The 55,599-nt window shown below is 63.0% G+C and carries 54 protein-coding genes, 1 pseudogene and 1 riboswitch; of the genes and pseudogenes, 28 read left to right on the forward strand and 27 right to left on the reverse strand.

What is annotated here, in order from left to right; translation table 11 throughout:
* Positions 1-209 precede the first annotated feature (209 nt).
* From NKJ11_RS22745 to NKJ11_RS22755, 3 genes are all read left to right on the forward strand, one after another.
* Complete coding sequence (locus tag NKJ11_RS22745; RefSeq protein ID WP_352675533.1) at positions 210-1,217, forward strand: iron ABC transporter substrate-binding protein; 1,008 nt, start codon at positions 210-212, stop codon at positions 1,215-1,217.
* A gap of 174 nt (positions 1,218-1,391) precedes the next feature.
* Complete coding sequence (locus NKJ11_RS22750) at positions 1,392-2,972, forward strand: ABC transporter permease (RefSeq protein WP_352612780.1); 1,581 nt, start codon at positions 1,392-1,394, stop codon at positions 2,970-2,972.
* Positions 2,969-4,051, forward strand: coding sequence for an ABC transporter ATP-binding protein (locus NKJ11_RS22755; protein ID WP_128304644.1), 1,083 nt, complete (start codon positions 2,969-2,971; stop codon positions 4,049-4,051). Before NKJ11_RS22750 ends, NKJ11_RS22755 begins: the two co-directional genes overlap by 4 nt.
* Before the next feature lie 13 nt (positions 4,052-4,064).
* Here NKJ11_RS22755 and NKJ11_RS22760 read toward each other — a convergent pair whose 3' ends face one another.
* The 4 genes from NKJ11_RS22760 to ugpB form a co-directional block, all read right to left on the reverse strand.
* On the reverse strand, positions 4,065-5,132 hold the full coding sequence (locus NKJ11_RS22760; protein ID WP_352612768.1) for a sn-glycerol-3-phosphate import ATP-binding protein UgpC: 1,068 nt from the start codon (positions 5,130-5,132) through the stop codon (positions 4,065-4,067).
* Positions 5,133-5,139: 7 nt separating this feature from the next.
* Positions 5,140-5,988 carry a sn-glycerol-3-phosphate ABC transporter permease UgpE gene (gene ugpE / locus NKJ11_RS22765; RefSeq protein ID WP_023811119.1) on the reverse strand — a complete coding sequence of 283 codons (849 nt, stop codon included), beginning with the start codon at positions 5,986-5,988 and terminating at the stop codon, positions 5,140-5,142.
* A 9-nt stretch (positions 5,989-5,997) separates the two neighbouring features.
* On the reverse strand, positions 5,998-6,882 hold the full coding sequence (gene ugpA, locus NKJ11_RS22770) for a sn-glycerol-3-phosphate ABC transporter permease UgpA (RefSeq protein ID WP_023811118.1): 885 nt from the start codon (positions 6,880-6,882) through the stop codon (positions 5,998-6,000).
* A 195-nt stretch (positions 6,883-7,077) separates the two neighbouring features.
* Complete coding sequence (ugpB, locus tag NKJ11_RS22775; RefSeq protein ID WP_023811116.1) at positions 7,078-8,388, reverse strand: sn-glycerol-3-phosphate ABC transporter substrate-binding protein UgpB; 1,311 nt, start codon at positions 8,386-8,388, stop codon at positions 7,078-7,080.
* 360 nt (positions 8,389-8,748) lie between these two features.
* On the opposite strand from ugpB, the gene NKJ11_RS22780 reads away from it, so the two are divergent.
* Positions 8,749-11,181 carry a sensor domain-containing diguanylate cyclase gene (locus NKJ11_RS22780; RefSeq protein WP_023811115.1) on the forward strand — a complete coding sequence of 811 codons (2,433 nt, stop codon included), beginning with the start codon at positions 8,749-8,751 and terminating at the stop codon, positions 11,179-11,181.
* Here NKJ11_RS22780 and tlpA read toward each other — a convergent pair.
* A complete protein-coding gene (gene tlpA / locus NKJ11_RS22785) occupies positions 11,178-11,867 on the reverse strand; it encodes a thiol:disulfide interchange protein TlpA (RefSeq protein ID WP_352794299.1) in 690 nt (229 codons plus the stop codon). The two genes, NKJ11_RS22780 and tlpA, sit on opposite strands and share 4 nt — an antisense overlap.
* A 35-nt stretch (positions 11,868-11,902) precedes the next feature.
* Between tlpA and argH the strand changes: the two genes are divergently transcribed.
* From argH to NKJ11_RS22815, 6 genes are all read left to right on the forward strand, one after another.
* On the forward strand, positions 11,903-13,303 hold the full coding sequence (argH, locus tag NKJ11_RS22790; protein ID WP_352794300.1) for an argininosuccinate lyase: 1,401 nt from the start codon (positions 11,903-11,905) through the stop codon (positions 13,301-13,303).
* A 118-nt stretch (positions 13,304-13,421) separates the two neighbouring features.
* Positions 13,422-13,628, forward strand: coding sequence for an LPS translocon maturation chaperone LptM (gene lptM / locus NKJ11_RS22795; protein WP_023811112.1), 207 nt, complete (start codon positions 13,422-13,424; stop codon positions 13,626-13,628).
* A 63-nt stretch (positions 13,629-13,691) separates the two neighbouring features.
* Positions 13,692-14,960 (forward strand): diaminopimelate decarboxylase, encoded by a 1,269-nt coding sequence (lysA, locus tag NKJ11_RS22800; RefSeq protein WP_352441727.1) that lies wholly within the window; start codon positions 13,692-13,694, stop codon positions 14,958-14,960.
* Positions 14,961-15,000: 40 nt separating this feature from the next.
* Positions 15,001-15,942: a threonine/serine dehydratase gene (locus tag NKJ11_RS22805; RefSeq protein ID WP_352441728.1), complete on the forward strand. Its 942-nt coding sequence runs from the start codon at positions 15,001-15,003 to the stop codon at positions 15,940-15,942.
* A gap of 240 nt (positions 15,943-16,182) precedes the next feature.
* Positions 16,183-18,771, forward strand: a complete 2,589-nt coding sequence (locus NKJ11_RS22810; RefSeq protein WP_352441729.1) for a TIGR02302 family protein — start codon at positions 16,183-16,185, stop codon at positions 18,769-18,771.
* Between the two features lie 109 nt (positions 18,772-18,880).
* On the forward strand, positions 18,881-19,252 hold the full coding sequence (locus NKJ11_RS22815; RefSeq protein WP_352441730.1) for a glyoxalase superfamily protein: 372 nt from the start codon (positions 18,881-18,883) through the stop codon (positions 19,250-19,252).
* On the opposite strand, the gene NKJ11_RS22820 is transcribed toward NKJ11_RS22815, so the two are convergent.
* Positions 19,231-20,112, reverse strand: coding sequence for a LysR family transcriptional regulator (locus NKJ11_RS22820; protein ID WP_023811107.1), 882 nt, complete (start codon positions 20,110-20,112; stop codon positions 19,231-19,233). The two genes, NKJ11_RS22815 and NKJ11_RS22820, sit on opposite strands and share 22 nt — an antisense overlap.
* 222 nt (positions 20,113-20,334) lie before the next feature.
* Between NKJ11_RS22820 and NKJ11_RS22825 the strand changes: the two genes are divergently transcribed.
* Entirely contained in the window at positions 20,335-21,282 is a 948-nt protein-coding gene (locus NKJ11_RS22825; RefSeq protein ID WP_352441784.1) for a DMT family transporter, read from the forward strand.
* Here NKJ11_RS22825 and NKJ11_RS22830 read toward each other — a convergent pair whose 3' ends face one another.
* From NKJ11_RS22830 to NKJ11_RS22840, 3 genes are all read right to left on the reverse strand, one after another.
* Positions 21,283-21,654 carry a response regulator gene (locus NKJ11_RS22830; RefSeq protein WP_352441731.1) on the reverse strand — a complete coding sequence of 124 codons (372 nt, stop codon included), beginning with the start codon at positions 21,652-21,654 and terminating at the stop codon, positions 21,283-21,285.
* Between the two features lie 198 nt (positions 21,655-21,852).
* The gene (gene hpt, locus NKJ11_RS22835; RefSeq protein WP_352441732.1) at positions 21,853-22,395 is read right to left on the reverse strand and encodes a hypoxanthine phosphoribosyltransferase; all 543 of its coding nucleotides are present in this window, start codon (positions 22,393-22,395) and stop codon (positions 21,853-21,855) included.
* A 23-nt stretch (positions 22,396-22,418) separates the two neighbouring features.
* Positions 22,419-23,063 (reverse strand): hypothetical protein, encoded by a 645-nt coding sequence (locus NKJ11_RS22840; RefSeq protein WP_352794301.1) that lies wholly within the window; start codon positions 23,061-23,063, stop codon positions 22,419-22,421.
* Between the two features lie 192 nt (positions 23,064-23,255).
* On the opposite strand from NKJ11_RS22840, the gene ftsE reads away from it, so the two are divergent.
* From ftsE to NKJ11_RS22855, 3 genes are all read left to right on the forward strand, one after another.
* Positions 23,256-23,915 (forward strand): cell division ATP-binding protein FtsE, encoded by a 660-nt coding sequence (gene ftsE, locus NKJ11_RS22845; RefSeq protein WP_010911739.1) that lies wholly within the window; start codon positions 23,256-23,258, stop codon positions 23,913-23,915.
* Positions 23,908-24,903: a cell division protein FtsX gene (locus NKJ11_RS22850; protein WP_027038121.1), complete on the forward strand. Its 996-nt coding sequence runs from the start codon at positions 23,908-23,910 to the stop codon at positions 24,901-24,903. Before ftsE ends, NKJ11_RS22850 begins: the two co-directional genes overlap by 8 nt.
* 133 nt (positions 24,904-25,036) lie before the next feature.
* The gene (locus NKJ11_RS22855; RefSeq protein ID WP_128304658.1) at positions 25,037-25,762 is read left to right on the forward strand and encodes a YdcF family protein; all 726 of its coding nucleotides are present in this window, start codon (positions 25,037-25,039) and stop codon (positions 25,760-25,762) included.
* Here NKJ11_RS22855 and NKJ11_RS22860 read toward each other — a convergent pair whose 3' ends face one another.
* Positions 25,763-26,395, reverse strand: coding sequence for a pyridoxamine 5'-phosphate oxidase family protein (locus tag NKJ11_RS22860; protein WP_352612748.1), 633 nt, complete (start codon positions 26,393-26,395; stop codon positions 25,763-25,765).
* Between the two features lie 21 nt (positions 26,396-26,416).
* Positions 26,417-26,887 carry a nuclear transport factor 2 family protein gene (locus NKJ11_RS22865; protein WP_352631955.1) on the reverse strand — a complete coding sequence of 157 codons (471 nt, stop codon included), beginning with the start codon at positions 26,885-26,887 and terminating at the stop codon, positions 26,417-26,419.
* A gap of 116 nt (positions 26,888-27,003) precedes the next feature.
* Between NKJ11_RS22865 and NKJ11_RS22870 the strand changes: the two genes are divergently transcribed.
* Together NKJ11_RS22870 and NKJ11_RS22875 are read left to right on the forward strand one after the other, a co-directional pair.
* Positions 27,004-27,906: a LysR family transcriptional regulator gene (locus NKJ11_RS22870; RefSeq protein WP_352723182.1), complete on the forward strand. Its 903-nt coding sequence runs from the start codon at positions 27,004-27,006 to the stop codon at positions 27,904-27,906.
* 119 nt (positions 27,907-28,025) lie between these two features.
* Positions 28,026-28,826 (forward strand): lysophospholipid acyltransferase family protein, encoded by an 801-nt coding sequence (locus NKJ11_RS22875; RefSeq protein ID WP_023811098.1) that lies wholly within the window; start codon positions 28,026-28,028, stop codon positions 28,824-28,826.
* Positions 28,827-28,851: 25 nt separating this feature from the next.
* Here NKJ11_RS22875 and NKJ11_RS22880 read toward each other — a convergent pair whose 3' ends face one another.
* From NKJ11_RS22880 to NKJ11_RS22890, 3 genes are all read right to left on the reverse strand, one after another.
* The gene (locus NKJ11_RS22880; RefSeq protein WP_352723184.1) at positions 28,852-29,478 is read right to left on the reverse strand and encodes a LysE family translocator; all 627 of its coding nucleotides are present in this window, start codon (positions 29,476-29,478) and stop codon (positions 28,852-28,854) included.
* A 91-nt stretch (positions 29,479-29,569) separates the two neighbouring features.
* On the reverse strand, positions 29,570-30,517 hold the full coding sequence (locus NKJ11_RS22885) for an aldo/keto reductase (protein WP_352723186.1): 948 nt from the start codon (positions 30,515-30,517) through the stop codon (positions 29,570-29,572).
* Between the two features lie 121 nt (positions 30,518-30,638).
* Complete coding sequence (locus NKJ11_RS22890; protein ID WP_127295979.1) at positions 30,639-31,160, reverse strand: gamma-glutamylcyclotransferase; 522 nt, start codon at positions 31,158-31,160, stop codon at positions 30,639-30,641.
* 141 nt (positions 31,161-31,301) lie between these two features.
* On the opposite strand from NKJ11_RS22890, the gene NKJ11_RS22895 reads away from it, so the two are divergent.
* Positions 31,302-32,300 (forward strand): DUF2125 domain-containing protein, encoded by a 999-nt coding sequence (locus NKJ11_RS22895; protein WP_023811094.1) that lies wholly within the window; start codon positions 31,302-31,304, stop codon positions 32,298-32,300.
* Positions 32,301-32,307: 7 nt separating this feature from the next.
* Positions 32,308-33,231 (forward strand): sugar kinase, encoded by a 924-nt coding sequence (locus tag NKJ11_RS22900; protein ID WP_023811093.1) that lies wholly within the window; start codon positions 32,308-32,310, stop codon positions 33,229-33,231.
* Between the two features lie 7 nt (positions 33,232-33,238).
* Here the strand turns inward: NKJ11_RS22900 and NKJ11_RS22905 are convergent, their stop codons facing one another.
* Together NKJ11_RS22905 and hisC are read right to left on the reverse strand one after the other, a co-directional pair.
* On the reverse strand, positions 33,239-34,174 hold the full coding sequence (locus NKJ11_RS22905; protein ID WP_023811092.1) for a prephenate/arogenate dehydrogenase family protein: 936 nt from the start codon (positions 34,172-34,174) through the stop codon (positions 33,239-33,241).
* 6 nt (positions 34,175-34,180) lie between these two features.
* Complete coding sequence (hisC, locus tag NKJ11_RS22910) at positions 34,181-35,290, reverse strand: histidinol-phosphate transaminase (protein ID WP_023811091.1); 1,110 nt, start codon at positions 35,288-35,290, stop codon at positions 34,181-34,183.
* A 136-nt stretch (positions 35,291-35,426) separates the two neighbouring features.
* Positions 35,427-35,504: riboswitch (SAM riboswitch) on the forward strand.
* A gap of 114 nt (positions 35,505-35,618) precedes the next feature.
* On the opposite strand from hisC, the gene metX reads away from it, so the two are divergent.
* From metX to NKJ11_RS22930, 4 genes are all read left to right on the forward strand, one after another.
* Entirely contained in the window at positions 35,619-36,788 is a 1,170-nt protein-coding gene (gene metX, locus NKJ11_RS22915; protein WP_023811090.1) for a homoserine O-acetyltransferase MetX, read from the forward strand.
* 58 nt (positions 36,789-36,846) lie between these two features.
* Positions 36,847-37,461: a methionine biosynthesis protein MetW gene (metW, locus tag NKJ11_RS22920; protein ID WP_023811089.1), complete on the forward strand. Its 615-nt coding sequence runs from the start codon at positions 36,847-36,849 to the stop codon at positions 37,459-37,461.
* Positions 37,410-38,264, forward strand: a complete 855-nt coding sequence (locus NKJ11_RS22925) for a Stf0 family sulfotransferase (protein WP_352794302.1) — start codon at positions 37,410-37,412, stop codon at positions 38,262-38,264. The genes metW and NKJ11_RS22925 overlap by 52 nt, the downstream gene beginning before the upstream one ends.
* Before the next feature lie 163 nt (positions 38,265-38,427).
* A complete protein-coding gene (locus NKJ11_RS22930) occupies positions 38,428-39,435 on the forward strand; it encodes a glycosyltransferase family 2 protein (protein WP_245273210.1) in 1,008 nt (335 codons plus the stop codon).
* Between the two features lie 30 nt (positions 39,436-39,465).
* Here NKJ11_RS22930 and NKJ11_RS22935 read toward each other — a convergent pair.
* A pseudogene (locus NKJ11_RS22935) lies at positions 39,466-39,815 on the reverse strand (DUF1330 domain-containing protein).
* A gap of 368 nt (positions 39,816-40,183) precedes the next feature.
* On the opposite strand from NKJ11_RS22935, the gene NKJ11_RS22940 reads away from it, so the two are divergent.
* Positions 40,184-41,116 (forward strand): glycosyltransferase family 2 protein, encoded by a 933-nt coding sequence (locus tag NKJ11_RS22940; protein ID WP_352631941.1) that lies wholly within the window; start codon positions 40,184-40,186, stop codon positions 41,114-41,116.
* Between the two features lie 70 nt (positions 41,117-41,186).
* On the opposite strand, the gene NKJ11_RS22945 is transcribed toward NKJ11_RS22940, so the two are convergent.
* The 3 genes from NKJ11_RS22945 to NKJ11_RS22955 all read right to left on the reverse strand — a co-directional run bounded on the left by NKJ11_RS22945 (position 41,187) and on the right by NKJ11_RS22955 (position 44,818).
* Positions 41,187-41,990, reverse strand: a complete 804-nt coding sequence (locus NKJ11_RS22945; RefSeq protein WP_352631939.1) for a DUF1194 domain-containing protein — start codon at positions 41,988-41,990, stop codon at positions 41,187-41,189.
* 86 nt (positions 41,991-42,076) lie between these two features.
* Positions 42,077-43,903: an ABC transporter ATP-binding protein/permease gene (locus NKJ11_RS22950; RefSeq protein ID WP_352631937.1), complete on the reverse strand. Its 1,827-nt coding sequence runs from the start codon at positions 43,901-43,903 to the stop codon at positions 42,077-42,079.
* A gap of 132 nt (positions 43,904-44,035) precedes the next feature.
* Complete coding sequence (locus tag NKJ11_RS22955; RefSeq protein WP_352441747.1) at positions 44,036-44,818, reverse strand: class I SAM-dependent methyltransferase; 783 nt, start codon at positions 44,816-44,818, stop codon at positions 44,036-44,038.
* Positions 44,819-45,013: 195 nt separating this feature from the next.
* Here NKJ11_RS22955 and gloB point away from each other — a divergent pair, with 195 nt between their 5' ends.
* Together gloB and NKJ11_RS22965 are read left to right on the forward strand one after the other, a co-directional pair.
* The gene (gene gloB / locus NKJ11_RS22960; protein ID WP_128304700.1) at positions 45,014-45,781 is read left to right on the forward strand and encodes a hydroxyacylglutathione hydrolase; all 768 of its coding nucleotides are present in this window, start codon (positions 45,014-45,016) and stop codon (positions 45,779-45,781) included.
* Positions 45,782-45,800: 19 nt separating this feature from the next.
* Positions 45,801-46,241 (forward strand): cupin domain-containing protein, encoded by a 441-nt coding sequence (locus NKJ11_RS22965; protein WP_128304672.1) that lies wholly within the window; start codon positions 45,801-45,803, stop codon positions 46,239-46,241.
* A 13-nt stretch (positions 46,242-46,254) separates the two neighbouring features.
* Here the strand turns inward: NKJ11_RS22965 and NKJ11_RS22970 are convergent, their stop codons facing one another.
* Genes NKJ11_RS22970 through NKJ11_RS22980 form a run of 3 tightly spaced genes read right to left on the reverse strand, consistent with a single transcriptional unit; the run spans position 46,255 to position 48,684 of the window.
* Positions 46,255-46,929: a lysoplasmalogenase family protein gene (locus NKJ11_RS22970; protein WP_128304673.1), complete on the reverse strand. Its 675-nt coding sequence runs from the start codon at positions 46,927-46,929 to the stop codon at positions 46,255-46,257.
* Complete coding sequence (yddG, locus tag NKJ11_RS22975; RefSeq protein WP_352794303.1) at positions 46,926-47,861, reverse strand: aromatic amino acid exporter YddG; 936 nt, start codon at positions 47,859-47,861, stop codon at positions 46,926-46,928. Before yddG ends, NKJ11_RS22970 begins: the two co-directional genes overlap by 4 nt.
* 34 nt (positions 47,862-47,895) lie before the next feature.
* Positions 47,896-48,684 carry a DUF3108 domain-containing protein gene (locus NKJ11_RS22980; RefSeq protein ID WP_023811078.1) on the reverse strand — a complete coding sequence of 263 codons (789 nt, stop codon included), beginning with the start codon at positions 48,682-48,684 and terminating at the stop codon, positions 47,896-47,898.
* A gap of 272 nt (positions 48,685-48,956) precedes the next feature.
* Here NKJ11_RS22980 and rpmB point away from each other — a divergent pair, with 272 nt between their 5' ends.
* The 3 genes from rpmB (at position 48,957) to NKJ11_RS22995 (ending at position 50,846) form a co-directional block, all read left to right on the forward strand.
* Complete coding sequence (gene rpmB / locus NKJ11_RS22985) at positions 48,957-49,253, forward strand: 50S ribosomal protein L28 (RefSeq protein ID WP_013529373.1); 297 nt, start codon at positions 48,957-48,959, stop codon at positions 49,251-49,253.
* Between the two features lie 181 nt (positions 49,254-49,434).
* A complete protein-coding gene (locus NKJ11_RS22990; RefSeq protein ID WP_352441749.1) occupies positions 49,435-50,115 on the forward strand; it encodes a queuosine precursor transporter in 681 nt (226 codons plus the stop codon).
* Positions 50,116-50,174: 59 nt separating this feature from the next.
* A complete protein-coding gene (locus tag NKJ11_RS22995) occupies positions 50,175-50,846 on the forward strand; it encodes a spermidine synthase family protein (RefSeq protein ID WP_352441750.1) in 672 nt (223 codons plus the stop codon).
* Between the two features lie 11 nt (positions 50,847-50,857).
* Here NKJ11_RS22995 and NKJ11_RS23000 read toward each other — a convergent pair whose 3' ends face one another.
* The 4 genes from NKJ11_RS23000 to NKJ11_RS23015 form a co-directional block, all read right to left on the reverse strand.
* The gene (locus NKJ11_RS23000; protein WP_352794304.1) at positions 50,858-51,886 is read right to left on the reverse strand and encodes an esterase-like activity of phytase family protein; all 1,029 of its coding nucleotides are present in this window, start codon (positions 51,884-51,886) and stop codon (positions 50,858-50,860) included.
* Entirely contained in the window at positions 51,883-53,784 is a 1,902-nt protein-coding gene (cobT, locus tag NKJ11_RS23005; RefSeq protein WP_352441752.1) for a cobaltochelatase subunit CobT, read from the reverse strand. Before cobT ends, NKJ11_RS23000 begins: the two co-directional genes overlap by 4 nt.
* Positions 53,785-53,795: 11 nt before the next feature.
* Positions 53,796-54,782: a cobaltochelatase subunit CobS gene (gene cobS / locus NKJ11_RS23010; RefSeq protein WP_023811073.1), complete on the reverse strand. Its 987-nt coding sequence runs from the start codon at positions 54,780-54,782 to the stop codon at positions 53,796-53,798.
* A 123-nt stretch (positions 54,783-54,905) separates the two neighbouring features.
* The gene (locus NKJ11_RS23015) at positions 54,906-55,535 is read right to left on the reverse strand and encodes a J domain-containing protein (RefSeq protein WP_032909134.1); all 630 of its coding nucleotides are present in this window, start codon (positions 55,533-55,535) and stop codon (positions 54,906-54,908) included.
* Between the last annotated feature and the right edge of the window lie 64 nt (positions 55,536-55,599).

A 55,599-nucleotide genomic window follows, 5' to 3' on the forward strand; every position in this document is an offset into this window, starting at 1 on the left:
TTACGTGGCCGGCGAAATAATGTCCAAGCCAAACTGCCGGCAAATCACGAAAGTTTGCGGCATTGCCGAGCCGTGAGCATCACGCGGAATTGTCCGTTCGGTACCGACCTTTGCACTTCAGCGGCCGATTGAAGCAGATCACCAATGTTGACTAAGGCTGTCAGGTATCGGTAGGTGAGCCGGTGCCAACCGAACTTTAGGACAAAGACATGAAATACGCTCTTTCCACTCTCGCCGGCGCCACCGCGCTGGCAATCATGCTGATCGCCAGCCCGTCGATGGCGGAAGATGATGGCATCATTGTCTACAACGCCCAGCACGAAAGCCTGACCAAGGCGTGGGCCGAAGGCTTCACCAAGGAGACCGGCATCAAGGTCACCGTGCGCAATGGCGGCGACAGCGACTTCTCCAACCAGATCGTCGCTGAGGGCACTGCTTCGCCGGCCGACGTGTTCCTGACGGAAAACTCGCCGGCCATGGTGCTGGTCGAGACGGCCGGCCTGTTCGCGCCGGTCGACGCCGACACGTTGGCACAGGTTCCCCAGGACTATCAGCCGGCCAGCGGCAAATGGGTCGGCGTCGCAGCGCGCAGCACGGTCTTTGCCTATAACAAGACCAAGCTGACCGCCGACCAGTTGCCCAAGTCGATGCTTGACCTCGCCGATCCGAGCTGGAAGGGCCGTTGGGCCGCCTCCCCGTCAGGCGCCGATTTCCAGGCCATCGTCAGTGCCCTGCTCCAGCTCAAGGGCGAAGCCGCTACCGCCGACTGGCTGAAGGCGATGAAAACCAACTTCACCGCCTATAAGGGCAACAGCACGGTGATGAAGGCGGTCAATGCCGGCGAGATCGAAGGCGGCGTGATCTATCACTATTACTACTTCGGCGATCAGGCCAAGACCGGCGAAAACAGCGGGAATGTCGAGCTGCACTATTTCAAGAACCAGGATCCGGGCGCGTTCGTCTCGATCTCCGGCGGCGGTGTGCTGGCCTCGAGCAAGCATCCGAAGGAAGCCCAGGCCTTCCTGAAATGGCTGACAGGCAAGGGCGGCCAGGACGTGCTGAAGACCGGCGATTCCTTCGAATACGCGGTCGGCAAGGGTGCGGAGTCCAACCCGAAGCTGGTGCCGCTCGTCGATCTGCAGGCACCAAAGGTCGACGCCACGACGCTGAACTCCAAGAAGGTCACCGACCTGATGACGGCAGCCGGCTTGCTTTAGTTGCCATTCGTCCTAAAAGGACACCCGACCACGCTCCCGCGGGAATTCGCCTTCCGCGGGAGTGATTTTGTTTTTCGAGATGACATTCGTCGATGACGACACGCTGTGTTCCCGACCGTGATCGCGGTCTTTCAATTGCTGCCGCTGGACGGCAGCGGCACGGCGTCTGACCTGATGCAGTCCGCGGTTGATCTCGCGCGCTCGGGCCTGCCTTCGGGCACAGGCCGAAGGGCCCGGCGCCGAGCCCCGCTTTGGCTGGTCATTGCCGCCATCTTCGTTGCGCTGCTGGCGCTGGTGCCGCTCGCCTTCATCATCTGGATCGCGGTGCAGACCGGCTGGGAAACCGTCTCGGCGCTGGTCTTCCGGCCGCGTGTCGGCGAGCTTCTGGTCAACACTGTCCTGCTGGTCGCGCTCTCCGTGCCGATCACCATCGTGCTGTCGGTTGCGCTGGCCTGGCTGACCGAGCGCAGCGACCTGCCGGGCGCCCGGCTCTGGGCCTGGCTCTGCGTGGCGCCGCTTGCCATCCCGGCTTTCGTGCACAGCTATGCCTGGGTCACCATGGTGCCGGGACTGCACGGCCTGTGGGCCGGCGTGCTGGTTTCCTTGATCGCCTATTTCCCGTTCCTGTATCTGCCGGTGTCGGCGGCATTGCGCCGTCTCGATCCCGCCCTCGAGGACGCTGCCGCCGCACTCGGCCTTGGACCCCGGCGCGTGTTCTGGCGGGTCGTGCTGCCGCAATTGCGGCTCGCCATCTGCGGCGGCTCGCTGCTGGTCGGCCTGCATCTGCTGGCCGAGTACGGCCTCTATGTCTTCATCCGCTTCGACACCTTCACCACGGCGATCGTCGACCAGTTCCAGTCGACCTTCAACGGACCGGCCGCCAACATGCTGGCCGGCGTGCTGGTCAGTTGCTGCTTCGTGCTGCTCGGCCTCGAAGTGCTGGTGCGCGGCGAGGAGCGCTATGCCCGCGTCGGCTCAGGTGCGGCGCGCCATCAGCAACGCACGAGCCTCGGACGCGCCACCATCCCGAGCCTGCTCTTGCTTGTCGTCACCACGCTTTTGGCGCTCGGCGTGCCGTTCGTCACCATCGGTGGCTGGCTTGCCGCCGGCGGCGCCGCTGTCTGGCGCTTGGACGAAATCGGCCTGGCGCTTGGCCAGACGCTGTTCCTGGCGCTCGCCGGCGCCTTGCTGGCCACCGTCGCCGCCATGCCGATGGCCTGGATCTCGATCCGCGCGCCGGGGCCGTTGCAGCGTCTGCTGGAGGGCTGCAACTATATTGTCGGCTCGTTGCCAGGGGTTGTCATTGCGCTGGCGCTGGTCACCATCACGGTGCGCATCGCGCTGCCGCTCTACCAGACCCTGTTCACCATCCTGGTGGCCTATGCGCTGATGTTCCTGCCGCGCGCGCTGGTCAGCCTGCGGGCGTCGATCGCGCAGGCGCCGGTCGAGCTCGAACGCGCCGCTTCCAGCCTCGGCCGGCCGCCGCTGCAGGCGCTGTGGTCGACGACGATCCGCCTGTCGGCGCCGGGTGCCGCGGCCGGGATGGCGCTGGTGGCGCTCGGCATCATGAACGAACTGACCGCCACCCAGATGCTGGCGCCCAACGGCACCCGCACGCTGGCGATGGCGTTCTGGTCCTACAGTGGTGAGATTGATTATGCCTCGGCGGCACCTTACGCCTTCATCATGGTGGCGATGTCGCTGCCCTTGACCTGGCTGCTCTATGTCCAGTCGAAACGGATGGCCGGACGATGAGCTTTCTCGAAATCAGCGGCCTGCACAAGCACTACGGTCCGGTGGCCGCTCTTGCCGGCGTCGACCTGAGCGTCGCCAGTGGTAGCCGCACGGCGATTGTCGGTCCGTCCGGCTGCGGCAAGACGACCTTGCTGCGGCTGATCGCCGGCTTCGAGGCCCCGGACCAGGGCCGCATCACGCTCGATGGCGAGGTGCTGGCCAATGGCGGCGCGGCGGTACCAGCGCATCGCCGCGGCATCGGCGTGGTGGCGCAGGACGGCGCCCTGTTCCCGCATCTGACCATTGCCGACAATATCGGCTTCGGCATGGCCCGAGGCGAGGACAAGCGCGCTGAGCGCATCGTCGAGCTCGCCTATATCGTCGGGCTCGACAAGGCGATCCTCAAACGCCGCCCGCACGAACTCTCCGGCGGCCAGCAGCAGCGTGTGGCATTGGCCCGCGCCATGGCGATGAAGCCCAGGCTGATGCTTCTGGACGAGCCGTTCTCGGCGCTCGATACCGGCCTGCGCGCCTCGATGCGCAAGGCGGTAGCCGAGCTGCTGGAAGCCGCCGGCATCACCACCATCCTGGTGACGCACGACCAGGCCGAGGCGCTGTCCTTCGCCAGCCAGGTCGCGGTGATGCGCGACGGCAAGTTCTCGCAAATCGGCACGCCGCGCGAGCTCTATCTCAAGCCGAAGGACAGGATGATCGCCGAATTCCTGGGCGACGCCATCATCCTGCCGGCCAAGATATCGAATGGCTTCGCCAACTCGCCGCTCGGCCGCATCGCGGTCGACACCAATGACAGCCGCGACATCGCCCGCATCATGCTTCGCCCGGAGCAGATCGCGCTGAAGAGAACGTCGCGCGAGGGCATGTCCGGCACCTCGGACATGCTGTTCGGCGAAGTGACGGAATCTGAATTCGCCGGCTCGATGTGCACGGTCGCGGTGCGGCTCTTGAACAATGCCGATCCGCCCGATGCGGCAGCGATCGGCAACACGCCGCTGGTCCTGCGCAAACCGGGCATGGACGCGCCGGCGGTCGGCGAGATCGTCCGACTGACCGTATCGGGAAAGGCGCATGTCTTCGCCTGAACGCCGTATGCGGTTAACCGACGCGCTTTCCTGCCTGATCGAACCAGTGCAGCTTTTCTGCCTTGGCAACCACGCGCAATTGGTTGCCAACCGTGGCGGTGGCGCGACCCGCGACACGCACGACGATGCGGTTGCCGCCTGCCGCACAGTGAAGGAAACTTTCGGCGCCTACCGGTTCGACTGCCTCGACCAGCGCCGGCAGGACGAGCGCGCCGGACGGCGCCTCCGCATTGAAGGTGACGTCGGCATCCTCGGGCCGAAAACCGAGGGTCGCAGCTCTTGCCTCCCGAGGCGCGAAAGCGATCGCCGTGCCGTCTGCGAGCACCGCGCCCGAGGCGCCTTCGGTCAGTGCCAGGAGATTCATCGGCGGCGCGCCGATGAAGGAAGCGACGAAGGTCGAGGCCGGTCTTTCGTAGACGTCGAGCGGCGCCCCCATTTGCTCGACCAGTCCGGCATTCATGACGACGAGAATGTCGGCCAACGTCATCGCCTCGAGCTGGTCATGCGTGACATAGACCGACGTGACGCCAAGCGAGCGTTGCAGGTTCTTTATCTCGACCCGCATCTGGCCACGCAATTTGGCATCGAGATTGGAGAGCGGCTCGTCGAACAGGAAAACCCTCGGGTTGCGCACAATGGCACGACCCATGGCGACACGCTGGCGCTGGCCGCCGGAAAGCTCCCGCGGGCGGCGGTCGAGCAGCGCCGAAAGTTCCAGTATTTTCGCCGTCGCGCGAACCCGGCTGTCGATCTCGTCCTTCGGCGTGCCGCGGTTGCGCAGCCCATAGGCCATGTTGTCGTAGACTTTCATATGCGGATAGAGCGCGTAGTTCTGGAACACCATGGCGATGTCACGCTCGGTTGGACCAATTGAGTTTACGATCTTGCCATCGATCGCAACTGTTCCCGAGGAGATGGTTTCGAGCCCGGCGATCATTCTGAGCAGCGTGGACTTGCCGCAGCCCGATGGGCCGACCAGCACGCAAAGCTCCTTGTCGGGAACTGCGATTGAAACGCCCTTCACGGCCTCGAAACCGCTGGGGTAGACCTTCTTCACATCCTTCAGATCGACGGTCGCCATCAGCTTCTCACTTTTCGGAATCGACCAGGCCGCGAACGAACCAGCGTTGCATCAGCACCACGACCAGGATCGGCGGCACGATGGCCAGCATCGCTGTGACCATGACCAGGTTCCATTGCGTATCGGCATCGGCGAAGGAGACCATCTTTCTGAGCGCGATGACGATCGTGTTCATGTTGCTGCTGTTGGTGACGAGCAACGGCCATAGATACTGCGTCCAGCCATAAATGAAGAGGATGACGAACAGCGCCGCGATATTTGTCCGCGACAACGGCAACAGGATATCGAAGAAGAAGCGCCACGGCCCCGCACCGTCGACACGCGCCGCCTCCACCAGCTCACCTGGAATGGTCATGAAAAACTGTCGAAACAGCAATGTGGCGGTGGCCGAGGCGATCAGCGGGATGATCAAGCCGGCATAGGTGTCGATCATGCCGAGATCGACCATCACCTTGTAGGTCGGCAGGATGCGCACCTCAACGGGAAGCATCAGGGTGATGAAGATCAGCCAGAAGAAGACCATCCGCAGCGGAAAACGGAAGAACACGATCGCATAGGCCGACAGGATCGAGATGAAAATCTTCCCCACCGCGATGCCGAGCGCCATGACCGTGGTGTTGAGCAGCAATCGACCGACGCTGACGCCGCCGATGCGACCGACACCGCCGAACAGCGCCTCGGTGTAATTGTTCCAGAACTGATCGCCGGGCAGGAGCGGCAACGGCGGCCTGAGGATCGTTTGCAGCGTCTGCGTCGAGGCAACGAACGTGTAGTAGATCGGGAAGGCAACGATCAATATGCCGAGGATCAGCACGGCGTGGGCGATGACGGTGCGGAGCGGTGACTGGCCGATCATCGCTCGCCCTCAGCCGTAATGGACTTTGCGTTCCACATAGCGGAACTGGATGGCCGTGAGCGAGATGACGATGACCATCAGGATGACCGACTGCGCCGCCGAGTCACCGAGGATCAGATTGACGAAGCCGTCATTGTATACCTTGTAGACCAGCGTCTCAGTCGTCTTGCCCGGACCGCCTCCGGTGACGGCATGGACGATGCCGAACGTGTCGAACAGGGCATAGACGGTGTTGACGACCAGCAGGAAGAAGGTCGTCGGCGCAAGCAGCGGGAAGACGATGGTCCAGAATCGCTTGGTCTCGCCGGCGCCGTCCATGGCCGCCGCCTCGATCAAGGCTTTCGGCACCGCCTGCAGGCCGGCGACGAAGAACAGGAAATTGTAGCTGATCTGCTTCCAGGCAGCGGCGGACACCAGCAGGATCATGGCGTGGGTGCCGTTGAGCAGTGGATCCCAGGCGATGCCGAAACTCCTCAGCATGTAGGCCAGCGACCCGATCGACGGGTTGAAGAGGAACAGCCACAACATACCGGCGATCGCCGGCGCCACCGCGTAGGGCCAGATCAAGAGCGTGCGGTAGAGACCTTTGCCGCGCACCACCTTCTCTGCCATGACCGCGAGCAGGAGCGCCACGCACATGGCGACGATAGCGGTCGCAAGGGAAAACACCACCGTGACCTTGATCGAGTTCAGGTAGGCCGGATCGGCAAGCACTTTCCTGAAATTGGCGAACCAGACGAACTTGGTCCTCAGTCCGAACGGGTCCTGCCTGAGCATGGATTGGTAGAACGCCTGACCGGCCGGCCAGTAGAAAAAAACGAGCGTGATGGCCAGTTGCGGCGCCACCAGCAGGTAGGGAAGGATCTTGTTGGGAAACACGACGCGAGGGGTCATGGAGCCACTCCGAGGTGATGAGGCGGGCGGCACGATGCGGCACCCCTCTTCGCCAAGATGGCTTTGAAGAGCGTTTCGGCGTTGGCATCATCGACCATTGGCGAAATCGCAAGGGACGGCAAAACTCCCCTCGCCGAGGGGAGATGCCTGGCAGGACAGATGGGCGCGCCGTAGAGCAAAGGACCTGCGCTCGCTCTAATTCCCCAGCGCTTCCTTGATCGCGGCGTTGCCACGCGTAACCGCATTGTCGAGCGCCTGCTGGGCGGTTTGCTGGCCGGCGAGCATCTTCTCGAACTCCTCGTTCTGGATATCGCGCACCTGCGGCAGGTTCGGCAGACGTACGCCCTTGGAATTGTCGGTCGGTGCCTTACCCGTCATCTGCAGGATCGGGGTCTCGCGACCGACGTTCTTGTCATAGAAACCGGACTTCTTGGTCGCTTCATAAGCCGCCAGCGTCACCGGCAGATAACCCGACTTCTGGTGCAGGTATTCTTGCACCTCGGTCTTCGACAGGTAGGCGAAGAAGGCCGCGACGCCCTTGTATTCCTCGTCGGATTTATCAGCGAAAACCCACAGGCTGGCGCCACCCGGCGTCGTGTTCTGCGGCGCGCCCTTGGCGTCGCTGTCATAGGGCAATTGGCCGATGCCGTAATTCATGCCGGACTTGACGATATCGCCAAGGCCGCCGGAGGATTCGGTCATGATCCCGCATTCGCCAGCGAGGAAGATCTGCTTGGCTTCGGAGGTGCGGCCGCCATATTTGAAGGTGCCGTCCTTGGCGAGGTCTGCGAGCGCTTGGAAATGGTTGACGAAAATCGGCGCATTGATCTTGAGCTCGACATCGCCGCCGGCCAGACCGTTCTGCTGGGTGGCCCATGACACGTCATTCCAGGCCGCGAAATTCTCCAGATGGATCCAGGTCAGCCAGGTCGAGGTGTAGCCGCAGGCGGCTGCGCCGCTCGCCTTGATCTTCTTGGCATCTTCCCACACCTCATTCCAGGTCTTGGGTGGGCTGTCGACGTCGAGACCAGCCTTCTTGAAGATATCCTTGTTGTAATAAAGGATCGGCGAGGAGGAGTTGTAGGGGAAGGAGAGCATGGTGCCGTCCGGCTTCGAATAATAGCCGACTATGCCTGGCAGATACTGGCTCTTGTCGAAGGTCATTCCAGCGCTGGTCAACACATCGGCTGCCGGCTTGATTGCGCCTTCGGCTGCCATCATCACGCCGGTGCCGACATCGAACACCTGCATGATATCGGGCGCCTGGCCCGCGCGGTAGGCGGCGATGCCGGCATTCAGCGTCTCGGGATACGTGCCTTTGAACACCGGAACGAGTTCATAGTCGCTCTGGCTGGCATTGAAATCTTTGGAGATCTTGTCGACAACTTCGGCATTGGCGCCAGTCATGGCGTGCCACCAACTGATCTGCGTGACAGCAAAAGCGGAGGTTGAGGAAAGCAGCATAAAGGTGGCGGCAACACCGGCCGCGAAGCCGAAGGACTTCATGTTTCATCTCCCGTTTGTCATTGGCGAAAGGGGCACTCCCGCAAAGGCAATATGTGTCGCTCGTGACAATCAGACAACGGTTTTGTTGCAGATCGACGAACTTCACCCTTTACCTCACGCCACCCTCGCCTCCGCTTGGAGACATGGAAAGCCACACGGTTAGCCGGCTTAGCGCGACGACAAGCGCGCCAGGAACTACCATCGGAACTGCCAAGCTGGCTTCGGCGTGTCAGCCCTGATTGCAGCCGCCGCAACCCGAAGAGACACGCCAAGGTTGCAGGCGACTTTATCGATCCCTCAACGGCAACGCGCTACTCAATCCTGCTGCCCTGTTTATTTCCAAAGATCAGGTGAAATAAAATGCTGACGGTCTACAATTGTATCGTCAACGAACACGATCTGAGACTGGTCGCACTTGCCGCGCTGATCTGCGGAATTTCCTGTTTCTCTGCCGTCAACCTGCTTCATCACATAAGCCGCTCCACCGATCGGAACCGGCTTGCCTGGCTGATGATCGCGGCCACTTCGACCGGCTTCGGCATCTGGGCAACGCACTTCATCGCCATGCTCGCATTCACACCGGGCATACCCAGTGCTTACGATCCCGCACTCTCCGTGCTTTCGCTCGCTGCTTCGGTCACTCTGACGGCAGCCGGCATGTGGATCGCCACCTTGCGGAATGAGTTCGATTATCATCTCGTCGGCGGCGCCGTGCTGGGCGGCGGTATCGCGGCCATGCACTACATTGGTATGGCGGCGTTCGAGGTTCAGGGCCGCATCGAGTGGAACCTGTTGCTTGTCGCCGTTTCCCTTCTGGCCGGCGTAACGCTCGCGGCGCTGGCGCTGCGTGTCGTGCAGCGCCGCCCCTCCATGAAGGCGACATCCGGCGGCGCGGTGCTGCTGACGCTGGCAATCTGCACCCTGCATTTCATCGGCATGGGTGCCGTCTCGATCTTCCCCGATCCCTCGATCGTCATATCCGAATACACGATCGAGCCGACCTCGCAGGCTTTCGCCGCCGCCGCCGCCACATTGGTGATCCTGGTCCTGTCGGCATCGGCGCTGTGGATCGATTTGCGCTTCCGTCGCCAGAAGCTCGAGGTCGACCGCATGCACGGCCTGGCCAATGCCGCCGTGGAGGGGCTGATCGTCTGCGACGGCAACCGCATCATCAGTGCCAATGACAGCATGGCGACATTGACGGGCATCGCAACAGCGACGCTGAACGGAATGCAGCTTGGCGATCTCTTCGGATCCGACATGTCAGGCTTCGGCGAACAGCCGCAGGAGGCCGAATTGAGCGGCCGCGATGGCACGAGCATTCCTGTCGAGTTGATCGCCAGGAGCATCGACTACTGTGGCAAGCCGCACAACGTGGTCGCGGTCCGCGACATTCGCGAGCGCAAGAAGGCGGAACAGGAGATCCTGCGGCTTGCCCATTTCGATCCATTGACCGGACTGGCCAATCGCCGCAGCTTTTCCGGCCGGCTGGAGACGGAAATTGCTGCGATGGGCCGCACCAGAAAAGGCGGCCAGCTTGCGCTTCTGCTGCTCGATCTCGACCGGTTCAAGGAGGTCAACGACCTGTATGGGCATGGCGCCGGGGACGCCATGCTGCAGAAGGTTGCGCATTGCATTACCGGCATCCTTCGCCAGGGACAGATGGTGGCGCGGCTGGGCGGCGACGAATTCGCCATCATCGCGCCGAACCTGACCGACCCGTTGGAGGCCGGCCGTATCGCCGACGCGGTGCTGACCGCCATGCGCGAGGAAAACCGGCTTTCTGTCGGCGGCGGCCTGGTGTCGGCCAGCATCGGCATTGCGCTTTATCCTTCGGATGCCGAGAACCAGGCCAGCTTGATAAGCCACGCCGATACGGCACTCTACCGGGCCAAGACCGAAGGCAAGGACACCTATCGCTATTTCGAAGCTTCGATGGGGGCCGAGGCGCGCGACAAGCGCGTGATGGAGCACGAACTGCGCCAGGCGGTTGCGCGCCAGGAGTTCTACCTCGTCTATCAGCCGCAGAAGGAGATCAGCAGCGGAAAGATGGTCGGTTTCGAAGCGCTGGTCCGGTGGCGGCATCCGACGCGCGGCGACGTGTCGCCGAGCATATTCATCCCGGTGGCCGAAGACAGCGGAGCCATTGGCCAGATTGGCGAATGGGTGCTGACGGCTGCCTGCGAGGAAGCCGCCCGCTGGGAAAATCCGCTGACGGTGGCCGTCAACGTTTCGGCGGTGCAGCTCCACAACACGAATTTCAGCCGCAAGGTCCACGAAACCTTGCTGAATTCCGGCCTGGCGCCCGGCAGGCTCGAGCTTGAGATCACCGAGACGGCGCTTGTTAAGGACATGCCGCGGGCACTGGCCACCTTGCGGCAGGTCAAGGCGCTGGGCGTGCGCGTCGCCATGGACGATTTTGGTACAGGCTATTCCTCGCTCTCCAACCTTCGCGCCTTCCCCTTCGACAAGATCAAGATCGATGGCTCCTTCATCAAGTCCGTCGACAAGAACGGCCAGGTCGCGGCGATCGTGCGCGCCGTCCTGGGACTTGGACGCGGTCTCGGCCTGCCGGTTCTGGCGGAAGGTGTCGAGACGCTCGGCGAACTGAAATTCCTGGACGCCGAAGCCTGCGAGATCGGCCAGGGCTATTACATCGGCAGGCCAGCTCTCATCGAGGAATTCGGCGAGCTGACCGGTGTAGTCGCACCCGCTGTCGGCAGCAAACCCGCCACCTTGCGCGACAGAAGCGTTCTGGCCTTCGCACCCGCGCCTGTCCTCAATAGGGCTTAAAAACTCTCGGGCTTGAGTGCCGTCTCGATCAGCCGCCTGGCGTCCGGCCCCGACCATTCGGCCGGGCCGTTCATATGGGCGATCAGGCAGCCTTCGCCGTCGATCAGCATGGTAACGGGAAGGCCTAGCGCCAGGCCGCGCTTCTTGAGGTCGTTGAACAGCGCCATCGTCGAATCCCGGTAATAATCGAGCGTCTCGACGCCGGTATCGCTGAGGAACTTCTTCGGCTTCACATCGTCGCCGGCATCGACATTGACGGCGACCACTTCAAAGGAGTCGCTGCCCTTTTCCTTCTCCAGCGCATCGAGCGCCGGCATTTCGGCACGGCACGGCGCGCACCATGTCGCCCACAGATTGAGCAGCACCGTCTTGCCGGCATGATCGGCAAGCGTCATCGGCTTGCCGTCCGGGCCATTGAAGGCAAGGCTCTTCAGGGATTGTGGCGGATCGGCCGGCAAAAGTGCCGCAACCTCACCGGTGGCCGACGCCGCGATTTTCTTGGCGCGGTCGCTCTTGGCCGCGCAGCCGACATCGTCCTTGCTCTCATCCACGGCAGCTTGTGCCGGTGCATTGTTGCCAGACCGGCTCTCGCTGACATATACCGCGACCGCGCCCGCCAGCGCGCCCGCCACCAAGGCGGCGAGGATCAGGCGCGGGGCCGGGAAGAATCTACTACCGTCTGCCATTTTCTCAAAACTGCTCCGAAGCACGGGTTATAGCCATGAGCGACAAGAAAACCAGCAACCAGATGTGGGGCGGACGTTTTGCCTCGGGTCCGGCCGCGATCATGGAAGCGATCAACGCGTCTATCTCCTTCGACCGCAAGCTTTATGCGCAGGACATCAAAGGCTCGATCGCCCATAGCGAGATGCTGGCGCAAACGGGCATTATTTCGGCGGCCGACCAAGAAAAAATCGCAGACGGGCTGAACACGATCCTGAAAGAGATCGAGGCCGGCAGCTTCGAGTTCTCGCCACGGCTCGAAGACATCCACATGAACATCGAAGCGCGCCTTGCCGATATGATTGGCCCGGCGGCCGGCCGCCTGCACACCGCACGCTCGCGCAACGACCAGGTCGCGGTCGATCTGAGGCTGTGGGTCAAGGAGGAGTGCTTTCGCGTCGCCGGGGCGTTGAAGGGGTTGATCGAGGCGCTGCTGGAGCGGGCCGAGGAGCATGCGGCGACCGTGATGCCGGGCTTCACCCATATGCAGGCGGCCCAGCCGGTGACCTTCGGCCATCATTGCATGGCCTATGTCGAGATGTTTTCTCGCGACCTGTCGCGCGCGCGCGATGCGATCGAACGGATGGACGAAAGCCCGCTCGGTGCCGCAGCCCTCGCCGGCACCAGCTTCCCGATCGACCGTCACCGGACCGCCAAGGCGCTCGGCTTCCGCGAGCCGATGCGCAATTCGCTGGACAGCGTCTCGGATCGCGATTTCGCGCTCGAGTTCCTCGCTCTTGCCGCGATCTGCGCCACGCATCTGTCACGGCTGGCTGAAGAGATCATCATCTGGTCGACGCCGCAATTCGGCTTTGTCAGGCTGTCGGACTCGTTTTCCACCGGCTCATCGATCATGCCGCAGAAGAAGAACCCCGATGCAGCCGAACTGGTGCGCGGCAAGACCGGCCGCGTCACCGGTCATCTGGTCGGCCTGCTGACGGTGATGAAGGGCATGCCTTTGACCTATGGCAAGGACATGCAGGAAGACAAGGAATCGGTGTTCGACGCCGCCGAGACGCTCGATCTGATGCTGGCGGCGATGACCGGCATGGTCTCGGACATGACGGTCAACGCTGCCGCGATGAAGAAGGCCGCCGGCTCCGGCCACGCGACAGCAACCGACCTTGCCGACTGGCTGGTGCGCACGCTCGGCCTGCCGTTCCGCGAAGCGCATCATGTCACCGGCCGGGCGGTGGCGCTGGCCGAAGACAAGAAGGTGGGGCTGGAGAGGCTTTCACTGGAGGATTTGCAGTCGATCAATTCCGGCATAACGGCCGACATATTTTCGGTGCTGGCGGTGCAGAACTCGGTCAAGAGCCGCATCAGTTTCGGCGGCACCGCGCCGTCGGAAGTGAGGAAGCAGATCCGCGCCTGGAAAAAGCGGCTGGCGAAAGCGTAATGCCGGATATTGCGAGCAGTAATATCCCGGATATTGCGACGGGCAATATCTCGGGGTGCAATGCGCCGAGAACTCGGCTAAAAGCGGCGGCTGACAAACGTTTCGGACGGATGGATCGATGACCGGAAGCAGGATTTTGGTGACGCTGACGCTGCTGGTTGCGATCGCGGCCGTTTCGGCCTGCGGCAGGAGGGGCGCTCTCGACACGCCCTATGAGGCGGCCGTACAGGCGCGCAAGGATGCCTCGAAGGCCCACCAGCCCGTGCCGCCGGAGCCGGAAAAACCGGTCAAGGACAAGAAATTCATCCTCGACCCGCTGATCTAGAGCCGACGAGAGCCGGGCCTTCCAACCCGATCTCATCGCGCCCCAACTTCCGGAACCACTCTCGTGAACCATTTCGACTACCGCGACGGCGTGCTCCATGCCGAGGACGTGGCGATACCAGATATCGCAGCACAGATCGGCACGCCATTCTACTGCTATTCGACGGCCACCCTGACCAGGCACTACCGAGTGTTTGCCCAGTCCTTTGCCGGGCTCGACACGCTTGTCTGCTACGCCATGAAGGCCAATTCCAACCAGGCCGTCCTGCGGACGCTGGCCAAGCTCGGCGCCGGCGCCGACGTGGTTTCGGAAGGTGAATTGCGCCGGGCGCTGGCCGCCGGCATTCCGGCCGGCAAGATCCTGTTTTCGGGCGTCGGCAAGACCGCGCGCGAAATGGACTTTGCCCTTGCCGCCGGCATCCTCTGCTTCAACGTCGAGTCCGAGCCTGAACTCGAGCTGTTGTCGGCGCGGGCCACTGCCCTTGGCAAGGTGGCGCCGATCTCGCTGCGCATCAATCCCGACGTCGACGCCAAGACCCACAAGAAGATCTCCACCGGCAAGGCCGAGAACAAGTTCGGCATCCCGTGGCAGCGGGCGCGGCAGGTTTATGCCCGCGCGGCAAAGCTTCCCGGCATCAGGATCACCGGCATCGATACCCATATCGGCAGCCAGATCACCGAGCTGCAGCCCTTCGACGATGCCTTCGCCCTGCTTGTCGATCTCGTCGGCGCGCTGCGGGCGGACGGCCATGCCATCGAGCATATCGATGTCGGCGGCGGGCTCGGCATTCCCTACCGCATCGACAACAACCCGCCGCCGCTGCCCGACGCCTATGCCCAGATCGTCAGGAAGCATGTCACCAAGCTCGGGCTGAAGGTGATGTTCGAGCCTGGCCGGCTGATATCAGGCAATGCCGGCATCCTCGTCTCGGAAGTGATCTTCGTAAAGGAAGGCGACGCCAAGAACTTCCTCGTCGTCGACGCCGCAATGAACGATCTCATCCGGCCGACGCTCTACGATGCCTTCCACGACATTCGTCCGGTCGTGCAGCCGCCGGCCGATACGCCGCGCATGATGGTCGACGTGGTCGGCCCGGTCTGCGAGACCGGCGACTATATCGGCCTGGACCGCGATCTGCCCAGGCTGAAGGCCGGCGATCTGATTGCCGTCTCCACCGCGGGCGCCTATGGCGCGGTGCAGGCCGGCACCTACAACACCCGCCTGCTGGTGCCGGAGGTGCTGGTCGACGGCGACCGGTTCCACGTCGTGCGCCCACGCCCGACCTATGACGACCTGATTGGGTTGGATTCCATGCCCGACTGGCTTGCATAGAAGCGCCGGAAACACACCTACCCGTCACAGGGAGCGAATCATGACGAACGGCATCACCGTCACACGCGAGCGCATTGCCGCGATGGAACCGCGCATCCGCCCCTATATCAGGCACACGCCGGTGCTGCGCGTCGACATGGCCGACTTCGACCGGCCGCCGCTGGCCGTCGACCTGAAGCTCGAATGCCTGCAGCATTCCGGCTCGTTCAAGGCGCGCGGCGCTTTCACCAATCTCCTGGAGCGGCCGGTTCCCGACGCCGGTGTCGTCGCGGCATCGGGCGGCAACCATGGCGCGGCCGTCGCCTATGCCGCCATGCGGCTGGGCCATAAGGCGACCATCTTCGTTCCCGAGGTGAGCCCGGCGGCCAAGCTGGAACGGATCCGCAGCTACGGCGCCGAGCTGATCGTCGGCGGCGCCCGCTATGCCGAGGCGTTGGCGGCCAGCGAACGTTTCGCCGAGAAAACCGGCGCCTTGCAGATTCATGCCTTCAACCAGGAGGAAACGCTCGTCGGCCAAGGCACGCTCGGGCTCGAAATCGAGAGCGATTTGCCTAAGATCGACACGCTGCTGGTCGCTGTCGGCGGCGGCGGCCTGATCGGCGGCATCGCTGCCTGGTTTGCCGGCCGCATCCGCATCATCGCCGTCGAGCCGGAAGGAGCGCCGACGCTGCATCGCGCCTTCGAGGCCGGACACCCCGTCGACGCACCGGCCGAGGGCATCGCCGCCGATTCGCTGGCGCCAAAGCGCGTCGGCGAAATGATGTTCCCGATCGCCGAGGCCTTTGTCGAACGCTCGATCCTGGTCAGTGACGACGACATCATCGCCGCGCAGAAGGCGCTGTGGAACCGGGCTCGCATCATCTCCGAGCCGGGAGGTGCGGCCGCCTTTGCCGCGGTCCTGTCCGGCCGCTATGCGCCGGCGGCGGGCGAACGGGTCGCCGTACTGGTCTGCGGGGCGAATGCAGACCCCGCTACCTTCTAAAGGGGCCCACCAACTTCTGAAGGGTATGCAGGATGGAACGATAGCGGCCACTTCACGTTTTTCCGAACTGCCTCGCCTTTGCCGTGTTTGCTGGTATTCTTTGAGTCGTGAGGCGTCGGGCTATCCTGCCCGCTCCACAGCATGATCCCGAAAAGTGAAATCCCTTTCGGAACAGATCATGCTCAAAGGGATAGGGCCGCATCCCGGTTTTCGGGATGCAATAGGCTCAAGGAAGGGCCGATGACGCAACGACCCACCCTCAGCAGCGATCGCGGCCTCGCCGGGCGCCTGGCCATGAGCCGGCTGGCGACGCGGGTCTCGATGATGGTCGAGCGCGGCTGGCCGTTGCTGCTTCCGCTCGTCATAGTCGCCAGCCTGTTCCTCAGCATCTCCTGGCTCGGGCTGTTCTCCCGGCTGCCGGATATGGCGCGCATCGGCCTGATCGCTGCTTTTGCCATAGCGGCACTGGCCGCGCTCTATCCGCTGCGCTTCTTCCGCCTGCCGGGCGCCGCCGAAATTGACCGCCGCATCGAGGCCGCCAATCAACTGTTGCACAGCCCGGTGCTGGTGCAGACCGACCGGCCCAGCGGCAGGGAAAGCAGCTTCTCGCAGGCGCTGTGGCGCGAACACCAGAAGCGCATGGCTGGAAAGCTCGACAACCTTGGCGCCGACCTGCCGCGCACACGCGTGCCGGAGCGCGACCCCTGGGGGCTGCGCGCGGTGGCGGCCCTTTTGCTCGTTACCGCCTTCGCCTTCTCCTTCGGACCGACGGGCGGCAGGATCAGCGACGGCTTCAATGCCCATGGGACGCGCGATATCGTGCCGCCGCGCATCGATGCATGGGTGACGCCACCGGCCTATACCGGCAAGCCGCCGATCTTCTTGACCGCCGACGCAAACCAGGCGATCCCGACCTTTACGGTTCCCGAAGGCAGCGACGTTTCGCTGCGCGTGACGGGCGGCTCGGGCGAGGAAACGCTCGGCTATGCCGACAAGAATGGCAACGCCCGCGTCATCGACCCCGCTGCGCCGCAGACCGCCGCCAAGCCGGCTGCAAGCCCGGCGACGCCGTCCAAGGTGCGCCAGTTCACCAGCAAGCTGACCGGCGACGGCACGCTGACGCTGACGTCGGGCGAGGAACAGCTCGGCCGCTGGGCCTTCGCGGTCATATCGGACAAGCCGCCGCAGATCCGCTTCGTCGGCGAGCCCAAGCGCGCCGCCAATGGCGCCTTCGAGCTAAACTACCAAATCGACGACGACTATGGCGCCGCCACCGCCAAGGCGGTGTTCGCGCTCGCCGATCCGCAGGCGCCGAATGCGCGTCCGCTGTACGGTGCACCTGAAATGCCGCTGACGCTGCCGCGCCGCGGCGGCAAGTCGAACGCCGCCAGGACCTCCAAGGACCTGACCGAGCATGTCTGGGCCGGCAGCAGCATTAAGCTGACGCTGGTCGCCACCGACGATGCCGGGCACACCGCATCGAGCCAAACCAAGACGCTGCTGATGCCGGAGCGGCCTTTCGCCAATCCGCTGGCACGCGCCGTGATCGAACAGCGCCGCCTGCTGGCGCTCGACGCCAACGCCAAGCCGCGCGTGCTCGACCTGATGGACGCCATCACGCTGCGGCCGGAAGACACGTTCGACAATATGTCCCACTACCTCGCCATTATGAGTGCCCGCACCCGGCTGAAGATGGCCGAGAGCGACGATCAATTGCGCAGCGAGGTCTCCTATCTCTGGGAAATCGCGCTCGGCATCGAGGAAGGCAATCTTTCGGCCGCCGAAAAGCGGCTGCGCCAAGCGCAACAGGCGCTGCAGGACGCCATCAAGAATGGCGCCAGCGACGCTGAAATCGAAAAGGCGATGAAGGAACTGCGCGAGGCGATGAACCAGTTCCTGCAGGAATTCGCGGAGCGCGCCAAGCAGAATCCCAACGCCCCGCAGATGCAGCAGAACGGCCAGGAACTACGCCAGAGCGACATCGATCGCATGATGGATCAGATCGAAAACCTGGCGAAGTCCGGAGATCGCGACAAGGCCCAGCAACTGCTGTCGCAACTGCAGGACATGATGAACAATCTGCAAGCCGGCCGTCAGCAGCAAGGCGGCCAGCAGGACAGCGAGATGCGCCAGCAGATGGACAAGCTGGGCGAGATCCTGCGACGTCAGCAGGAGATGATGAACGAAACCTTCCGCATGGATCAGATGCAGCGTGGCGAGCGCCAGCGCGGGCAGAACCGTGACGAGCAGCTCGGCGAAGGCGGCCAGGATGAGGACAGACCCGGCGTCGGCGAAGACCGCGATCCGCTCGCCCGGCAAAAGCCGATGACACCCCAGGAATTCGCCGATGCGCTGAAACAGCTGCAGCAGGGCCAGGGCCAACTGCAAAGCGACCTCGAGCAGCTGAAGAAAGGCCTCGAAGGCATGGGTATGGAGCCCAATGAAGGATTTGGCGAGGCCGGCAAGTCCATGGGCAATGCCGAACAGGCACTCGGCGAGGGCGAAGGCGATGCGGCCGTCGGTCATCAGGGCCGGGCGCTGGAAGCGCTGCGCAAGGGCGCCAAGGACATGATGAAGCAGATGCAGGCCATGCAAGGCGACCAGGGCGGCGGCGAGGAAGGCGGCCGCCAGCAGAACGCCGATCGTGATCCGCTCGGCCGGCCACGCGCCAGCACGGGTCCCGACTTCGGCGATTCGGTGAAGGTGCCCGACGAGATCGACGTGCAGCGTGCCCGCCAGATACTGGAAGCGATCCGCAAGCGGCTCGGCAATGCGCTCAGCCCTGACATTGAACGCAGCTATCTGGAACGGCTGCTCGAGCTGAAATAGAGCAATTCCACGAAAATTATGAAGCGGTTTTCCGTCCGGAATTGCTATAAAACAAAGGGATTGCCGTCCGCCATCCCACCTGAAAACCCTCTCGCACGGTTGCACCACCATGCCCAGACTTGGCGCCGTCACACCCATCCTGCGCATCTTCGACATTGCCAAGGCACGTGAATTCTACGTCGGCTTCCTCGGCTTCGAGGTGCAGTGGGAACATCGCTTCGCCGACGACGCGCCGCTTTACATGGCGGTCGGCCGCGACGGCTGTGTTCTGCATCTCAGCGAACATCACGGCGACGGTGCACCCGGCATCGCCGTGCGCATCGAGGTCGAGGACATCACGGCTCTTCATGGCGAACTGATCGGCAAAAACTACCGCTTCGCCAGGCCGGGCGTGGAAGAGACGCCTTGGAAGACCCGCGAGATATCGGTCGCCGATCCGTTCGGCAACAGGCTGCATTTCTACGAGGATGCCGCCGGCTGACTGAGCCTGTTGACGAAGGCTTCGCGGATAGCATCCTGCATGCCGTCGATCGCCTCGCCTGACGCATTCGGGTTGCGGTGCATCACCACGTTCGAGGAATCGATGGCGCCGAATCCGTCTGCCGTGGTCAGTTCACGACAGCCGTCCGGAATGTTGCTGCGCGAAATCGGCGCGATCGCCAGTCCGGAGGTGACGGCGAGCTTGAGGCCGCCGGTGGTGTCGCTGGTATAGGCGACACGATAGGCAAGATCGCGCTGCTCCAGTGATTTGATGGCAAAGTCCTTGCACCAGCCGGCCCGGTTGTAGAGCGCGATCGGCACCGGCTGTTCCTCATGCATATGGTGCAGGGTCGACGTCACCCACACGGTCGGGTCCTGCATCAGCACTTCGCCGCCGGCAGGATCCTGCCATTCGAACACCACGCACAGATCGAGCTCGCCGGCAGCGAGCGCCGCCATCTGCGCCCCGGAATGGGCATAGCGCACGGTGACCTCGACCTGCGTATGACGCTTCGAAAAAGCGCCGAGCGCGCGCGACAGGATGGCGTGGCCATATTCCTCCGGAATGCCGATGCGGACCGGCCCGCCAAGCGGCGCTGCCGCCATCGATGCCGACGTCTCGTCGAGCAGCGAGACAATGCGGCGGGCGTTGACGATGAGTTCGCCGCCGCGCCGCGTCAACGCGACGCCGCGCGAACCGCGCTCGAACAGGCTGGCGCCGATCAGCTCTTCGAGCTTCTTCATCTGCATCGACACCGCGGACTGGGTGCGGCCGGCCTGCTCCGCCGCCTTGGTGAAATTGCCGGTCTCGGCAATCGCCACGAAGGTGCGCAGGAGATCGCTGTCGAGGGTCGGCCGCATGAAATCCGCCATAAGGGAATTTGATTGCTGGCATCATTCCAATTCGTTTGCAACATGTCAAATGGCGGACGATAGTCGCCTCACCCATTGGATATGCGGCTGCGAAATCAGCCGCGGACCAATCAAGAGTCCTCACTCGTGCCCGCTGCCCGAAACGGTGGCGGGTTCTTTTTACGCCGCAGGCGACAGCTTCGGACCGTACGCGCAGGAGCCTGGATGCAGATGCAGAATCGGATGGTGGGCGGCATCCTGAGCCTGTGCCTCGGCGTGCTGATCTTTTCGCTGCAGGATCCGCTCGTCAAAGCCGTGTCGAGCGGCTATCCAGTGACCGAGGTGATGGCGATCCGCTCGATCGTCGCCCTGCCGATCCTGATCGTTCTGGTCCATGCCGACGTCGGCCTGCGGGCGATCCAGTCGAAGCGATTCGGCATGCTGACGGTGCGCGCCTTCATCCAGTTCACCTCCTATACGATGTACTACCTGGCCATCGCCGCCTTGCCGCTTGCCGATGCGGTGGCGCTCTATTTCATGGCGCCGCTGTTCATCATGGTGCTGGCCGGGCCGTACCTTGGCGAGCGCGTCTCCTGGCAGACACTGGCAACCGTGCTGATCGGCTTGTTCGGCGTCCTCGTGATGCTGCGTCCCGGCGCAGGGCTGTTCGACTGGGCAGCGCTGCTGTCGCTGGGCTCGGCGGCGCTCTATGGTTTTTCGCAGCTGATGGCCCGCAAGATCGGCGATACTGAATCGTCCACCGTCATGGCCTTCTATCAGAACGGCGCCTATCTGGTCGGCGCCGCCGTGGTTGCCGGGGCATTTCACCTGGCCGGCATCACCCACGCCGTCCACCCGAGCCTGGAATTCCTGGTACGGCCCTGGCTGTGGCCGACGCTGCCCGATTTTCTCAAGATGGCGGCCTGCGGTTTCGTCGCCTCCGCCGGCATGATCCTGCTGTCGCAGGCCTACCGGATGGCGCAGGCCAACCGCGTTGCCACTTTCGAATACACCGGCATCCTGTGGTCGCCGCTGTGGGGTTTCCTGTTCTTCGCCGAGGTGCCGCGGTCGACGACCGTCATCGGTGCCGCCTTGATCATCGGCGCCGGCCTGCTGGCGCTCAACACCGAACGGCGTAAAAGCCCCCCACCCGTGCTCGCTGCCACCGATCCAGCCTGATCAGGCGAAGCAGATCAGCGCCCGTTCGACGCGCGAGCGGATTTCGGCCAGCGTGAAGGGCTTCTGCACGACATCGAGGATGATGCCGTTCAACTCCTCGGCGCGCTCGCGCTGGTCGGCATAGCCGGTCATCAGCACGATCTTCATCGCCGGAAACAATGCTGCCGCCGCGATCGCCATCTCGATGCCGTCCATCTCCGGCATGCGGATATCGGAGACGACCAGATCGTAGCCGCCACGCGCTGCCTTGATCTGCGCAAGCCCCTGCGCGCCGTCCGCCGCGATATCGATTGTGTGCCCGGCGCGTTCAAGCGCGCGGGCGGCCAGGGTGCGGACGGACTCATCGTCCTCGACGATCAGAAGCTTTGCCATGGCCGGCATATTTGGCCGCGAAAAGTTGACTTTTCCTGAAAGCCCCCGAGCAATTCAGGAAAAGTGTGAGACGGTTTTCCGGGAAAAGCGCATAGCGCTTTCCCTTGGGAATTGCGTCAAAACAAAAAACTAGAGCGGTTCGGCGTTTTCGTGAAGCGGCGAACCGCTCTAAGCATCAGCAAACCTTTTTGATGCCGCTCAGACATCCCCTTTGACGACACCGACAAACGGCAACTCGCGAAAAGCATGCGCGACATCCATGCCGTAGCCGACAACGAAATAGTCGGGGCAGTCGAAGCCGACATAGTCGGCATTGAGCTCGGTCTGGCGGCGCATGCGCTTGTCGAGCAGCACGGCGATCGAACAGCTCTTGGCGCCCCGCGACAACATCAGCTCGCGGGTAAAGCTCAGCGTCTTCCCCGATTCGAGAATGTCGTCGATCAGCAGCACGTCGCGGCCGGCGACCTCATTGTCGATTTCGCGCAGCACCCTCACCTCGCCGCTGCTGGTGCCGGCGCCATAGCTGGAGATGAAGATGAATTCGACCTCCGGCGACAGGCCGACATCATGCATGGCGCGGATGAGATCTGCGGCGAAGATGAACGAGCCCTTCAGGACCGAGATCACCAGCAGATCGTGATAGTCGTGGCCGGCAATCTCCTTGGCGAGTTCCAGATTGCGCCGCGCGATCGCCGATGCTGAAAACAGAACCTCGATGTCCTTGCCGCGTACGATGGGCATTGATGGTCTTCCCCGGTGATCGCCTATTCGGCGAAAGTGACCGACACGGTCTTCACACCGTTTCTAGGCACGTCGAGCCGGCTGGCAAAGCCGAATCTTTCGCCAGAGGCCAGCGAGCGGCCGGATGTCCCCAACGTATAGCGGGTGGTCTGCCCGTCATTGCCAGTCACCCGGATTTCAAGCGGCGGCAACTGCGTCGGTTTCGCACCGTCATTGACGGCCTCGCCATCGACGAACAGTGCGGCGTTCGGCCCGGTAGCGTCGACGCGTGACGTGACGCCCGGAATGCTGAGCGCCGACGCCTGCGCGCTGGACAGGAACGGCGCCTGGCGCACCAGCGCGTGCCCGCCGGAGACCCAGAACGCGGCCAAGGCAGCGCCGATACCAGCGACCCAGAAGATCGGTCCGCCGCGCGAGGCCGGTAGCCGCTCCGGTGAGGCTTCGGGCTTGCGCAGCATGTCCATGCCTTCGATGGGCGGCGTGACGATCGCGCGCGGCAGCGGCGAAACGCTTTCCACCGCAGGCGCAAGGCGCGGCATCACCACGTAGTCGGCATCGACGATGTCGGCGGCCGAACCACGCATGAACCTGTCCGCTGCGGCAATTGCCGCCGGATCGGTCATGATTTCGCCGGAAACCGGGCGCGCGGTTCGATCGTCAGCCATCATGGCCCCAGCATTGCAGCACGTGTTCGCTTTTCGTTTCTTTTGCGTAAACACAAATGGTTAACGCTTCCCCACCGGAGCCCTCGTGACGAGCCGAAACAGCCCAGAAATTAACCGCCGGTTAACCATGCCGGCCGATGGTCTTTATCTAGAACAGGCCGGCTCGCCGCCGTGCCGAAATTCAGGTCGTCGAAATTGATTCGTTTCGAAAATGTCGGCCTCCGCTATGGCATGGGTCCGGAAATCCTCCGCGACATCTCCCTGCACATACCGGAGCGCTCCTTCCAGTTCCTGAGCGGGCCTTCGGGCGCCGGCAAGACGACCTTGCTGCGCCTGCTGTTCATGTCGCTGAAGCCGACGCGCGGGCTGATCACCATCTTTGGCAAGGACCGTTCGCGCATCTCGCGCACCGAATTGCCGCATCTGCGCCGCCGCATCGGCGTGGTGTTCCAGGATTTTCGCCTGCTCGACCACATGACCACCTACGAGAACGTCGCGCTGCCGCTGCGCGTGCGCGGGCGCGAGGAGGCGAGCTACCGCACCGATGTCACCGAGTTGTTGAAGTGGGTCGGGCTGGGCGAGCGCATGCACGTGCTGCCGCCGGTTCTGTCCGGCGGCGAGAAGCAGCGCGCGGCGATCGCGCGGGCGCTGATCGAGCAGCCGGAAATCCTGCTCGCCGACGAACCGACCGGCAATGTCGATCCGCCGCTGGCGCGACGCCTGCTGCGGCTGTTCATCGAGCTCAACCGGCTCGGCACCGCGGTGGTGATCGCCACCCACGACCTTGGCCTGATGGAACAGGTCGACGCGCGCCGCATGATCCTGGCCGGCGGAAGGCTGGACATCTATGACTGAACTGTCCGCCGAACATTTTGTGGAACGGGAGCAGGACGCCGAGGCGACCGAGGCAAAGCCCCGCGCCCAGCGCAGGATGGCGCCGATCGTGCCGGCGCAGAACATCGCTGGCCGGGCACTGGTCCTGGTCATCGCCATCATGACCTTCCTGTCCTGCCTGACTTTCGGCGCGGTGACGCTGGTGCGCGACACAGCGTCCGTCTGGGAGAACCAGATTTCGCGCGAGGCGACCATCCAGATCAAGCCGGTCGACGGGCTCGACATGGAAGCAGCCCTTACCCAGGCCTCCCAGATCGCCGGTGAATTCCCTGGCGTCAAGACGACCCGGATCATCGACCGCGAGGCGACCGCGAGGCTCCTTGAGCCCTGGCTGGGCTCGGGGCTCAACATCGACGAATTACCCGTGCCGCGCCTGATTATCGTCACCATCGACGAGAACAGCCCGCCCGATTTCGCCGCCATGCGCGCCGCGATCACGCCGAAACTGCCGAGCGCATCGCTCGACGATCACCGCACCTGGGTCGACCGGCTGGTGGCGATGGCCCGCACGACGGTGACCATCGGCATTGCCGTGCTGGCGCTGATGCTGTCGGCGACCGTGCTGACCGTGGTGTTCGCGACGCGCGGAGCCATGGCCGGCAACGGTCACATCATCGAGGTGCTGCATTTCGTCGGCGCCGAGGCACGCTTCATCGCGCGCGAATTCCGCCGGCATTTCCTGGTCACCGGCATGAAGGGAGCAGCGGCTGGCGGTGCCGCCGCAGTGCTCGTGTTCATCGTCTTTTCCTGGTGGTCGTCGCGCAATATGGCGACGCCGCAGGCCGACCAGGCGACCGCCCTGTTCGGCAATTTCGCCATCGGTTCGGCAGGCTATCTCGGTGTCGTGTTGATGGTGCTGGTGATCGGCGGACTGACGGCTGCCACGTCCCACGCCACCGTGGTTGCCTATCTCAGCGACATCGATGTCCGCCAACCGGATGCAGGCTAATTCATGTCGCCCAAAAGTGGGAACCGGTTTTGGGACAACGCCATGGATAAAACAGGGTGATCACGGATGGAGAATTCACGTAACGCAAAGTGCGTCTTTTACCTACCCAAAGCCGCATTTCAGGATTAACCATATGGCGATGGACGCGCGGGATTCGACCGGTACGGCTGGGCAGATGCCAGTGGTGGTTGCCCGTTCGCATGACCGCCGCGCTGTGAGCCGTCTAAGAGCCGCGTTGCGCCTCTCGGCTCTGTCTCTGCTCATCCTCGCTACGTTGTTTGCCGGCGGTTTCGGCTGGTTCGCCAACAAGGTAAGCCATCTGACGACGCCCGCCAATCCGGCCAGGGCGGACGCGATCATTGTCTTGACCGGCGGCCAATCCCGCCTCGATGCGGCGATGGATCTGCTGGCGTCCGGCAAGGGCGAACGGCTGCTGATCAGCGGCGTGCACCCTTCGGCCAGCCGTCGCCAGCTGCAGGCAGCGACCGGCGGCGACAAGAAGCTGTTTTCCTGTTGCGTCGACATCGACCGCGCCGCGCTCGATACGATCGGCAATGCGGAGGAAAGCGCCAAATGGGTCGAGAGCCACGCCTATGGCACGGTGATCCTCGTCACCAACAATTATCACATGCCCCGCAGCCTGCTGGAAATGGGCAGGCTGCTGCATGGCGCCAAGCTCGAGCCCTATCCGGTGGTCAATTCCAACCTCGACAATGGCGGCTGGCTGACCAAGCCGCGGGCATTGCGCGTGCTGTTCACCGAATACAACAAATATCTGCTGGCGCTGGCGCGCGGCATCGTGCCGGTCAAGCCGACGCCTAACGGCATCGCACTGGCCGAAACCGCGGCCGGCGGCTGATTATTCCCCTGCGGCCGCGCCCGAATTTCCCCTGAGCCGTGCGATCTCCTGCTCAAGGCGTTCGATACGCTTGTCCCGCTCTTCGAGTGCCGCCGCCACGTCGGCCGCCTCGAACCGTTGCGGGATATGCTGCGGGCAATTGGCATCCCAGGCCGAGACCGTGAACAGGATGACCTGCTCGGGGCGCGCCTTGTAGTCTTGCGGCATCAGTTTCGCCATCAACTCGGCGTCACTCTCGACGACCCGCGCCGTGCCCCAGATCTTGATGCGCTGGCGGTGCATATAGTCGATCAGGAACAGGAACGCCCTTGGATTGTCGGCCAGATTGCCCTGCGTGATGAACTGCCGGTTGCCGGCAAAATCCGCGAAGCCGATCGTGTGTTCATCCAGCACCTTGAGGAAGCCGGCGGGTCCGCCGCGATGCTGGATGTAGGGCTGGCCATCGCCATTGGCCGTCGACAGGAAAACGCTGGTCTGCATCTCGATGAAGGCGGCAAGGTCAGGGGTGATGACAGCTTGCCAGCCGCCACGCTCCTCGACGCGGGCATAGGACTGACGCGAGCCCTTGCGTGCCTGGATCGCCTTGACGGTCGGCGTGAAGGCGACGTCGCTGGTGAAAGCATGCGCGTTCATCGAAAGCCTCCTGGAATTGCTCTAAAGCCCGAGTTCCGACAGTGTTGGGTGATCGTCCGGCCGCCGGCCGAGCGGCCAGTGATATTTGCGGTCAGCCTCGCCGATCGGCAGGTCGTTGATGCTGGCGATGCGCAGGCGCATCAGTCCATGTTCGTCGAATTCCCAGTTCTCGTTGCCGTAGCTGCGGAACCATGAACCGCTGTCGTCGTGCCATTCATAGGCGAAGCGCACGGCGATGCGGTTGCCGTGGAAGGCCCAGACCTCCTTGATCAGACGATAGTCAAGCTCGCGGCTCCATTTGCGTGTCAGGAACGCCTGGATGGCATCGCGCCCTTGCAGGAATTCGGCCCGGTTGCGCCAGCGACTGTCCATTGTGTAGGCAAGCGCGACCCGTGCCGGATCACGGGAGTTCCAGGCGTCCTCGGCCATGCGCGCCTTTTGCGCTGATGTCTCTGCGGTGAAGGGCGGCAGTGGCGGCCGGGCTTCGGACATGGCAACTCCTTTGCGAGGCCATGCTGCAGGCAGGCCGATACCCAATATAAAGCCTTCCATCCTTCCAATGCAGATGGCATATTTGCAACTCATCCTTCCATTTTCCGGAAGAAGTTATGGATCGTCTCGAAGCCATGTCGCTCTTTGTCGCCGCGGTGGAGGCCGGCAGCCTTTCCGCGGCCAGCCGCCGTTTCGGCATTCCGCTGGCGACGGTCAGCCGCAAGATTTCCGATCTCGAGCGCCATCTGAACACACGTCTCCTGAATCGCTCGACGCGACGGCTGACACCGACCGATGCCGGCCAGACCTATCTTGCCGCCTGCCGCCGCATCCTCGACGACGTCGGCGAGGCCGAACGCACGGCAGCCGGCGAATACAGTGCTCCGACCGGCGAACTGGCCATCACCGCGCCGGTCGTCTTTGGCCGCCTGCACGTGCTGCCGGTCGTCACCGGCTTTCTCGCAGCCTATCCCGACGTGGACATCCGCCTGATATTGGCAGACCGCATAACCCAGCTGGTCGAGGACCATTTCGACCTCGCCATCCGCATCGGCCGGTTGCCCGATTCGAGCCTGGTCGCCATGGGCGTCGGCGCGATCCGCCGCGTCGTTTGCGCCAGCCCCGCCTATCTGGCTGAACACGGCACGCCGATCACCCCGGAAGATCTGGAAACACACGATTGCATCACCTTTGAGGGACTTGCTTCCGCCGCCACCTGGAGCTTCATCAAGGGCAAGGCAGAAATCCCGGTTCAGGTCCATTCACGGCTTCAGGTCAACACCGCCGAAGCGGCCATCGATGCGGCGATTGCCGGCGTCGGGCTCACAAAAGTGCTCTCCTACCAGATCGAGGCCGCGCTGCGGTCCGGCATGCTGCGCGTCCTGCTGGAGGAGTTCGAGCCAAATCCATGGCCGGTAAGCCTGGTGCATGCGGGCCATGGCCTGCTGCCGGTGAAGCTGCGTGCCTTCCTCGATTTTGCCGGCCCGCGCCTGAAGGAGCGGCTGGCGCGGCTGAAGTAGCGGAACCGGGTCTCCCCAATCGGCGACCGCTTTCTTCGTCGGTCAAGGCGCCCTGCGGCCATTTCCTTTTTCCCCGCGCTTGGTGTAACCAACGCTCACCTCCTCACCGGGCCTCCCCCATGCTCTATGCCAGATCGCTGACGTTCAATTTCGTCTTCTACGTCAACCTGATCGTCCAGATGATCCTCTGGACCCCCTATTATTTCCTGTCGCCCCGTCACCGCGCCTGGTTCGTGCCGAAATTCTGGTCGCGCACCTCGATGTGGCTCTTCGACAAGATCGCTGGAACGAAGAGCGACATCACTGGCCAGGAAAACCTGCCAGCAGGCTCGTTCATCCTGGCGCCCAAGCACCAGTCGTTCTGGGACGCGATCGCCTTCTTCCCCTTCCTCCAGGACCCGCTCTACATCTTGAAACGAGAGCTGACCTGGATCCCGTTCTTCGGCTGGTACATCATGAAGATGCGGATGATCCCGGTTCACCGCGGCAGCCGCTCGAAGGCGCTGAAGGCCGTGGTCGCCGCGACCAAGGAGGAGATGGCGCGCAACCCTCGCCAGCTGATCATCTATCCCGAGGGCACACGCCGGGCACCGGGCGACGAACCGGCCTACAAATACGGCATCGTCGAAATCTATGCGCAGCTTGGCGTTCCGGTGGTGCCGGTTGCCCATGTCGCCGGCCTGTACTGGCCGCGCCGGAAATTCCTGCGCTACCCCGGCACCATCAAGGCACGCTTCCTGCCGCCGATCCCGCCCGGCTTGAGCAAGGACGAATTCATGGCCCGGCTGATCGGCGAGACCGAGGCTGCCTGCGACCAATTCCTGATTGATGTGGCGCGCGGTCCGAGCCCGCCTGCCTTGCCTCCGACAGCGGTGAAAAGGCTGCAAGAGCTGGACGCGGCTGAAAGAACCAAAGCCTGAATCGGAAGTCTCCGGCCGACAGTTCTCAACCGAACACGGCCGGCGTGGTGGTCAACACCAGCGTCGCGGCAAAGACCAGATTGATGATCCGCGAGGCCGCCGGCCGGCGCAGGAAGCGCGCGAACGATGCTCCCACGACAAGCCACAGAGCATGGATGGCAACGATCATCAGGGCGAGAGCCGTCAGCTTCAGCCATGGACCAAGCTCAGTGGCGCCCTGTTTGGACGAAGCACCGGCGAACACGGCGGCGATCGCCACATAGGCCTTTGGATTGGCGACCGCGAGAAGGAATCCAGCCAGCCATGTTGGACACGAAGCCTCGGCGCCGCGTGCTGCCATGGGCGGCGCCGTGGCGATCTTGAAGGCGAGATAGAGGATGTAGGCCGCGGAAGCGAAAGCCAGCAACGGCGCCAGCCTCGGCATCGCGGTGAGCACCGCCACGACCCCGGTCGCGACAACCAGAAGCACGGCGATCGTGCCCAGTATGATTCCCCAGGCATAACCCAGCGAGCGGCGCAAACCGAAGGCAGCGCCATCGGCGGTAACGCTTATCGTCGCCGGTCCCGGGCTGCCCATGATCACCAGGGCGGCAAGCATCAGCGCGAGAAGTTGTCCCCAAAAATCCGGCTGCGAAAGAAGCGGCTCAGCCATTTTATCCTCTGTCCTGCCTTGCGCGAGGAGACGGTATGGCAGGACCAGAGGGGCGTCTTGGACGTTCGTGCGAGGCGTGGCGCCTGAAGCTTCAGCCGCTCGCTCTGTCGAGTTCGGCCATGTCGTCGGCGGTCAGTTTCAGCGACGCTGCCCTGATCAGGCTGTCCATCTGTTCAGGCTTGGTGGCGCTGGCGATCGGCGCGGTGACGCCCGGCCGAGCGATAACCCAGGCAAGCGCCACTTCCGCCTGCTTGGCCGAATGCCTTGATGAAACCGCGTCGAGTGCCGCAAGGATGCGCATGCCGCGCGCATTGAGATAGTCCTTCACCCCGCCGCCACGCGGGCTTTGACCGAGATCGGCTTCGCTGCGGTATTTGCCGCTGAGGAAACCCTTGGCCAGGCTGAAATAGGTGATGACGCCGATGTCCTCGGCCACGGATAGATCGCGCAACGGCCCATCGAAGGACGAGCGATCGTAAAGATTGTATTCCGGCTGCAGCACCTCGTAGCGCGGCAGGCTGCGCAAGCTCGCCACATCGAGTGCGGCACGCAACTGGCCGGCGTCGAGATTCGAACAGCCGGCATAGCGGATTTTGCCCTTGGCGAGCAGCTTCTCGTAGGCGCCAAGCGTTTCTTCATAGGGCGTTGCAGGGTCCGGCCAATGCGACAGATAGAGATCGATAAACTCGGTCTGCAGCCGCTTCAGCGATGCATCGACGGCCTTTTCGATGTATGCGGCGGACAGGTCCTTGTGCCCCTGCCCCATATCCGAACCGACCTTGGTGATCACCACGACCTTGTCGCGATTGCCACGGTCTTTCATCCATTTGCCGATGATGTTTTCCGATTCACCGCCTTTGTGGCCGGGAACCCAGCGCGAATAGGCATCCGCCGTATCGATGGCGTTGAGGCCGGCGCCGACGAAGCGGTCGAGCAGGTCGAACGAGGTTTTCTCGTCGGCGGTCCAGCCGAAGACGTTGCCGCCCAGAACCAGCGGCGCGATGGACAGGTCGGTGCGACCGAGACGACGTTTCTGCAAGGCGTATCTCCGGGATGATTGGGGCGGGCAAATGGCGCCCGCGGGCTGAGAGTCGGAGCCTAACCTAGGTCTTGCCTGAACGAGGTCAAAGGCCTGGCCGCCTTTTTCCGCAGAGCCAGCTTCACAAAGGCGCGACCTGCCTGGCGACATCCTCCAGCCAGTGGTCGCGGATGCCCAACGCCTCGAGATGCTCAAGCGTGCTCAGCACATAGTCCTCGTTGTTGCCGGACTGGCCGACCGCGCCGCGCACCACGGCCGCCGCATCCGCCGCGTCGAGCGCTCCGGCATATTGCTCGTGGTGGCGGTCGACAATGTAGACCACCGCGTCGACCGTACCGCCCCCGTCGAGGCGAATCTTGAGCATGCGCTCCAGATAGACATTGGTGACCAGTTCGCGCTCGCGAAGATAGGCCATGACCTCGTCGTGCAAGTCGCCGGGAACGCGGAATGCGAGGCCGACGCAGGACCCGCCACGGTCGAGGCCGAGCACCAGCCCCGGCCGCTCGCGCGTTCCGCGATGCACGAAGGAATAGACGCAGAGCGAGCGCCGGTAGCCATGCAGGCGGGCACGCTGTGTTTCGACATGCGCGAATCCCGGCCGCCAGATCAGCGAGCCATAGCCAAACACCCAAAAATCGCCCATATCGCCGCGCCTGATTGCAAAAGATGCCAACACCGAACCGGACCGGTGTTTTTTCCGCCCGTCCCGTCTAACTATTCGTCTGTCTACCTGGCGGAATCGCCTACCCGTCCGCAACACCCATGCGTTAACGAGAGCCAAAGCATGACGTCAAGTGACGAACGCCAGCCGAACAAACGTCGCCGTGTGGTCTGGCTTGCAGCATTCATCGTCGTGCTGTTCGCCCTCTACAGCGGCGGCTGGTTCTATCTGGCTGACCGCGTCAGGAGCGAAGCCGACAAGGCGGTTGCCACGCTCAACAAGAATGGCGTCGAGGCCGGCTGCGGCAATCTCCAGGTCAGCGGCTATCCCTTGAGCTTTACCGTCTCCTGCGACAACCTCGCCTATGAGGACGATGCCAAGAACATTGCGGCTTCAGCCGGCAGTTTCAACGCAGCCGCCCAGATCATCCAGCCTCTGTCGCCGGTTGCCAATCTGCGCGGCCCGCTCAGGACCTCCGTTCCGGACATGGTGCCGCTGTGGATAGACTGGGACAATCTGCAGGCCAATTTCAAATTGTGGTGGCCGCTGCCGCAGCGGATTTCGCTGGAGGCAGAGGGCCTTTCCGGCCAGACCGACCCGGCCGACGACACCGATCCGGTGCAACTGTTCAGCGCCGGCAAGGCATCGGGTCAGTTGCAGCCCAACGGTGAGGATATCGACTATCTCGGCAGTTTCGGCGATCTCGAGATCGACCCCGACGCAATTGGCGGGCGCGTGCTTCCGGCGCTCGATGCCAGTGGCGACGTCACGCTGAAGAACGGTGTCGCGTTGATCGGCACGCAGGTGAAGAGCCTTCGTGGCCAGGCGATCGAAATCCGCAACCTCGACCTGTCGTCGGGGACGGCGCGCGTCACCGTTTCGGGACCGCTCTCGGTCGATGCCGAGGGCCTGATCAACGCCGATCTGATGATCAGGCTGAAGGACCCGAAGGCGGTGGCGGCCATTCTCGGCGCCGCCATACCCGAGCAGAAAAGCCAGATCGAGCAGGGCTTTGCTGCCCTGGCGGTGCTCGGCAACGAACCGTCGATGCCGCTGAAGGTGGTCAGGGGCAAGGCCTCGCTCGGCTTCATTCCGCTGGGCAAGATCAAGCCGGTGGAATAGCGCTGCGATGGCAAGACCCGTGAAGCTGCTGAGCGTTGGCGCTTTGACGCTGGACACCATCCTGCGCGTCGAGACGCTGCCCGTGCATCAAGGCAAGTTCATTGCCTCCGACGGCGTCCAGATCGCCTCGGGCATGGCCACGAGTGCTGCCTGCGCCGCGCATCGCCTGGGGGCCGAGGTATCGCTGTGGGCGAGCGCGGGTGACGATGCCGTCGCCGACCAGCTCATCGCCGGCATCGAGGCCGAAGGCGTCGATTGCACCTTTGTGCGCCGCGTCAGAGGCGCCCGCTCGGCGCTGGCCTCGATCCTGGTCGACGCGTATGGCGAGCGCATCATCGTGCCGTTCTATGACGGGCTTGCCCAGGCCGATCCCGAAGCCTTGCCGGTCGCCGACCTCACGGCATTCGACGCCGTACTGGTCGATGTCCGCTGGCCAGGTGCGGCAGCCCTTGCCCTGAGAGCGGCGCGCGCCCTCGGCCGGCCGGCAATCCTCGATGCCGATACTGCACCGTTGCAGATCCTGGAACAGCTGTTGCCGCTCGCCACGCACATCGTCGCTTCGGAAACGGCGGCGCGCATTGTCTGCGGCCAGGCGCTCGATCCAGAAACGGCTTGCGCCGATCTCGCCAGCCGCACCGACGCTTTTGTCGCAGTGACAGGCGGCGCGGCGGGCAGTTGGTGGCACGACCGTCGCGCAGGCTGCGTGCGCCATGTCGCGGCACCGAAGATCAAGGCGATCGACACATTGGCCGCCGGCGATGTCTTTCACGGCGCCTTCGCCGTCGGGCTGGCGGAAGCCATGCCGGTCGAGCAGGCTTTGCGCTTTGCCAGTGCGGCCGCCGCGCTCAAATGCCTGCGCTTCGGCGGCAGGCTTGGTGCGCCGAACCGGGCCGAGACGCTGGCCATGGTTGCGCAGACCTGGCCAGCCTGAAACTGACTTAGCCCTTCGCGGGATGCTCGACGGCCTGGCGACCGAAATCGGGCACGTCGATGTCCTGGCCGGCCTCGATGATCGAGCGGCGCACAGCGCGGGTGCGGGTGAACAGGTCGAAGAGTTTTTCGCCGTCCCCCCAGCGGATCGCGCGTTGCAGGGACGCCAGATCTTCCGAGAACCGCGCCAGCATTTCGAGGATGGCGTCCTTGTTGTGCAGGCACACATCCCGCCACATGGTCGGATCGGAAGCGGCAAGACGCGTGAAGTCGCGGAAGCCGGAAGCCGAATATTTGATCACTTCGGACTTGGTCACCGACTGCAGATCGTCGGCGGTGCCGACGATGTTGTAGGCGATGATGTGCGGCAGGTGCGAGACGATGGCCAGCGTCATGTCGTGATGCTGCGGGTCCATGGTATCGATGTTGGCGCCGCAGCGGCGCCAGAACTCCGACAGCCGCTCCAGCGCGTCCGCGTCGGTATCGGGCAGCGGCGTGAAGATGCACCAGCGATTGTCGAACAGGTCGGCGAAGCCGGCGTCGGGGCCGGATTTTTCCGTGCCCGCCAGCGGGTGGCCGGGAATGAAATGGACGCCTTCAGGGACATAAGGCTGCATCTGCGCGATGACAGACGCCTTGGTCGAGCCGACATCGGTGAGGATCGCGCCCTTCTTCAGCGCCGGCGCGATTTCCTCGGCCACCGCGCCGGATGAGCCGACCGGCACCGAAATGACGACTAGGTCGGCATCGCGGACCGCCTCTTTCGCATCGGTGGTATAGCTATCGCCGAGCCCGAGTTCCTCGGCTCGCGCCAGCGTCGCCGCACTGCGCGTTGATATGGCCACGTGACGGGCCAGCCCCTCGCGGCGGATGACGCGGGCCAGCGACGAGCCGATCAGGCCGATGCCGACCAGCGCGATCTTTTCAAACATCGGTGATGTCATGGCGTTCTAGCTTTTCAGAAATGTCGTGAGAGCGGCGACAACGCCGCGATTGGCTTCTTCGGTGCCGACGGTCATGCGCAACGCGTTGGGAAAGCCATAGCCCGAAACGCGCCGCAATATATAGCCGCGCGCCGTCAGATAGTCGTCCGCCGCCGCCGCCGAATGCTTCTGATCGTCAGGAAAATGAACGAGGACGAAATTGCCGACGCTCGGCGTTACCCGCAGCCCGAGCTTTGTGAATTCCTCGCTCAGCCAGGCCAGCCAGGTCTCGTTGTGCGCCACGCTGCGCTCGACATGGGCGCGGTCGCGGATGGCTGCGATACCGGCCTCGATCGCCGTCGCATTGACGTTGAAGGGACCCCGCACGCGGTTGATGGCGTCGACGATATGCATCGGCGCATACATCCAGCCGATCCGCGCTCCGCCGAGGCCGATCTTGGAGAAGGTACGGGTCATCACCACGTTCTGGGCAGCACCGACCAGCTCGATGCCGGCCTCATAGTCGTTGCGGCGGACATATTCGGCATAGGCCGCGTCTAGCACCAGAAGCACGTGCCTGGGCAGGCCGGCATGCAGGCGGCGCACCTCCTGGAAAGGCACATAGGTGCCGGTCGGATTGTTGGGATTGGCCAGGAACACGATCTTGGTGCGCGGCGTGACGGCTGCGAGGATGGCGTCGATATCGGCGCGCTCGTCTCTTTCCTTGATCGTCACCGGAACGGCACCTGCCGACTGGATGTAGATCTTGTAGACCATGAAGGCGTGTTCGGTGATGACAGCCTCGTCGCCGGGCGCCAGATAAGTCTGCGCCAGCAGGCCGAGGATCTCGTCGGAGCCGTTGGAGCAAATGATGTTCTGCGGGTTGAGACCATGCACCTCGGCGATCGCTTCGCGCAGCCGCCTGGCGGTGCCATCTGGATAGACGTCGAGCTTTCCGGCAATCTCGCGCGCGGCTTCGATCGCTTTCGGCGAGGGCCCTAGCGGATTCTCGTTCGAGGACAGCTTGTGAACCTTGGCGACGCCCGCGGGCGCCGTGCTCTTGCCCGGCACATAGGCGTCTATGTCCATGATGCCCGCGCGCGGGGTTGGACGTGCCTGGTCCGGTGTCTGGCTCATGTCGCAAAATCCGTCGAGAACGCTTCCTGAGGGAAGCCGCAGCGGAAATACAAGCCGTGGCCTGCAATGTCGAGAGGCGACAGCCACCGCCCAAGGCTGGCCGTTGACGCCGGCGCGCCACAGCCCTAGAAGGGGAGCGGACTTCCGTGGTGATTTGGCCGGTCGGCTTGCAGCCACGTTAAACAACTTGCTAAAGGGCCGTTTGCATCCTGTAACCGGCTTTGCAACCGCAATGCCGGTTTTTTGTTGTCCGCGCCGGCCGGACACCCGGATCGGCATCGACTTTCGACAAGCGCGATGCGTGGGCTCAAAGTGTGAGATGGATGTCATGGCCGTTCTGCGTGCCCGCAAAACCAACAACGAGGTCGACCAACCGTCGAGCCCGGTTTTGCGTTTTGGATCCGACAAGCCGCTCAAGCTGGACGCCGGCACGCTGCTGTCACCGTTCCAGATCGCCTACCAGACCTACGGCACGCTGAACGATGCCCGCTCCAACGCCATCCTCGTCTGCCATGCACTGACCGGAGACCAGCACGTCGCCAGCACCAATCCGGTGACCGGCAAGCCTGGCTGGTGGGAAGTGTTGATCGGCCCCGGCAAGATCATCGACACCAATCGCTTCTTCGTCATCTGCTCCAACGTCATCGGTGGTTGCCTTGGGTCCACCGGTCCGGCCTCGACCAATCCCGCCACCGACAAGCCCTATGGGCTTGACCTGCCCATTATCACCATCCGCGACATGGTGCGGGCGCAGCAGATGCTGATTGACCATTTCGGCATCGAAAAGCTGTTCTGCGTGCTCGGCGGCTCTATGGGCGGCATGCAGGTGCTGGAATGGGCATCGAGCTATCCGGAGCGCGTCTTCTCGGCGCTGCCGATCGCCACCGGCGCGCGCCATTCTTCGCAGAACATCGCCTTTCATGAGGTCGGCCGGCAGGCTGTCATGGCCGATCCGGACTGGCATGGCGGCAAATATTTCGAGCACGGCAAACGCCCGGAAAAGGGCTTGGCGGTGGCACGCATGGCCGCCCACATCACCTATCTGTCGGAAGCCGCGCTGCACCGGAAATTCGGCCGCAATTTGCAGGATCGCGAAGCGCTGACCTTCGGCTTCGACGCCGACTTCCAGATCGAAAGCTATCTGCGCCATCAGGGCATGACCTTCGTCGATCGCTTCGACGCCAACTCCTACCTCTACATGACGCGGTCGATGGACTATTTCGACCTTGCCGCCGACCATGGCGGCCGGTTGGCCGATGCCTTCGCCGGAACGAAAACCCGCTTCTGCCTGGTGTCTTTCACCTCGGACTGGCTGTTTCCGACCGAGGAGAGCCGCTCGATCGTGCATGCGCTCAACGCCGCCGGCGCATCGGTATCCTTCGTCGAGATCGAAACCGACCGCGGCCACGACGCATTCCTGCTCGACGAGCCGGAACTGTTTGCCGCCATAAACGGCTTCATCGGCTCGGCGGCCCGGGCGAGAGGGCTCAGCGCATGACCCCGAAAAATTGCAGGCTTTTCGGATCGAGATCATGCGCCAGGCAGGAGGCGAAGCCATGAGCGTCAACCGCGACCAGCGCGTCGACCTAGAAGTCGTCGCCAACCTCATCCCGCCACAGTCGCGCGTGCTCGATGTCGGTTCGGGCGACGGCTCGCTGCTCGAATTGCTGCAGGACACCAAGCAGGTCGACGGCCGTGGACTTGAGCTGTCGCAGCGCGGCGTCAATGAATGCGTGGCGCGAGGCCTCTCGGTCATCCAGGGCGATGCCGACAAGGATCTCGAATTCTATCCCGACAAGGGCTTTGACTTCGTCGTCCTGTCGCAGACCCTGCAGGCCACCCGCAACCCGAAGCTGGTGCTCGACGAACTGCTCAGGATCGGCAACCGCGCCATCGTGTCCTTCCCCAATTTCGGCCACTGGCGGGTGCGCCTGTCGCTGTTCATCCAGGGCCGCATGCCGGTGACCAAGGACCTGCCCTATTCCTGGTACGACACGCCCAACATCCATTTCTGCACCATCCGCGACTTCGTCAATCTGTGCGACGAGCTCGGCGCGACCGTCGAGAAGGCAACCGCTCTCGACGCCGCCGGCCAGAAGATCGGCCTGTCGATGCCGTGGTGGTTCTGGAACTTCTTCGGCCAGCAGGCAGTGTTCTTGCTGAAACGGTAATATTGATCGCCATGTATCTCTTTCGTAGGCGCCCTCTGCCAGTTGAAATCCCACCGGACATGCGGGCTGGGTTGAAAGCCGGAATTCTCATCTGCACCTCACCGCGCAGTGGCAGCAACCACCTAGCCGGATTGATGGCAGCCACCGGGCTTGGCAACCCACTCGAGTGGTTCGGGGGCCGTCGTGTTCTAGAAATGCCGAACTATCCCCGCGACCCCCGTGCCCAGGTTTTGCACGCACTGAAGGACGGGCGGTCTCCCTCCGGGATTTACGCGGTCAAACTGTTTGCCAGCCAGTTTTCACAGGTTGCCAAAACCGTGGATCTCCCCGCAAGCCTTCCAAAGCTGCGCTATATGCGGTTGACGCGTGGGGACCTCGTTGGTCAAGCAGTTTCGTGGACCCGCGCTCGTCAGAGTGGTCGGTTCCGCTCTACCGAGGCCGATCAGAAGAGACCAGGCTACGACGGCAAAGCAATCGCGGACTCGCTTGAAAAAATCATCCTGGAAAATCTGGCCTGGGATGTCTGGTTTGCAAAAAACGGATTGTCCTTCCTATCACTGACATACGAAGAACTCCTTGAACATCCACGGACCTGCCTTGAAAGGGCTGCATCTCTGGTCGACGCCAAGCTTGTCTTGAAACCCGGGTCTGATCTCGATTCGGGCCTCGATATTCAACGAGACACCATCAATGAGGAGTGGAGAGAGCGGTTCTTGGCGGAATATTCTGACACGTCGAACTTCCATGCCAACAATTGCCGTCGCGGTTTTCTTAAAAAGAGGAGCTCAAGGTTCTCGATCTGATCGAACGGCATTGTACGAGAACACGAAGCATCCAGGGGCGCCAGAGATGCGATGTTATTGATCAAAGCGCATCGCCGTCCATGGCGATCACGAGCACAAATTCTTATTGCACGCTGGTTTGACAGCCCGCCGAGAGCGTTATAGCCACATCGGCACTAATAACTTGATCGGTTCAGATATGGCTCAAGAGCGTCCAACGTATTCACTCGTCGTCGAAATGGAGAATGCAAAATCGATCGACTGGGACGAGATCGGCGTTGGGATGAAGGCCTTGGCTCGGGAAATCACATCGGTTTCAGCAACCGGTTTAGTGCGACCAAGGATCGTTATTTCTCACGGGGGAGCAGAGTCGGACGAGGATGCGTTGCGTCGTGAGATTTCGAATGAGGCCCCGCAGCTCGGTCAGGTTGCCGAACTCGTCTTCACGGCTTTCCCTGGCGGCCGATATTACGACCTGAAGAACAACGGCATGCTGGCATCGGACGGAGATATCGTCATCTTTATGGATTCCGACGTGGTCGCGGAACCAGGATGGCTACCAGGACTGCTTGAGCCCTTTGAAAACTCTGAAGTTATCTGCGCAAACGGATATACATACCTCTCATACGACGATTTCTTTTCAAGAACGTTTGCGTTGATCTGGTTTTTCCCGATGGCCCGTGGAGACGGGCGATTTGCCTCGAAGCGAGCGATCAACGCTAACAATGTAGCGTTTCGACGCGAGTGGATCGTCAGCCATCCTTTTCCAAAACATAACGGCTTCAAGGTTTCCTGCACTTTGCTGATGCGCGAACTGCTGCGGGAGGGCCACAAAATTCATAATGTCGACGCACGCGTTTATCACTATTCGCCGCGGGGCTGGCGGTTCTTTTACTGGCGCGCCCTGGTTACAGGTCGCGACGCCGACCGGAAGTTCGTTGCGCTCAATTCGCCGAGCCGCGCGCGACGGATAGTCAAGTCTTTCAGCCGGTGGCTCACCATGTCATGGCGCACGACACGACGGATCGTAGGCCATGCCCGGGAAACGGGGATGCCGCTTTGGCAGGTTCCCTTTTCTCTGATTGTCGGTCAGGCATTTTATGGTTTGGCGTTTTGGGGCCAGTTCAGTTTTGCGACTGGCATGGTTCGTGACAAAATTGAAACTGTGCCCGACTATGTTGGGCACAGCTAGACGCTTTACCGCCATTCCTTGAACCGCGGTTCAGCGTCCAATTGATCCTTGACCCGTCGATTGTTCCAGAACATCCGTGGCCTTGTGCGGATGTTCGACGCCGTCGACGAACACGACATCCGCCTCCGAATTGTCCGTGCGCAGCGCCAGTATCGCCCGGTAGGCGGGCGAATTGTACCAGCCACGCACATGCTGCCTGTCGGGAATTCTATGATGATCAGATGGCCAGGCCAGTCGTTCTCGATCACCTCCACATCGCCGCCATGAACCAGAAAACGGCCGCCGAAAGGTTCCAGCGTGGCATCGATCTTGTGCAGATATTCGACGATCTGCGGACCCATTGCGGCTTGGCGCATATGGGCGACGGCGTAAGCGGCCATGACTGGACTCCCTTGTCATCGAAGCCGAGTTGCCGGCCTCGCATGGGCAATCTGACCAAACGCCGAGCGCTAAGCGATTACGTCTGAGGTAATGAGATGTATGCTACCTGTCATGATGGGTTGCTTCCATGGTGATTCGCAATGCTATGTGCGGCGGTGCTGTTGCAATTGGAACGCTAGCAGCGGGGATTCGTTGTCTCGCGCGGATTGAGTACCGGCACGGTGGGTGACAGGGGCAGTCGTTTTTTGTAGCGTCGCGCCGACTGTGATGCGGTGTAGAGGAAGGGAAGTCCAATCCATTCGACCGTTCTGAAAATCGAAAAGTCCTGGACAGACGCGCAACCCTGCGCAGGAAACAGCTGACAGACATGGCCGGGATCCAACCGACACCTCTCATCACGGTCATTACGCCGACCCACAACCGACGCGAAACGGTGTTGCGCGCCGTGGAAAGCGTACTCTCCCAGAGCATGTCGAGGCTTGAGCACATTGTCGTCGACGATGGTTCGACCGATGGAACCGAAGCGGCGCTGGCCCGTATCCAGGACCCGCGGCTGATCTATGTCGGGGCGAAATGGCGAGGCGCCAACGCAGCCAGGAATGCCGGCATCGAGCGCGCGCGGGCACCGTTGGTGACGTTCCTCGATTCCGACGACATCTACATGCCGCACCGGCTTGAACGAACCCTGACCTGGTTCGATGAGAATCCTGCGCTGCAAGTGCTGATCAGTTCGTTCGTGTCCCTGAAAGGCAATCGCATCACAAACTGCGTCAACCCCGAGGCGTTCGTGAGCCCCGCAATGCTGGAGCGGACGCTGGTTGGGCAGACCATCTTCATTGCCGGCTCCGCGATCACCGCTCGCCGCGAGGCCATGCTGGCCATCGGCGGCTACGACAGCGACATCACCCGCATGCAGGATCGCGAATTGCTGCTGCGCCTTGCCCGGCGCTTCGGTGCGCAGTTGTCCAGGGATCTGGACTGGACGAAATACAATTCGGAGAACTCGATTTCCGGCCGCCGTGACGGCTATGTCGAGGCCTATGCGAACCTGATGGGCAAACATCCGCATATTGCCCATGCCTACCCGCACATTCCGCCTTACATGATCTCGCGGCAGCTCATCGCCGACATCCTGCGAGGCAGGATACCGGAGGCATTTCAGGGCTACATGGCCAACCGTTCATCCAAAACGCTTGGCTATTCGCTGCCGGAATTGATGCAAGGCTATGTCCATGGCCGGCGCTGGCGCCGCGATCTCTCCAACGAGTTTCGCAATCAATTTGGTGCCCGGCCCGCTTAAACCGATAGGGATTCCGGGAAATTGTGGAATGGTTTTTCCTCCGGATCGCGTTAACCCCTCTGTCGAGAGCTCAACGGTCAAGTTCGGGAAAATACGGATCCGATAGAAACCGCCTGTCCCGTTCGCCTTGCAGGCAGTCTATCGGCGTCGCCGCGTCGACGCGGACACTTCTCACCTCGTCCTGAATGCCGCTCACTTCCAGGAGCAGCTTCCGCCGGATGGCTGTCGAAAACTCGGCGGCGGCATAGATAGGCAGCACGAAGGAACCGGGTCCGCCGATCACGCACTGCGCATAATACTGGTCGAGATGGCTGAAGGTGGGCGACGGGCTGATCAGGATCGGCAGGCCGTTGACGATGATGCCTTTGGCAGTCGCCGCATCACGCGTCGCGGTGACCGGCGGCCCGATATTGTTCGGTCCGTCGCCCGAAATGTCGATGACGCTGCGTTCGCCCTGGAAAGACGTGCGGTCGAAAAGCTCGGTGCCGAAGGCCAGCGCGCCGGAAATCGAAGTGCCGCGAAAGCTGCGGAACGGACGAGCCGCGACCTTGTCGGCAAAGCTGTTCGCGCTCTCGGCACTATCGATAATCTGCCAGCCGATGACCGCGTCGTCGCGCACCGTGCCGGCCCATTCGAAATAGGTCAGCGCTATGCGGCCCTTGGCGCCGGCGCGGACAGCCTTGATGAAGTCGGGATGCCGCAGCGCCTCGACATAACCGGCCCGCTGCAGGGCGAACTCCTTCTCGTCCATCGACAGCGAGATGTCGACCGCCAGCACCAGCTCGACGTCGACGGCGAGCGCATCCGGCGGCGAGGCGGCCGGGGCAGCCTGGGCGCAGGCAAGACAGGCAAGCAGGCGCAGAGCATCAAGCATGGCCGTCGCCAAGATTGTTTCTCCCGAGGAGCTTCCCTCGCGATCGCGGCAAAATAAAGCTCTGCTTCCCTCGCCCGGAAATCAGCTCATTTCTTGCGACGAGCGGCGGCTGGCGGCGGTTCGATCGCGCCGGCTCTGACGCGGGCGGGCTTCAGGGCTGGCGCACCGGAATCCTTGATGATCGTCAACGCGCGCGGGAAGAAGTGGTTGTTGTGCTGGCCGCGCCCGATGTTGAGGATCGCTGTCCCCGGCAAACGCTTATCGAGCATCGACAGCACGCGTCTTAGCGATGGGCCGTCGAACGCATCCAGCGCCTCATCGATGATCACCCATTTCGGCTGCCGCAACGCGAGCCTGGCGAAGGCCAGCGAGCGTTGTTCGTCATCGCCCAACTCATGGTCCCAACGCCCGGCGCGGTCGAGCGACGAGGATAGCCGTCCCAGACCGACCTCGGCCAGCACCGCCGAAATGTCGGCATCGTTCGCCGGCGCGGGCCCGTTCGGGTGATCGAGGACTTCGCGCAACGTGCCGACCGGAAAATAAGGCACGCGCGGCACGAATATGGGGGTTTCTCCCGCCGGCAGGCCGATCCGGCCGCTTCCCCATGGCCACAGGCCGGCAATGGCACGAAAGAACAGCGTCTTGCCCGCACCGGGGTCGCCGGTGATCATGACGCGCTCGCCGGGGCGGATTTCGACATGCGAGTCGGCGAGTCTGGTGCAACCCTCCGGCGAGGTCACTTCGAGCTTCTCGAAAGTCAGGCTGCCATTGACGTTTTGGCCGAAGGCGATGCGCTTTTCCGTGTCGTGCAGCGCATCGGTTTCATCGAGCGCGATGCGGAAATCGGCCACGCGCATCAGCGTGGCGCGCCAATCGGCGATACTGCCGATGTTGTTGATGAACCAGCGCAAGGAGGAGTGGACCTGGTTGAAGGCGCCGACCGCCATCATCAGCCCGCCAAAGCTGATATCACCTGAGAAATAGACCGGCGAAGCGACCAGTATGGGCGCCACGACGGTGATCCAGCCATAGGTGTCGGTCACCCAGGACAGGTTGATCTGGGCGGCGTAGATGCGCCGCATGGCGCCCAGCACCGTGCCGAGATCGAGTTCGAGCCGCCGCCTGGCGTCGGCCTCGCCATGATACAACGCAATGGCATCGACATTCTCGTTGACGCGCACCATCGAGGAGCGCAGCTCGGCTTCGCGTGTATAGCGGTCGCTGTTCAGGCGGATGAGCGGGCGCCCGACCAGCCAGCTCAGCCAGGAGGCGATGCCGGCGTAAAGGATGGCGGCCCAGACCATGTAGCCCGGTATGGCCAGCGAGGTCCCGCCGATGTGGAACACGAAGCCCGAGGACAGCTCCCACAGCACCCCGACGAAGGACACCAGCAGGATGCACGACTGCAGCAGGCCGACGCCGAGATCGGTTGACAGGTCGGACAGATGCGCGGCGTCCTGCTGCATGCGCTGGTCGGGATTGACGCCGATGGCGCCGGCATTGGCCAACCGGAAGGCGCGCGCCGGCCGCATCCACTGATCGATCAGATCCAGCGTCAGCGCCTCGCGCAGTTTGAGCCTGATCATCTGGTTGAGCCAGGTCTGGCCGATATTGAGCACCAGCAGCCCGCCGGCGATCATCGCGAAGACGAGGAGCTGGTGCAGGAAGGCCGCCATGTCGCGGCGCGCAAGCGCATCGTAGAAAGGCTGGTTCCAGCGGTTGAGCAGAACCTGGCCGATCGACGTTGCGATGATCACGGCCATGATGCCGACCGATGTCCACTGCAACCATTTGCGAACCGGCGATCCCGCCAGCGCCCGCCGGATCGTCATCAGCTGATCGCGCAGGCTGCTGGCTTCGACCGCCACGGCAACCGGCTGAACGGCGGCGGCATTGTCCGGTTGATCAGCCATGGCCGAGGTCCTTGCGTCAGTGCTGAAACCGGATGGAGAAACTTGACAGGCGTTCGTATGGGCTGCCGGATAAACTGTCGGCCCGCTTGCGACAGATAGGCAGGGAAACGACGTCAGGCACGCTTGCCGTGATCACGAAGCCGTCACCCGCGCAGCCGAGGGCTCGGCACCGGCTTTGTGACGGCCAAGCCGGGTGGCGCCATGCGGCGACAGCACCGGCACGAAGACGCGGCGCGAGGCGCGCTGGACGACGGGCACGCCTTGATAGAGCCGTTTCTGCGCCTCGACGACGATGACGCCGGAAAAGATCGGCCACAGCCGCCGGCCGGCGCGCTCCAGCACATTGTGGAAGCGCATCATGAAACGGCGCCTCGACGGCGGAAAGAACAGCGCATCGGACCAGGCGGCGGGCGTAAAATTCGCCTCGCGCAGCAATTCGGTTAGCTGGCCGCGCGAAAAGGGCCGGCCATTGCCGAATGGGGTGTGCTCGAAGCGCGCCCAGACACCGCGCCGGTTGGGCACGACGATGACGACCCGGCCAGCCGGCGACAGCACGCGCCAGATCTCGTTCAGCGTCTCACGTGGGTTCTCGACATGTTCGAGCGAATGGACGAGCAGCATGCGGTCGATGCAGGAATCGACCAGCGGCAGTTCCTCGTCGAAGACCAGTGCCGTCGCCGTCGGCCCTGTCGCCGGCCACACCACCGCGCCCTGCGTCGCCGGCATGAAGGCGAAGACCCGCTCGGCGTCGGTGCCGAACCGCTCCAACCACGGCAAGGTGTAGCCCAGACCAACCAGCCGCTCGTTGGGCACGACCGCCCATATCGACGACAACGCCATGGTGATCGAACGCTCGGCGAAACGGCCGAGTGTTGTCGAATAGAAGGAGCGAAGATCGACGATGTCGGAATGCATGGCAGGGATGTAGCCGCGATATCGGCGGGTTTCAACAACAGGCCGCGACGACCTGGCATTCCGGGAATGTCACTAGACATTGCGGGATGTTGTTCAACGTCCCGGAATGTTGCTCACATCCAGGATGTCTTCAACATCCAGGATGACATCCACGCGCCGGCGCCCTATGTCTGCGGCCATAAACGGAGAGATGCGATGCCGGTCGAAATCGAACAGTTCATGTGCCGCAGCGACAATTTCGGCGTGCTGGTGCATGATCCCAAAAGCGGCCAGACCGCGATCATCGACGCGCCCGAGGAAGCGCCTATCCTGGCCGCGATAAAGCGCACCGGCTGGACGCCGACGATGATCCTGACCACGCATCATCACATGGATCACGTCGAGGCCAATCTTGCGTTGAAGGAGCGCTTCAAGCTGCGCATCGTCGGCCCGGAAGCGGAAAAGGCCAATATCCCCGGCATCGACGAAACCGTCGAAGACGGCTCGGTCCTCCATCTTGGCGATGAAAAGATCGAAGTCATCGCCACGCCCGGCCACACCGCCGGCCACGTTTCCTACTATTTGCCGGCTTCGGGTGTGGCGTTCACCGCCGACACGCTGTTTGCGCTGGGTTGCGGACGGCTGTTCGAATGCAAGCCGCCGGTGATGTACGATTCGCTGAAGAAGCTGGCCGCGCTTCCGGCCGAAACGATTATTTATTGCGGTCATGAATACACGCTCGCCAACGCCCGTTTCGCGCTGACCGTCGACCCGACGAATTCGGCATTGAAGGAACGCGCCGCCAAGATCGAAAAGCTGCGCGCCGACAATAAGCCGACGCTGCCGACGACGATCGGCGAGGAGCTGTCGACCAATCCCTTCCTGCGCTGGCACGATCCGGCGATCCGCAAGCATCTGGGGCTGGAGAAAGCTTCGGACGCCGAGGTCTTTGCCGAAATCCGCAAGCGCAAGGACAATTTCTAGGCCCGGTGGTATCGTCGCCATGACCAGCTCCGCAGAAATTATCGCGACGCTCGGGCTGAAGCCGCATCCGGAAGGCGGCTGGTATGCCGAGACCTTTCGCGATGGCACCGGCGGCGCGCGCGGCCATTCGACTGCCATCTATTTCCTGCTTGAGGAGCATCAGGTTTCGGCCTGGCACCGGGTCAAGGATGCCGCCGAGGTCTGGCATTTCCATGCCGGCGCCCCGCTGGCGCTGTCGATGTGGGAAGAAGGCAGCCCGAAGGTTGATCAGGTCATAGAACAAGTCCTCGGTATCGATCTCGCAGCCGGTGAGCGGCCGCAGATCGTCGTGCCCGCAGGCTGGTGGCAATCGGCGCGCAGCCTGGGCGAATGGACGCTGGTCGGCTGCACCGTCGCGCCGGGCTTCGAGTTTGCGGCCTTTGAACTGGCGGCACCCGGCTGGCAGCCTGGACAATCCTAACTTGGCAAGAACCCTAATTTAGCAGGAAGCCTAGCGTGGTCGCGAGCTGGGCGGCGTAGTACAGCGCCCAGACGGCGAAGCGCATCCAGGCGCGGTGGGGCGAGATGGCGGCGACCAGGAATTTCTCCGTGGCGAGCAGCCCGTCCGATGCCATGAACAGCACGGCGCCACCGATCACCCACATATTGCTTGTTGTCAGCGCCGAGATGCCCATTGCCAGGATCGCGGCGATATAGACGGTGATCGGGATACGCAGGCTGGGACCGACACGACGCCACAGCGCCGCCAGCACGATGACCACGAACACCGCCATGGCGAGCGCGATCGCTCCGCGCCACGGCTCGGCGCCAAGCACTCCCAACCCGCCACCGCTGCGCAGGAACAGCGCGACATAGACGATGTGAGCGACAAGAAAACTGGCCAGCCCGCCGAGAAAGGCCTTTTCGCCGTCGCGTGACAGGAAGGCGTCGCCAACGGCGCTGAGTGCGAGCGCGGCGACCAGCAGCAGCGGGCCGCCTTGCAGCCCCGCCAGCACGGCAAGCATCGCTACGGCAAGCGTCTTTGCGGCCGAGCGGGCCAGCGTCGGCGGCATGCCAAGCGTGAAGGCGTAGATGACCGCCGCCGCCAGCGAAAAAATCAGTGTCGCATTGGCATTGGCGTCGATGCCGCCCGCAAACGGCATCGTCATGCCTTGGCTCCGCCTTCGGATGCCCCGGCTCCGCTTTCGGATGCCTCGGCTCCGCTCTCGACCGCAGCCGGCTTGCGCAGGAACAGGGATTTTGCGGCGAGCACCGCGCCGCCGGTGATGAGCACGCAGGCGGCGAGGATGCGCAGCGACGGCTCGGCGACGCCGGCCGCGATCAGCACCAGCGTCGACAACAGCGGCGCCGCATAGCTTGCAGCACCCAGCACCTGGATGTTGCCGCGCTTGACGCCGATGTCCCAGGCATAGAAGGCGGCACCCACCGGCATCAGGCCAAGGCCGAGCACGGCCAGCCACTGGCCGACACCGTCAGGCAGAATCGTCTGTTCCAGCGCCAGGTGGCAGGCGAGCGACAGCACCGCGGTCGCCGCGCAGAACCAGGTGACGATGCTGGTCGGCACCGACGGGAAACGCCGCGACAACAACGAGTAGGCCGACCACAGGACGGCGCAGACGGCAGCCATGGCATAGCCGAAGGAATAGCGGGCGTCGAAGGCCAGCCCACCGCCCTTGGTGACGATCAGCACGGTGCCGGCAAGGCCGAGCAGCGCACCGACGACATGGTTCCAGGCCAGTTTTTCGCCCGGCATCAGCGCCGAGCCGAGCACGATCAGCAGCGGCCACAGATAGGCGATCAGGCTCGCCTCCACCGCCGGCGCATTGCGCAGCGCGGTGAAATAGAAAAAGTGATAGCCGAACAGGCCGGCAATGCCGATCAGCCACACCTGCGGCGGTATCTTCTGGCTCTTGTCGGGTGCCGGCATGAACAGCCGCGCGACCAGCCCGACGCCGGTGCCGATCGAGAAGGTGATCGCCGACAGCAAGAACGGCGGCACCTGGCCCGACGCATCGGTGAGCAGTGCGAGCAACGCCCACATGGCGACCGCCGAAAAGCCGATCAGTGTTGCGCGCCCCATTCTGTCTCCAGTGGCGCGCCAATTCCGCGCCTGGCTATTGTACGGCTTCGAAACGCCCGGCGCTGATGGTCAAGGTGCCGATCTGCGTGCCAACCGTGGCACGGATCGGCGCATATACGCCGGTTTGGCCGAGCGGTGCAAACGTCACCATCATGCGGCTTTTGTTCTTGAGATAGTTGAGCGCCTTGCGGCCCTTGCGATAACCCGCCACCGGCTCGAAGCCCATCTGGCAGGTGACGGTGTCGCCCTTGTAGCCCGGGACCGAGATCGTGCCTTTCGACGCGTAGGTCAACGTCAGGTCGGCACGCATCTCGCCGTCATAGAACTTCACCGTGCGGCCGCAGACCTGGTCGAGACTGTCGGCATGAATGACGGTGGCGGCCATGGGATCGAGCACCGATGCCAGGTCGCCGGCACCGAGCGGTACCCAGTTCTTGGGGTCGCGTTTGCCTGGTGCCGGTACGACCTTCGTCGAAGTGACCCTGCCATTGGCAAAGCGGATGTCGACCACCGATGCCTTCTTGCCGGAGGTGTAGTCGGCGCGGAATGCCTGCGGCACCATCTTTTTGCCCGCAATCGTGCCTTTGGACGAGATCGTGCCGCGCGTGTCGTCGAACAGCTTGGCGAGACCGGCCGCGGTGACACTGCCTTGGATCGCGTAGGCGCCGTTCTCATAGCGGCTGGAAAACGTTGATTTCGCTATCGAAAGACCAAGAAACGACACCGTGTACTCGCCCTTGAACGACTGCGGCGAGGCAGCAGACGCGGCGGACGGCAAAGCTATGGCAAGCATGGCAACAAGGGCATGTGGCGAACGAAGCATGGCGGGATCGGGTCCTTGATTTTGGGCCGGAGGCGGGCAACTCCGGTCTGGCATGTCCCTATGGAACCGCTTATAGGATGAATTCCGGCCTTAATATGAAAATGCCGGGCGCGCCGTGGGCAATGCAGGGGCTGGGCAAGCCGGAGCTTGACGCCTCGGCGAAATGCAACTATGGAACGCCAACTTTTTCCATAAGGCCGCCTGACCAGAACCGCGCGCCACCCGGCGTGGGCTTGAGTGTTTGGCAGACCCGAGAACTGAAGGTTAGAACAATGTCCCGCACCTGCGAACTCACTGCCAAGGCAGTCATGTCCGGCAACAATGTGAGCCACGCCAACAACAAGACCAAGCGTCGCTTCCTGCCGAACCTCGTCAATGTGACGCTGATTTCGGAAGCGCTGAACCAGAACGTGCGCCTGCGCATTTCGGCCAACGCGCTGCGTTCGGTCGAACATCGCGGCGGCCTCGACGCCTTCCTGGCCAAGGCAGACGTCAAGGAATTGTCGCAGCGCGCCCGTTTGCTGAAAAAGCAGATCGCCAAGAAGACCGCCGAGCAGGCTGCCGCTTAAACAGTTCAAAGGGGGGGACGACCGCCCTGGCCGACCTCTTGTTGGCCTCTGGCCAACATCTTGTTGGCCTGAGCATCGGATCGAAGCCGCAAGGTTTTGGCAATCCGGTGCCCACATACGAAGGCAAGCATCGCCCGCATGGGCATGGTGCTTGGCTGGTTCCATTACCCAGGATAAAAAAATGACTTCCTTCTCGCGGTATTTGCCATTCGTGGCCGCCATGGCGCTTGTCGTCGTGGCATCGAACATTCTCGTGCAATTCCCGATGCAGGGTCAGATCGGCGGCCTCTCGCTGGCCGATCTTCTGACCTGGGGGGCCTTCACCTATCCCTTCTCGTTCCTGGTCACCGACCTCGCCAACCGCCGCTACGGACCCACTGCGGCGCGCCGGATCGTCTTTGTCGGCTTCATGACGGCGGTGATCTGCTCGATCCTTGTCCCGCCCTTCCTGTTCCGCCACGGCCTGATCGAACTCGAGACCGCCGCCGACCGGCTGGTGCGTATCGCGGCCGCGTCCGGAGCGGCGTTCCTCAGCGCGCAACTGCTCGATGTCACCGTCTTCAACCGGCTGCGCCGGCAGAGCTGGTGGCGCGCGCCGATCATCGGCACGCTGGTCGGGTCGGTGTTCGACACCGCCGTGTTTTTCACCGTCGCGTTCTCGGCCGCCTTCGCCTTCGCTGGTCCCAACGACGGCTTTGCGTTGGAAAACGCACCCTTGATGGGCATCTTCCATGTCGACGCGATGCGTTGGATCTCCTGGGCGCTGGGCGACCTCAGCGTGAAGCTGATCATCGCCGTGGTGGCGTTGATCCCCTACCGTCTGCTCGCGGCCCGTTGGAGCCAGCCGGCGGTAGCGGCTTAAACCATGATCCCGAAAAGTGGGACCCGGTTTTCGGAAAAGATCATGGTCGGACAAAGATCATGATCCCGTGGGTCCAGCTCGATTCGGCCAAGATCCCGGATGGCGCACAAGAACTTCGCCTCAAGCGGCGCGGCACCGAATTCTCGATCATGCTGGGCACCAACGAACTGATGAACAGCCGCCTCAGCGGTTCCGAGGAAGCGCTGGCAAAACTGTCCTGCGAGCGGATTGCCGGCCAGAGCCGGCCCACAATCCTGATCGGTGGGCTTGGCATGGGTTTTACCTTGCGCGCCGCACTCACAGAATTGGCCAATGATGCCGGAATAGTCGTCGCCGAACTGGTGCCCGCCGTCGTCGCCTGGGCACGTGGCCCGATGGCCGAAATCTTTGACGGCTGTCTCGACGATCCTCGCGTCACCATCCAGGAAACCGATGTCGGGCAGTTGATCCGGTCGCGGCCCGCGGCCTGGGACGCCATTCTGCTCGATGTCGACAACGGCCCGGAAGGCATCGTCCACAAATCCAACGACGCACTTTACAGCGTGCACGGCCTCGCAGCCGCACGCAGCGCCCTGAAACCCGGCGGCGTGCTGGCAGTGTGGTCGCAAGGCCCCGACATCGGCTTCACGCGGCGGCTGAAGCAGGCAGGCTTCGGGGTCGAAGAGGTCAGTACGCGCGCCAACGGCAAGCGTGGCGCCCGCCATGTCATCTGGATCGCCACCAGGACGTAAAGCCGGCGGGCTCAATCCTGGTGGAGAATGAATTCCAGATAGAGGTTGCGCTGCAGGATCGAGTGGTTGTCGTCGGAGATCAGCGACACCATCAGCGCGCCGTCGCCGCGGGTCCAGACGTCGAGCCCTTCCATATTGTCGATCTGGTAGCCCATGTCGGCCTCCAGCAGCACCGGCCCGTCGGCGACCGCGCCCTTCTCGACGCTTTCGCCATAGATGCGCCGCAGCCGCATCTTGACGCCGCTGGCCATCGAGAAACTGCGCTCCAGAAGCAATAGGTCGCCATCCGGCAGGAAGGCCCCGTCGGTAATGTCGAAATCGCCATTGCGCTTGACGGTAAAGACGCCCTTGTGCGGTCCTTCGATGATGGCGGCATAGATGTTGCCGGCCTTGTCCAGGCTCTTCTCGGAGACCACGACAAGGCCGCCCTCATGCTGGCCGTTGGCATTGGCGTGGGTGACGGTCTCGAAGCCGCGATTCTGGCGCAGCTCGCGGGCCGGAACGGCGAAATCCAGCGGCTTGAAGGGTGCCTTCATGTCGTTGGGGTCGATCTTGAACTGGGCGACGCGGTGGCTGCGCTCGAAGCCGACGGTTGCGATGCCGTTCTTGACCGCGAGACCTTCCGCATCGACCTCCCATTTCCTGTCGATCGGCCGGCCGGTCTGGTCGACCATCTGCTGCATGCGGAAATTCTGGATGCCGGAGGGTCGCTTTTCCGCGTCGCGGACCACCGTGCCGAAGAACCAGAAGCCGGTGTCGGCAACGCCGATGAAGTCACCGCCGGCTTTCAGGAAGCGGAAGGCCGACAGCGCGCCGAAATCGCGTGTCGGCGAGGTCATCTCCAGCCCGCCGACGAATTCGAACGGGCCGAACTGCTTGCCGGCACGGCCAATGTGGAATTCGGTGATCGGGCGGGCCGAGATTTCGGCCGGTTCGACAGAACTAAAGTCGGCCGAACCGGCTGCCGCCGAAGCCACGCCGGAAAGCAGGGCGATGGCGGCGAAAAGCGTCTGCCGAAACCCGCCGCGCCTGGAGATCATCCGGCGCGCCGCATACCACCGCCGCGTCGCGTATCCTTCGCGCTTTCCTCGGCAAACAGCGAAGCCAGCTGCTCGGTCATGGCGCCGGCCAGTTCCTCCGCATCGACAATGGTGACGGCACGGCGGTAGTAGCGCGTGACGTCGTGGCCGATGCCGATGGCCAGCAGTTCCACCGGCGAACGCGTTTCGATCAGCTCGATGACGGCGCGCAGATGGCGCTCGAGATAATTGCCCGGATTGACCGACAGCGTCGAATCGTCGACCGGCGCCCCGTCCGAGATCATCATCAGGATCTTGCGCTGCTCGGGCCGGGCGATCAGCCGGTTGTGCGCCCACAGCAGCGCCTCGCCGTCGATATTTTCCTTGAGCAGGCCTTCGCGCATCATCAGGCCGAGATTGCGCCGTGCCCGCCGCCACGGATGGTCGGCGGACTTGTAGATGATGTGGCGCAGATCGTTGAGCCGGCCAGGATTCGGCGGCTTGCCGTCCTTCAGCCATTTCTCGCGCGCCTGCCCGCCCTTCCAGGCCCGCGTGGTGAAACCGAGGATCTCGACCGAGACGCCGCAACGCTCCAGCGTGCGGGCCAAGATGTCGGCGCAGGTTGCCGCGACCGTGATCGGCCGGCCGCGCATCGAGCCGGAATTGTCGAGCACCAGCGTCACCACCGTGTCGCGGAATTTGGTGTCGCGCTCCTGCTTGAACGACAGCGGCTGCATCGGGTCGATGACGACCCGCACCAGCCTTGCCGGGTCGAGGTAACCCTCTTCAAGGTCGAAATCCCAGGAGCGGTTCTGTTGTGCCATCAGGCGACGTTGCAGCCGGTTGGCCAACCGCCCGACGACGCCGGACAGATTGGCCAGCTGCTTGTCGAGGAAGGCGCGCAGCCGGTCGAGCTCTTCTTCTTCGCACAGCTCCTCGGCCCCGACCGTCTCGTCGAAAGCCGTGGTGAAGACCTTGTAGTCGATTTCCTTCGGCAGATTGGTGAAGGGATTGTCGTTGCGGCGCGCCTCGCCGGGCGTTTCGGCATCGGCGTCGTCATCGTCGGACAGGTCGTCCGCGGTGGCGTCGGAGGCTTCGGTCTCGGCCGACTGTTCGTCATCGGCCGAAGCTTCGGCGTCCTCGGACTGCGACTGCTCGGAGCCGGAATCCTCTTCGCCGCCCTCCTCGCTCTGCTCCTCGCCTTGCGGCTGGTTGTCGTCATTGTCCTCGGAATCTTCCGTCTCTTGGTCGTCGCCGAGCTCCTCGGCCATTTCCATGGAGGCGAGCATCTCGCGCACGACCCGGGCGAACGCCTGCTGGTCGCCGAGCTTGGCCGACAACCCGTCGAGATCGGCCTTGGCCTTTTCCTCGACCCAAGGGCGCCAGAGTTCGACCAGCCGCTCGCCGCTTTTCGGGATCGGACGGCCGGTGAGCTTCTCGCGCACCATCAGGGCGAGTGCTTCCTCGATCGGCGCGTCGGCCTTGTCCTTGACGTCGACGAGATTGGCCTTGGCGTATTTGTCCTCCAGCATCGAGCCGATATTGTCGGCGACGCCTTGCATGGCGCGTGAGCCTATCGCCTCGACGCGAGCCTGTTCGACCGCGTCATAGATGGCGCGGGCCGCCTTGCCTTCCGGCGCCAGCTTGGTGTGGATGCGCACATCGTGGCAGGCGCGCTTCAGCGCCATGGAATCGCCGAGGCCGCGGGTGATCGCGATATCGGTCTTCGACGCCTTCTTCGGCAATTCTGGCAGACGCGCACGGCTGCCGGCGAGCGCCGGCCGGTCCTTGGCGAAGCCGACCTCCAGCTCCTTGTCGCCGGCGATGGCGCGCATGCAGACGGTGACGGCGCGCTTGAAGCTGTCGGCTTCAGAACCCGTCTTCGACTTGTTGCGCGTGTTGTCGCCCGGACCCGCCATCGAGACTCTGCTTAGCCCAGCACCACGTTGGCGGCGCTCTCGGGCAGATCCTCGCCAAAGGCGCGCTGGTAGAACTCGGCCACCACCGAGCGTTCCAGTTCATCGCACTTGTTGAGGAAGGTCAGCCGGAACGCCATGCCGATATTGCCGAATATCTCGGCATTCTCGGCCCAGGTGATCACGGTGCGCGGGCTCATCACGGTCGACAGATCGCCGTTGATGAAGGCCGAACGCGTCATGTCGGCGACGCGCACCATCTTGTTGACGATGTCCTTGCCCTTGCTGTCGCGATAGTGCTTGGCCTTGGCCAGCACGATGGCGACTTCATTGTCGTGCGGCAAATAGTTCAGCGTGGTGACGATCGACCAGCGGTCCATCTGCGCCTGGTTGATCTGCTGGGTGCCGTGATAGAGGCCAGTGGTGTCGCCGAGGCCGACCGTGTTGGCGGTCGAGAACAACCGGAAGGCCGGATGCGGGCGGATGACCCGGCTCTGGTCGAGCAGCGTCAGCCGGCCCGACGATTCCAGCACGCGCTGGATGACGAACATCACATCCGGACGGCCGGCATCGTACTCGTCGAAGCACAGAGCGACATTGTGCTGGTAGGCCCAGGGCAGGATGCCGTCGCGGAATTCGGTGATCTGCAGGCCATCCTTGACGACGATCGCGTCCTTGCCGACGAGATCGATACGGCTGACATGACTGTCGAGGTTGACGCGCACACAAGGCCAGTTAAGCCGGGCGGCAACCTGTTCGATATGGGTCGACTTGCCGGTGCCGTGATAGCCCGACACCATGACGCGGCGGTTGTAGGCAAAGCCCGCAAGGATCGCCATCGTCGTGTTCTTGTCGAAGAGATAGTCCGGGTCGATGTCGGGCACATGCTCCGATGTCACCGAATAGGCAGGTACCACCATCTTGGACTCGAAGCCGAATTTCTCCTTCACCGACACCGTCGTGTCGGGCAGGTTGGCGATGTCACGATCGACCTTGTTCATATCTCTCAACGTCTCCACGGGCGAAACGTCTGATTTCGCCGGCAATCGATTTTGTCCGGGGGCGGTCTTAGAGCCTTTTCCAACCTTATGAAAGTTGGAAAACGACACGAACCGTATGGCCGCTCAGCACAGGCCCGCCTGTTTGAGCACGCGATAGGCCTGCAGCACATCGCGGAACCGGTCTTCCGAACCTCTGTCGCCACCATTCGCATCCGGATGGTGCTGTTTCACCAGTTCCTTATAGCGCGCCTTGATCTCCTTGCCAGTCGCCTTTGTATCAAGGCCAAGCGTTTCCAGCGCCTTGGCCTCAAGCGGCTTGGCCTTGCGCTCGCGCGCCTCGCGCGGATCCTTCGGTCCCTTGAACAGGTCGAACGGGTCGCGCATGCGGTTATAGTAGCCGGCCCGGCCGGAACGCATCTGGGCCATATCGGGCGACGACCGCGTCGAGGCCCCGTTGGCGCCCATCTTCCAGGTCGGCCGGTGCCCGGTCATGGCTTCCTTCTGGAAGCGCGCGACCTCGGTGTCCGGCACGCCGGAAAAGTAGTTGAAGCCCTTGTTGTACTCGCGCACATGATCGAAGCAGAAATGGAAATACTCGCCCTCCTTCATGCGCCCGACCGGCGCACGATGGGTGCCCGCTTCCTTGCAGCCGTCCCACTGGCAGATCGGCGAGTGCGACTTCAGCTCCGCGTCCTTGTCGGGGCGGACGCGAATCTTCTCGAAATATTTGGGGTACGGCTTCATCTTACCCATTTATGGGGCGTTCGCAGATGCGAAACAAGAATTGACATTTTCGCGATCATCGCCCTAACCGCTG

This window comes from Mesorhizobium sp. M0243, from assembly GCF_040321775.1.
Lineage (GTDB): Bacteria > Pseudomonadota > Alphaproteobacteria > Rhizobiales > Rhizobiaceae > Mesorhizobium.

Excerpts from the sequence above, each read along its gene's own strand:
- NKJ11_RS22940 (WP_352631941.1), top strand. The coding sequence starts at position 40,184 with ATGGCCGGGATCCAACCGACACCTCTCATCACGGTCATTACGCCGACC.
- NKJ11_RS23015 (WP_032909134.1), bottom strand. The coding sequence starts at position 55,535 with ATGGGTAAGATGAAGCCGTACCCCAAATATTTCGAGAAGATTCGCGTC.
- NKJ11_RS22870 (WP_352723182.1), top strand. The coding sequence starts at position 27,004 with ATGGATCGTCTCGAAGCCATGTCGCTCTTTGTCGCCGCGGTGGAGGCC.
- cobT (WP_352441752.1), bottom strand. The coding sequence starts at position 53,784 with ATGGCGGGTCCGGGCGACAACACGCGCAACAAGTCGAAGACGGGTTCT.
- NKJ11_RS22805 (WP_352441728.1), top strand. The coding sequence starts at position 15,001 with ATGACGAACGGCATCACCGTCACACGCGAGCGCATTGCCGCGATGGAA.
- NKJ11_RS22840 (WP_352794301.1), bottom strand. The coding sequence starts at position 23,063 with ATGATGGCTGACGATCGAACCGCGCGCCCGGTTTCCGGCGAAATCATG.
- NKJ11_RS22945 (WP_352631939.1), bottom strand. The coding sequence starts at position 41,990 with ATGCTTGATGCTCTGCGCCTGCTTGCCTGTCTTGCCTGCGCCCAGGCT.
- NKJ11_RS22745 (WP_352675533.1), top strand. The coding sequence starts at position 210 with ATGAAATACGCTCTTTCCACTCTCGCCGGCGCCACCGCGCTGGCAATC.
- metW (WP_023811089.1), top strand. The coding sequence starts at position 36,847 with ATGAGCGTCAACCGCGACCAGCGCGTCGACCTAGAAGTCGTCGCCAAC.
- NKJ11_RS22875 (WP_023811098.1), top strand. The coding sequence starts at position 28,026 with ATGCTCTATGCCAGATCGCTGACGTTCAATTTCGTCTTCTACGTCAAC.
- NKJ11_RS22990 (WP_352441749.1), top strand. The coding sequence starts at position 49,435 with ATGACTTCCTTCTCGCGGTATTTGCCATTCGTGGCCGCCATGGCGCTT.
- NKJ11_RS22890 (WP_127295979.1), bottom strand. The coding sequence starts at position 31,160 with ATGGGCGATTTTTGGGTGTTTGGCTATGGCTCGCTGATCTGGCGGCCG.
- NKJ11_RS22755 (WP_128304644.1), top strand. The coding sequence starts at position 2,969 with ATGAGCTTTCTCGAAATCAGCGGCCTGCACAAGCACTACGGTCCGGTG.
- NKJ11_RS22830 (WP_352441731.1), bottom strand. The coding sequence starts at position 21,654 with ATGGCAAAGCTTCTGATCGTCGAGGACGATGAGTCCGTCCGCACCCTG.
- NKJ11_RS22750 (WP_352612780.1), top strand. The coding sequence starts at position 1,392 with ATGCAGTCCGCGGTTGATCTCGCGCGCTCGGGCCTGCCTTCGGGCACA.
- NKJ11_RS22865 (WP_352631955.1), bottom strand. The coding sequence starts at position 26,887 with ATGTCCGAAGCCCGGCCGCCACTGCCGCCCTTCACCGCAGAGACATCA.
- rpmB (WP_013529373.1), top strand. The coding sequence starts at position 48,957 with ATGTCCCGCACCTGCGAACTCACTGCCAAGGCAGTCATGTCCGGCAAC.
- NKJ11_RS23000 (WP_352794304.1), bottom strand. The coding sequence starts at position 51,886 with ATGATCTCCAGGCGCGGCGGGTTTCGGCAGACGCTTTTCGCCGCCATC.
- NKJ11_RS22820 (WP_023811107.1), bottom strand. The coding sequence starts at position 20,112 with ATGCGGCCGACCCTCGACAGCGATCTCCTGCGCACCTTCGTGGCGATT.
- metX (WP_023811090.1), top strand. The coding sequence starts at position 35,619 with ATGGCCGTTCTGCGTGCCCGCAAAACCAACAACGAGGTCGACCAACCG.
- NKJ11_RS22780 (WP_023811115.1), top strand. The coding sequence starts at position 8,749 with ATGCTGACGGTCTACAATTGTATCGTCAACGAACACGATCTGAGACTG.
- NKJ11_RS22810 (WP_352441729.1), top strand. The coding sequence starts at position 16,183 with ATGACGCAACGACCCACCCTCAGCAGCGATCGCGGCCTCGCCGGGCGC.
- NKJ11_RS22825 (WP_352441784.1), top strand. The coding sequence starts at position 20,335 with ATGCAGAATCGGATGGTGGGCGGCATCCTGAGCCTGTGCCTCGGCGTG.
- ugpB (WP_023811116.1), bottom strand. The coding sequence starts at position 8,388 with ATGAAGTCCTTCGGCTTCGCGGCCGGTGTTGCCGCCACCTTTATGCTG.
- NKJ11_RS22950 (WP_352631937.1), bottom strand. The coding sequence starts at position 43,903 with ATGGCTGATCAACCGGACAATGCCGCCGCCGTTCAGCCGGTTGCCGTG.
- NKJ11_RS22760 (WP_352612768.1), bottom strand. The coding sequence starts at position 5,132 with ATGGCGACCGTCGATCTGAAGGATGTGAAGAAGGTCTACCCCAGCGGT.
- argH (WP_352794300.1), top strand. The coding sequence starts at position 11,903 with ATGAGCGACAAGAAAACCAGCAACCAGATGTGGGGCGGACGTTTTGCC.
- NKJ11_RS22995 (WP_352441750.1), top strand. The coding sequence starts at position 50,175 with ATGATCCCGTGGGTCCAGCTCGATTCGGCCAAGATCCCGGATGGCGCA.
- tlpA (WP_352794299.1), bottom strand. The coding sequence starts at position 11,867 with ATGGCAGACGGTAGTAGATTCTTCCCGGCCCCGCGCCTGATCCTCGCC.
- gloB (WP_128304700.1), top strand. The coding sequence starts at position 45,014 with ATGCCGGTCGAAATCGAACAGTTCATGTGCCGCAGCGACAATTTCGGC.
- NKJ11_RS22855 (WP_128304658.1), top strand. The coding sequence starts at position 25,037 with ATGGCGATGGACGCGCGGGATTCGACCGGTACGGCTGGGCAGATGCCA.
- NKJ11_RS22815 (WP_352441730.1), top strand. The coding sequence starts at position 18,881 with ATGCCCAGACTTGGCGCCGTCACACCCATCCTGCGCATCTTCGACATT.
- cobS (WP_023811073.1), bottom strand. The coding sequence starts at position 54,782 with ATGAACAAGGTCGATCGTGACATCGCCAACCTGCCCGACACGACGGTG.
- lptM (WP_023811112.1), top strand. The coding sequence starts at position 13,422 with ATGACCGGAAGCAGGATTTTGGTGACGCTGACGCTGCTGGTTGCGATC.
- NKJ11_RS22895 (WP_023811094.1), top strand. The coding sequence starts at position 31,302 with ATGACGTCAAGTGACGAACGCCAGCCGAACAAACGTCGCCGTGTGGTC.
- NKJ11_RS22980 (WP_023811078.1), bottom strand. The coding sequence starts at position 48,684 with ATGCTTCGTTCGCCACATGCCCTTGTTGCCATGCTTGCCATAGCTTTG.
- hisC (WP_023811091.1), bottom strand. The coding sequence starts at position 35,290 with ATGAGCCAGACACCGGACCAGGCACGTCCAACCCCGCGCGCGGGCATC.
- NKJ11_RS22860 (WP_352612748.1), bottom strand. The coding sequence starts at position 26,395 with ATGAACGCGCATGCTTTCACCAGCGACGTCGCCTTCACGCCGACCGTC.
- hpt (WP_352441732.1), bottom strand. The coding sequence starts at position 22,395 with ATGCCCATCGTACGCGGCAAGGACATCGAGGTTCTGTTTTCAGCATCG.
- ugpA (WP_023811118.1), bottom strand. The coding sequence starts at position 6,882 with ATGACCCCTCGCGTCGTGTTTCCCAACAAGATCCTTCCCTACCTGCTG.
- NKJ11_RS22905 (WP_023811092.1), bottom strand. The coding sequence starts at position 34,174 with ATGACATCACCGATGTTTGAAAAGATCGCGCTGGTCGGCATCGGCCTG.
- NKJ11_RS22850 (WP_027038121.1), top strand. The coding sequence starts at position 23,908 with ATGACTGAACTGTCCGCCGAACATTTTGTGGAACGGGAGCAGGACGCC.
- NKJ11_RS22900 (WP_023811093.1), top strand. The coding sequence starts at position 32,308 with ATGGCAAGACCCGTGAAGCTGCTGAGCGTTGGCGCTTTGACGCTGGAC.
- NKJ11_RS22970 (WP_128304673.1), bottom strand. The coding sequence starts at position 46,929 with ATGACGATGCCGTTTGCGGGCGGCATCGACGCCAATGCCAATGCGACA.
- NKJ11_RS22955 (WP_352441747.1), bottom strand. The coding sequence starts at position 44,818 with ATGCATTCCGACATCGTCGATCTTCGCTCCTTCTATTCGACAACACTC.
- ugpE (WP_023811119.1), bottom strand. The coding sequence starts at position 5,988 with ATGATCGGCCAGTCACCGCTCCGCACCGTCATCGCCCACGCCGTGCTG.
- yddG (WP_352794303.1), bottom strand. The coding sequence starts at position 47,861 with ATGGGGCGCGCAACACTGATCGGCTTTTCGGCGGTCGCCATGTGGGCG.
- NKJ11_RS22880 (WP_352723184.1), bottom strand. The coding sequence starts at position 29,478 with ATGGCTGAGCCGCTTCTTTCGCAGCCGGATTTTTGGGGACAACTTCTC.
- NKJ11_RS22965 (WP_128304672.1), top strand. The coding sequence starts at position 45,801 with ATGACCAGCTCCGCAGAAATTATCGCGACGCTCGGGCTGAAGCCGCAT.